Genomic DNA, 52,537 nt, shown 5'->3' on the forward strand with positions numbered 1-52,537 from the left:
CAGCTGTATAAGCTGGCTTTAAAAATACGTAAAAAACCATGGTCACCATCTGAAGATGGCGTCCATGGCTTTTTAGTTAAGGGCTTTTGATACAGTCCCGCTCTCTTTTCGGTCCTGCGGCCTGTATATATAGATGATATTATGGGAAAAACGGTATAATTTCTATCTTTCCTCTCGCCACATCGGTTAAAATTTTATATGATATGGGTAGACATGTTATCGAAAGAGATCATACAGGCAGGTGAAGAGAATGAACAACGACCAGGGATTTAATGAACAGAATCGATATGAGATGAGAAAAAGAAAGCGCATGAATCGGATTTTGAATATCTCCATTTTAGCTGTGGGGGCGCTTATTCTGTTTTTTGCGGTGCAGCTGTTTCTACCGGGAAGCCAGGAAACCGCTGAAAATGACGTGACAGAGCCACAGCAGAATGAAGAGACAGCACCACCAGAAAGCGAGACAACTGAAGAACAGACGGCTCCTGAGCAGAACCAGGAGACCGACACCAACCAACAGGAAACACCGCCGTCGGACAACCGGCAGGATGAAAACCAGACGCAGGAGAATGCGGACTCTAACGACGACAGTTCAACAGAAGACAGCAGCAATAATGATACAGAGAGGGAAGAAAATGACGACGGCGGAAACACCGTCTCCATTCCCGAAGGCGGCGGTCCCGATCAGGAAGAATGGGAACCGATAGGCACCGAACAATCCGGCTCCTTCAGTCATGATTTTGATATGAACAGTCAGAACTGGGCGGAAATGGAAGCTGCGCTTCGTTACGCTGCCGGATTGAGCAGTGGAGAAGCAGAAGTGTGGCGTATTGAAAACGGTGGAGGTTCCAACAGAGCCGTGGGCTATATAAGCACGTATGAAAACAGACAGAACCCTTACAGGGTTACAATTGAATTTGTGGAAAATGAAGGATGGAAACCGGTGAATGTAGAACGCGCGGAATCTAATCCGGAATTATGAGAATAAACAAGCCGGAAAGGAACGAATTGAACATGAAAATAGCAGTCATCGGTGCGATGGATGAAGAAGTGGAATTATTAAAGTCGAAACTGGAAAACCGCCGCGAAGAAGAAAGCGGCGGGACCCGTTTTTTTTCAGGAAACATGTACGGCGCGGACGTTGTTCTTATCCAGTCGGGCATAGGCAAGGTGAACGCTGCCGCTGCCACTGCGCTCGTCCTCGAAAAATATAAACCGGATATGGTTATCAATACCGGATCGGCCGGTGGATTCAATCCCGAGCTTAATGTCGGGGATCTCGTTGTTTCAACCGAAGTGCGCTACAACGATGTGGACGCCACGGTATTTGGATATGAGTACGGACAGGTTCCCCGCATGCCGGCAGGATACAGCGCTGAGGCGAAACTTGTGGAGGAAACATTAAAAGCCGCCTCCCGGGAAAATATCCCGGTCCGGGACGGTTTGATTCTGTCGGGAGATTCGTTTATGAGTTCCGACAGCAAAATTGACTTTCTGAAAGAGACATTCCATGAACCGCAGTGCGCGGAAATGGAAGCAGGAGCCATCGCCCACGTCTGCTTCCGCTTTGATGTTCCATTTGTCGTCATACGGGCACTCAGTGATGTGGCGGGAAATGATGCGAAACAGTCCTATGAGGAATTTCTCGTGCAGGCGTCTGAAAACTCAGCTGCCCTTGTGACAGCACTTATCGAGCAGAAAATGGAATAGGAAAATGCCGGAATTCCCGCCATGAATGTCCTGACCTTCTTTCTCATTATCTATGATACGATGAAGAAAAAGGAGGATCAGTGCGATGACACAATCAAAAACAGTTCAGGCAGGAAGAGCCGAAGACTTCCATGTGTTCAGCAGAGTGCTGTTTACGGCTGCCTGCTTTCTATTTTTCGGCATGCTGCTGCCCGAAAGTGTGCCGGCAGCCAAGCAGCCTGAAATGCTGATCATCATCGTAATATTTACCGCTGCATCCGTTCTGTTTCACCAAGTGGGAAAAAAAGCACGACAGCGTTCGGAAGAGACCGGCTGAAAGATGTGATCAGGGAGCGGCTGTTTCATCTACAAAATGTTTCATGATCCGGGCGGTCAGGCCCCAGATCACGTAAGAGCCGTAGTAATAAAAGTATTCGGGATGTGTACCGGCACTCCAGGTGTAGCCCTTTCCATTTGGAATAGATTCGAACGGAAACCCGGACTCGGGCTCCACTTTTAAGTGAATAAGGTGCCGGTCCGGCTCGTTATCTATGAAAAAAGAAAGCGGTACGGTGAAGAGTTTATCCACTTCTTCTTCGTTCGGATGAAAAGACGAAGCAAGGTCCAGAAAGCCTGCATAGGGAAAAATAATCTGCCGGAACGGAGAGATTATTTTATCGAGGCTGCCGGTTATGGCAGCCTCGTTTTGATGAATACCGGTTTCTTCACATAGTTCACGAACGGCGGCTTCTGCCGGGTTACGATCCGAGCGGTCCACCATACCGCCTGGAAAACAGATTTCGCCAGGCTGCCGCTTCATGTGTTTGGCTCTTACTTCAAAGAGAACATGAAGGTCACCTTCTTTTTCAATTAGCGGCACGAAAACGGCGTAGTGCCTCATCTGGTGTTCATCTATAATCCCCTGCCGGCGCCCGGACAGCTGCCTGGTTATATCGTTTTTATTCAACCTTAGTCCCCTCTCTTTCTTTTTCCCGGTATAGACGATCAAAGGTGCTTGTCAAACCATGCTGCCATATGTCTCAAGCGCTCGACCCGCAGAGCCGGAGCTCCGTTTCGGCTTAGGTCGTGGCCGGACTGCGGAAACCTCAAGAACGAAACTGGTTTCTTCAGATACTGCAGCGCAGTGAACAACTGCTCTGCCTGTTCCATCGGACAGCGGTAATCGTTCTCCCCGTGCATAATCAACAGGGGTGTGTTGATGTTTTGTACATATTTCAGCGGAGAATGATCCCACAGCTTTTGTGGGTCATCGTGTACACGCGCACCCAGTTCCCAGTTTGTGAAGAAAAATCCTATATCACTAACACCATAGAAGCTGGTCCAGTTGGAAATCGAACGCTGCGTGACGGCAGCTTTGAACCGGTTGGTATGGCCGGCAATCCAGTTTGTCATGAACCCGCCGTAGCTTCCGCCTGTGACACCAAGACGTTCTTTATCAACAAAGTCAAACTGCTCAAGCACTTGATCGACCGCCGTCATTAAGTCACTGTAATCTTTGCCGCCGTAATCGCCGCGGCAGGCGTTTACAAACGATTGTCCGTATCCATGGCTCCCGCGGGGGTTGGTGTACAGTACGGCGTACCCTTTGGCGGCAAGCATCTGGAGTTCATGGAAGAACGTATTGGCATACATGGCATGCGGACCGCCGTGTATCTCAAGAAGCAGCGGATAACGCTGCCCTTCTTCAAAGAAAGCCGGACGCATGAGCCAGCCTTGAATATCCCAGCCGTCTTCCGCTTTTGCCGTAACCGGCTCCGGAATAGAAAGATGGACGCCCCGGATAAAGTCTGCATTGACATCGGTCAGGCGGACTTTCCCTTTTTCAGGTTTTTCGATTTTATAAAAATCACCTGGATTGGATGGGTCGCTGATGCCGGCAATAAACAGATCCAGCCGCGGGTGATAGGAAAAATCAAAAACATGATTGTCTTCTTCATGAACTGGCGTGATTTCGCCTTCCAGATCCATCTGGTAGATACCCGTGTTTCCGTTTCCACTCGCGCTGAAATAGAGAAAATCCTGGTTCTCTGCCCATGCCGGCGACGGATCCACCTGACCGGTGCGCAGATCACTCACTGCCGCATCCCCGACCTGCACGTCCCATTGGATCGTCACACAGCGGCGTTCTTTCGTCAGTGTATCGATCACCCAGACCTGGTTGAGGGTGGCGCCGTCATATTCCAGCTCGTGGCCGATGCAGGCGATTTTGTGGCCGTCCGGAGACCAGGATGCATGAGAAAACACACCGGTGGAAGACGTAAGTTTCACAATGTCTTCTGTTTCAGTATCAATAATAAATAAGTCGAGCACAGAAGATACATCTTCATCCGGGTTCCGGTTAGCGCTGAACACGATCTGCCTGCTGTCCGGTGCAAAGCGGCCCGAATGATGATCGAACGGACCGCTTGTCAGGATCCGGGTTTCTTTTGATTTCAAGTCCAGCAGGGCAAGCTGTTTCCTTCTGCCCCGGCAAAACCCGCTGCCTTCAGCCTTATAGCGGAGCCGCTCAATCATAACCGGTTTGGTTTCGTCCCCTTCAAGGCTTTCTTCATCTGAAAAAATATCTTCACCAGCGCGGGCGGAAGTTGTGAAAACGAGGTATTTTCCGTCTGGTGACCAATCAGGTTCGGATACACCGTGCTTCAAGGCGGTGAGCTGACGCGGTTCACCTCCAGCCGTCGACATCATCCATATCTGATTAACACCGGAGCGGTTGGAGACAAAAGCAAGTTCCGTTCCGTCCGGGGACCACCGCGGCGAATGATTGCGGGACTCACCAAATGTCCACTGCGCCGGCATATCATCACCAAGGTAGTGAATGAAAAGGTGTGAATTGTATTCTGTATCATGGCGGACGGATGTCTCCACATACGCATATTTTTCCCCGTCCCTCGATAAGCGGGGGTCATGAACGACACGAATCTTTTTAATGTCTTCAGGCGTAACAGCTTGTTTCTGCTCATTCAACGAAACGTCCTCCTTTTCTTTCCCCGCCGGTAAGTCTTATCTTTCATCGCTCTGCGGGAAAGCAGAAGGTACAAGACGCATCGGGGAGATGTTGTGAAATTAGTATAGTAAAGATAAGGAAAAACCTCAACGAACTAGACCCGGAGAAGCTGGAGAAAAAAGGAGAGATTATCTGACAAAATGAATGAAAAGCTTCCTGTATAAGCCTATACTAATACTCAAGGAAACTCCTATTCCTTTTGCCGACTTTCTGCTTTCCTTGTTGGCCTCTCTCTCCACTTGAAGCTGTCCGGAAAATTGTTTTTTCGGACAGCCCTTTTTTATTTTTCAGCCGAGTATTCATAATCAACCGCCTCATGCTTACGGCTGTATTTTACGTGCAGGTCGTACCCTTCGAAATACCATTTGTCTTTTTCCTCCACATAAAAAACAATACCGTTTTCTGTCATCTGCGCCCACGGTTCAAACGGTTCAGCCTTCGTCACACCAAGAGAAAAACCGGGGTGAATGGGGGAACGCCCGCCGTAACGGGCGAAAAATCGAATCGAGTCCCCTTCCGCGGCCTCCATTTCCTGTTCAAACCATTTTAACGCTGGTGCACTCAATGTGATATTCATGTCTGACAGCCTCCGTCCTGTTTTATTGACTATATTCTTATTTTCCCCTCATATAAGAGATAAAAACAATCCCGCCCGGACAAACAACGAAACCGCCCCTGCTGCATACAATGAAAGCGAGAGGAGGGCGGTACCGTTGTCCGGAATTCTTGCAGCCGCACTTTACATTATGAAGGAACTGGCGATGTTTGTCTCGTATGTGAAAAACAACGCATTTCCGCAGCCGCTGCCGAAAGAAGAGGAAAAAATACATTTGGAACGCATGCAGCAGGGAGATGAGCACTCCCGTAATCTATTGATTGAACATAACCTCCGTCTTGTGGCCCACATCGTCAAAAAATTTGAAAATGCGAAGGAAGACACCGAGGACCTGATTTCCATCGGAACCATCGGGCTGATCAAAGGTATTGAAAGCTACTCCCCGGAAAAAGGAACCAAACTGGCGACGTACGCAGCAAGGTGTGTCGAAAATGAAATACTTATGCATCTGCGGGCGTTGAAGAAAGTGAAAAAGGATATATCCCTGCACGATCCGATTGGAAGCGACAAGGAGGGCAATGAATTGCCCCTAATATGTTATACGTAATTAGGAGCAAAGGTATGGGGGAGGCGAGGGTAAATCACAAGTTCGAAGTCATCTAAACGCTGCTGTTTGTTCTTGGTGTAAACGGCTTTCTCGATTACTGATTTGAGAAGGGCGTTTTTCTTTTTGATGTCGTCTGTCTTCTTATATAAATCGAGGACGTTTTCGACATGGGGGATAATGTTTTCCTGGGCTGCTTCTCTTTCCTGCAGCAGTTCCATCTCTGATTGAGCGTTGGCAATGTTTGTGTTGATGTCATTCATACGGTCGGAGATATTTTGCGATCTTTCCAGGAAGGTTTCCTCGTCATATACTCCGCGCTCAAGAAAGTCATGCAGCTTCAGTTTTTGTTTGTTCAGTTCCTTTAATTCCTTTTCCATGGATTGAATGGAGTTCTGTAAGATCTCAACCTCATTGGCATCTTCGTTTGCCGTGTTATCCTCATTTCCATGATCCCAGTCTGCCTTGTAGCGATCCAGCCAATCCTGAAGACCATTCAATACTTTCTGCTCCACAAATTCAATCTTGGAGCTGCGGCAGCCGCAGTTTTTAGCGTTATTACACATAACAAATACCTTACCATCAGTATAAGGGCGCCGGACCATGGTTTTCTCGCAGTACCCACATTTAACAATACCAGCCAGGGGATTGGTTACGTGGCCACCTAACTGGTAGGGGACATGGTATCTCGTTTTCAAAATATCCTGGGCTTTTTCATACAGGTCCATGGATACAAGAGGTTCATGCTTACCTTCAACGTCTACCCATTCATTTCTGGGGCGGGTGCGTGTGTCCTTTGTTTTCCCTGGTGTCGTGGACTTCTTAATATCCTTGCGTTTCCACTGCAGCCGTCCGGCGTATACAGCATTTTTAATGATGTTGAGGACAGCGCTTGGCTCCCATGGTTTCCCTGTGTAGGAGGGAGCGCTCATTTCATTGAGACGATTCGCAATTTCAGCGCTGCCTAACCGTTGATTTGAATTATCCTCTGTGTACCAGGCAAATATCTTTCTGACAATCGGTGCTTGCTCAGAGTGGGGGACAAGGGTGCGGTGCTTCCCATCCTTATAAATCTCATAACCATAAGGAGGCTTTGTTGCGATATAATTGCCGTCCTCAATGGAGCGGAGGCGGCCACCCTGGAGCCGGCGGTTGATGATTTTAAGCTCTTTACGGGACATAAACGTTTCAAACTCGGTGTATTCCTCATCCCACTCATCGGACAAGTCATACGTTTTCCGTGTGGTGATGATTTTTGTTTTAGCAGTGCGGAAGGTGTCCAGTATCAAGCCTTGCTCCTGCATATTGCCACGGCCTAAGCGGTCAATATCCATGACGAGGACGGCGTCGAACTCATGATTTTCAACCTCTTTAAGCAGCTCGAGCATTTCGGGGCGGTGGACCAAGCTTTCCCCGGACACAATTTCCTGGCGGATCTTGGTGACGTTAAGATTGAGTTTCTTTGCTATTTTGAAGAGAGCGTTCTTATGTTTAGCTAAGGTTTCTCCGTCTCCGCGGGCTTCTGCTTCGAGATCGGCACGGGATTTTCTTAAATACATGCATACATTTTGCATAGTTATAATCACTCCCTCCCTCTTTGTAATTAATTATTCTTCCATATGCTCCTTATTTATATTTATTAGAATTGCCGTAAAAATAATTATGTGGTATAAATATTAACATACATTAAAATCTTTGATCTTTATTCATTTGATCTTTTAATATAAATTATAACGACATAATAAGACGAATTCGAACAAAATAAGAATAGACGTTTGTTTAAAATTAAAATAGAGGAGCCAATCAATGTTATTTTAGAAAGGAGAAAAAGACTTGGACATAAATTGATTATTAATTTCATTTAAACTATAATTAACACCTAAGTTATAATTTAAAGTGTGTGATTTTTGATTGCATTCAAAGTAGGGTTCATTACTTTTATTTATCTTTAATTTAATTTTGCCGTCACAATTTGAACACTTAATGGTTTTAGTGTCTATAAAGGAGTTAGATGAAAATTGATTTATACCAAGTGATGCAACAATTACATTATTAGCACCAGCGTTCAAAATTTCTTTCGATACTTCTTTTGTTGTAGATCCAGTAGAAATCACATCATCGATTAGTACAATATTTTTCCCTGAAAAATCAAAGTTGGTCTTAAAAACATCTTTAACATTAACTTTTCTATCTGCTTGGCCTAAACCTTGTTGGGGACGATAATTCTCAATAGTGAATACTAAACTGTTGAGATTTTCAATGTTAAAATGTTGACTTAATTGTTTACAGACATTAAAAAATCTATTGCTTTCTCCAGGTCTAGATGGGACTGAGATGATACCATCAACATAAAAATGTTTATCATTGATGTATTTCACTAAACGTTTAAAAATGTTTGTTAAATAAGGATCATCTTGATTAAATTTTTTCATTCTTTTTATTCTATTTGATAACAAATGCATGTTATGGTTATTTTTTGTGTACTCATAATATCTACCGGAACTTATTATTTTAATGTTTTTTGTTTCATTTGCATTTATTGAATCGTTAAAAACCAATATACGAGAATTACTTTTATGCTCTTTATCTATAGAGCGCCACTCTCCCATATAACCAATATGCTTAGGAGTATTTATATTTTTAACTTCCTCAATTTTGTTTATTAAGAAATCTGGTAAAAAGCCGCTGTTGTTAATATCAAAGCCATTGCCTATAAATATTGTTCCAACGGGAGAATCTAAGCTTTCAAATGAATGTATATCTTCTGAAACGTACGCCACTTCATGTGTATTTAATTCCATCTTAATCAAAGCTTGTCTTACAACTTTTGATTTTGAAATCTCTAAGCTGTTGGTAAAAAGAAAATCTTCATTATACTTTCTTGAGAAACCTTTCAATTGATTATTTATAATAAAAGTTCGCTTTAACTCACTTGGTAATTTTTTAACCAAATTATTTATATTTTTATCCCCAAATGTATTTATATCTATAATCAATCCCTTAATATTTTGAGCATCAATTAACATTAAACTTCACCTTTCAAATAACGAATCTTGATGATTAATCGTATTAAACTTGTTATAAAAGTCTTCTAGTGTATTTATTAATTCGCTTATTTTAGAAAAAGTATAAACTCCATCTTTTTCTATATATTTTTTGGGCCAATTCAAGTCAGAGTTATCTAATGCACTTTGAGGTATAAAAACTACTCTCCCTTGTTTTATTGCATAATTTGCTTGAATTAAAGATCCACTAGTTTCTCCAGCTTCAATAATAACTGTAGCTAATGACAATCCACTCATAACACCATTTCTCATTGGAAAGTTCCAACGATGTATTGTTGATGAGGGTGAAAATTGTGATATCAAAAGATTGTGTGTGCCGATGTCTCTTTGTAAATATTCATTTTCTTTAGGGTAATATCTGTTTAAAGGAGTTCCTAATACACCTATAGTTTCAAAATTATTTTGTAATGCTCCTTTATGAGCTGCAGTGTCAATTCCCTTTGCTAATCCGGAAGTTACCACCATTTCTCTTTTCCCTAAAAAGGAAGCTAAGGAATTTGCTTTTTTTTCACCATCTAAAGTAGGGTTTCTTGTACCTACTACTGAAATACAGTGCTGGTTGATTAAATTGATGTTGCCACGCATGAAAAGAAAACGTGGAGCTTCTTCAGTCAAATCTAATAATTTCGGATAATAACTGTCACCTCGTTTTATTATGTGGTCATTTGAGTCCAGCTTATGGAAGCTTTTTAATACCTTTTCGTAAACTTTTTTTATATCTTCCGAGTCTTTCAATAACAGAGATGAAACATTTTTTTCCTGTTCATTAAAAGGAATTTTAAAATCAATTTCTTGTTTATATTGCAAATAAAAATTCTCGATTTTTTTTGGTGAAGAATTAAAAAAAGGATAAAGACTAAAGTAATTAACACATTCAATTAATCTTTCCTGAGAAACATTGTTTAAATAAGGATAAGTATTGTTTTTAATTATTTGTTTACCTGATGTATTATGGTCAAGTTCGTTTTTTAATTCATAAATTTCACTTTTTAAATACAGTGTACCGGCCTTGGTTTTTTTAATGGGTTCTATTCTTCCACTTTTTATAAACTGGTGAAGACGTTGCGAAGTGATGCCTAAGATTATTAAGGCTTCACTAGCAATTAATATTTCATCGTATAAAAAATTTTTTAATTCTTTTGTGTTTTTGAAATTAAACATTGAACCTCTCCTTTTTTTTAAACTTATCACGAGGTGTTGATGATTATCAACACCTCGTGATAATTTATCTCCTCCTTTGGTATGTAGTTAAAGTATAATCGAATGTAATTAAAATAATTCAAAGAAAGATAAGATAAAAGACTTATCTTGTTAATTGAATTTTACTAAATACTGCTCAATTTATGGTGATTTCGACAAAACTAGACACCAATTTACATCAATAATCGCTAATTAACGCAACAAAAGCGTTAGATCCATGGACATTACTTCCTCCAGATCCTCAACAAGCATGATAAAATACTCAGCTTCATGCAGCATGCCTGGATCATACCCGCTGCTTTCCAGTCGGGATTGAACCATACCGATATTAATGGCAAAACTGTCGTCATCGAACGGATCTCTGACGAGTTCGCCCATATCGACAGACAGAATAGCCAAGTCAGCAAAATCTTCTTTATAGAAGCACTCCACGCTCTCAGGAACCGTGTAAAAAAGAAGGGAGCTGCGCTGCTCTCCATCTGTCTTAACGAGTACCCACTTCGCTTGATGTTCTCCATCAATCGTTTCGTAATAAACCCACATAATTAACGACCTCCTCGCCGATTTGTTCCTGGAGTTGACTCATAATTCTCTGTGTTTCATAAGACCAATTGGCCGGATCATAACTTTCAGAGTGAGTAGGCAGCTGGGGATCTGTTTTTCTGGTTACAACAGGCTGCACGATGGATTGCCTATATAGCTGATTTAATCGCTTCTCTGCAAAGTCTGCCGGCACTACAAAATCATTTGCCAGTTGCTCAATAATATCCGGAGCATCCCAGTCGTATCCGCGGAGCATATGATGGGGGAGAGCGGCATACATCTCAAATAACCTTGTGTCCCATTCTAAATAATCAGCCAGACCGCCTGAGATGAACATTCGATTGCTGTCATGCCGCATTAAATGTCCTAATTCATGAAAGAACTGAATGCGGTGATCTTCCGGTGTCAGACCTCGTTGCAAATAGATGGCACGGAACCGCCCATGTTCTTTGTAAGTGGAACCCCTGTCATGATATTTCAAGAATATCCGCAACCTGCGGCTGATGATTTGTTCATCGATTTCTCTTGGAGTGTAGATTCGTAGATAGCGATACATCTTGAGTACGTAATCTTCTCTGTGTGTATGATGCATGATATCACCCCTGAAAGAACAAATGTTTGGTATTATGGTAAAAAGAAAAGCCGTTACGGCTAATCAATAAGAAACTATTACATTAACGGAGGGAAGGATGGACAAAAACATTTTCAGATATTTGGTCAAGATTTTTCGGTAAAATAAAATATGAAGGGTCATCCATTTTTTTCAACTCACTCACTTTTGCACGGGCTCTAAAGACTCTCCCAGGTTCAGTATTACCGTACTCATCTTCAAGTGCCATAGTAAATTCAACTGCAATTGTCTTTACCTTTTCAAACTGTTTGTTGTTACTGAGGCGCTCGAATATTTTCAAAGTATCAGATCGAAAGCCATCTGCTATTAATCCTGTGAATACATTTCCATCACTGGGGATTGAAATCTCTAACAATCCTATGTCACTATCATAAATAACATTATTGAATGTCTGGTTTGATGGTGTACTCTCGCTTTCTATCAGGTCAAAAATAGATGCTTTAGCTTTTCCGGCTATCGTGGATTGATCTAAGGAGCTTAAGTATTTCTGTTCATCGTCTTCTCGTGCCTGCTGCTCTTTTCTTTCCTGCTCTTCTTTACGTTCACGCTCAGCACGTCTTTCCTCAATCCGCTGCTTTTCACTTTTGACATCCTCAAGGCTTTCTTGAGCGTCTTCATCTTCTGGTTTTATTTCCAGCGCAGCAGAGTAAGCAGCAATAGCGTTATTATAATTTTGATTATCCTCGGCTTCTTCCCCTTGTTCCATTTTCTCATTGTACTCCGAAGAACAACCGGCAACTATAAGTAAGGAAAAAGAAGTCACAACAATAAAAGGTAATAATTTATAGTTCATCAAATCTCCCCACATATTAGTCGTTAAAATTCAAATCATCATCGCCGTTGTCTTCTTCTTCCATCCTACGGGCTTTTTCCTTCACCCACAACCAATGATTCTTCACTTCCTGAATCTGCTCCCGACTCATCTTTTTCCACTCGTTAATGTCGTAAAAATTGAAGCCGGCGTCTTGGAGGTCGTTATCGATGAAGAATTGTTTCAAGTCTTCCATTGGATCGTATTCTTCATTTGGAGTAGTGGGATTGTTCGTTCTTCCCAACAAGTAATCTAAAGACACTTCGAAATAATCAGCTATTTTCTGCAATGTATCATAATCAGGTGTTCGTTGGCCTTGCTCATACATTCCGTAAGTGGTCCGAGCTACACCGATTATTTCCGCTAACTCTTTTTGATTAATTTTTTTGTTTTTCCTCAATTCAATCAGTCGGTTTTTAAATTCCATAAGGGAACACCCTTCATATTGTGGTCTTTTTACATTATAACGCCACAAAGAGTGGCTTAAAATAAATGCCACAAAAAGTGTAATTATTTATTGACATTCCACGTTATGCGGCTTATTATATAACTAACTAAGCCACGAAACGTGGAATTGGAGGTGAGTAAGTTGAGAAACTGGCTTTTATATAAAAGAAGCGAAATGGGCCTTACACAATCTGAGGTCGCAGAAAAAGCAAACATGAATAGAAGCACTTACTCGATGATTGAGTTGGGCGAGCGTAACGCTTCAGTATCAAATGCCAAAAAAATCTCTAAAGTATTGGGATTTAATTGGACTATTTTTTTTGAAGATGAAAGCCACGAATCGTGTAGTAAAACATCATCAGCTTAAAGGAGAGAGGCCATGCTTAATTTATCAGGAACGGAATGGAGCATCTTGGCTCTTTTCACCATCGTTTTTCTCTTCTCTGTCACGACAGTGCATTTCAATATTTAAAACCACATCAGCTTGAAGGAGGTAAGCATGAGTAACTTAACTATTTTTCAATTCGCAGGGCAGCAGGTTCGAACAGAAACCATTAACGATCAGCCGTATTTTCTATTGAAAGATGTTTGCGACATTTTAGAACTTGGACAAGTCGCCGGTGTTAAAAGGCGTTTGGACAAGGACGTGATTTCAAATCACCCCCTTGAAACATCTGGCGGAACGCAGGACGCTACCTTCATTAATGAAAGTGGATTGTATGACGTAATCATGGATAGCCGCAAGCCGGAAGCTAAGCAATTTAGAAAATGGGTCACAGATGAAGTCATTCCATCCATTAGAAAACACGGCGCATATATGACACCGGAAAAAATCGAAGAAACGCTGATGAATCCAGATACCATCATTCAGCTGGCGACCAACTTGAAAGACGAACAGCAGAAACGGCAGGCAGCCGAACAGCAACTTCAACTGGACAAGCCCTATTCAACCTTCGGCAAAGCCATGTCCAACTCAAACGCCGCGGTGAACATCGGAGCTTTTGCCAAGATGATATATGAGCACCATGGTCTCCGTATCGGTCGTAATAAATTGTTCGCTTGGCTGAGAGAGCAGGGATATCTGATCAAACACGGCCGCGAACGCAACAATCCGAAACAAAAGTACATCGAGAAAGGATGGTTCGATACGAACGTCACCTTAATTAGTCGCACTGAAGGCGGCGTCGAGAGCGTAACCACCCTTATTACAGGAAAAGGCCAGGTTGATTTGGCAAACATTCTCCTCGATGAATACAAGCAGACATCCACTTAAAGAAGGAGGGCAGTCCACATGGATCAGCCGCATAAAATGTCACGAGGTGATGCACCAATGACTGACAAATATCAAGACCAATCCATGGAGTATTACGACGGCAACACGAAGATCAAGATTGTTGATCCAGGCCCGGTTCCTCCTGAAAAAGTGGAACGCATTTTAGAGCAGTTTCATCGCGTTGGTTGGTCTATATGGAAAGACCTATCTCTCGAAGAGCAAAAAGCGATCAATGCAGAATACGACAAGCAGCGGGCTGATTAAGCCTGCGCGAATGGACAAGTTATCTATAATTCTATCGTACATTGAAAAACCAATTACTAGGAGGCAAACACAATGCAGAACAAAACGGAAAAAGCGAGGCTTTATAATCCCTCAGCGATACCAACGATCTTAAAAACGGCCAGGGAGCGAGCCAAGAAACCCGAACGACGGACCAAACGATGGCTGGCAGAACAGTTGGGGATGACAGAGCGGCGGTTGACAGGCATTGAAGATGGAACGTCTCAAGTCCACCTGGAGGAATGCATCGAATGGTGTGAAGCCGTAGAAGACTTCCTTGCTCTCAAACATATTCTGCACATCTACGGTATCAGTGAGCCTCCGACGGATCCGCGGCTTTTGGATAACGTCCCGAGCCAGTTGGACAATTTTAAAGCCGAGGTGGAGGAAAGCTTTATTGCTGCCAAAGATATCGAAAAGCTCTCTCAACACTGGCGGCCATGGAAAGGGTTTGAGGATAGAGACCGTCAGCAGATGCAAGCCTCGGCCAAACAGATCAGAGATGTTAGACATGCGGCAGATTGTTTGATAGTGGCCATGGAAAATCAATGGGGGCTGAACCAGCAATACGTTGAAGCGACATGGATTAACGGAGGCATTGCCAATAATATTCTGATGCACTCGATCGGAGCTTTTGAAAATCTAAGAAAAGAGCGCACGGATCGGGAGAGAATGGCGCAGCTTGGAGAGATGAAATCATGATGATTAAAGACTTTAATACGTTTCGATCTGATTATAAAAATTAGGGAGGAATTGAGAAATGAGAACTCATAACAAAATCAGTCACGAACTTCTGGATTATGTAGCAGACGCGGACGCACACACCAAAATGGCAAGTGTACCGTACTCCACGGATTTGAGAGATATCGTGAAAGTCGGTCACATGATCGAGCGTCACAATGAAAAAGCACCAGCAGAGGACACTGCTAGCGCTTAAAGGGGGGTCATTACCAATTTAATTATACCACTTAGGTTGATAAGCAGGCAAGCCGGTTTCCGGTTTGCCGCTGGGCCTATGACGATGGATATCCCTTCTATCCATTCCCCTCTGCCCAGTCATGGGCTCGGCGGTGCACCGGCACCAGAAAGGAGAGGTCGCAATGCGACTTAGAACAGAATTGAAGTTCTACATTGTGAACCACATTGAAGCACTAGGCATGGAGAAAGCTCTGAACCGGCTCCCTGAAAAGCTGGGTATAAGCCGGGACATCATTCGCTGGACATATGATGCGGAAAGGAGGAAGGGCATTGGATATCGAGAACATCCAGAATCAGCTCGATGATATGAAGCGTAATATTTTGCAGATGCAAAGCTACATGATGGATATGGTAGAGGAAATCGAACGGACACAGCAACAGCTTGAAGAACAAAAAAACGACCAGCTGGCGGGCTGATCGTTGGGGTGAATCGCAGTAATACCTATTACTTTAATTATATGCGATTCACCCTCAAAACTCAAATAGGGAGGAATCAACGTGAAACAGATGCTATTGAAACGACTGACACTCCGGAATTTCAAAGGAATTAAGGACTTCACATTAGAGCCGGAAGGGGAGCACATTAAAGTATTTGGTGACAATGCCACAGGAAAGACCACCATTTTCGATGCTGTGACATGGTTGCTATTTGATAAGGACTCCAACAATAAAAAGGATTTCTCCATTAAAACACTTACAGGGCAGGGCCAAGAAATCAGTGGTCTCGACCACGAAGTTGAAGCACATTTTGAAGTCGATGGCAGCCCCTTATCGCTGAGTAAAACCTACAAAGAAAAGTGGACGAAGAAGCGCGGCGATATAAATAAACAGCTCACCGGCCATACAACGGAATACCACATTGACGGGGTTCCGGCCAAGAAAAAAGAGTACGACGAGAAGGTATCTTCCATTATCGATGAAGATATATTCAAGCTTCTTACGTCTCCAAGCTACTTCAATGAGCAGCTGCACTGGCAGAAGCGCCGTGACATTCTCCTTGAAATTGCAGGCGATGTCTCGGACGAAGAGGTTATGAAAAGTCGGAAGGGGCTGGACAAGCTTGCAGACGCCCTGAACGGACGAAGCATTGAAGATCACCGGAAAGTCATTGCCTCTAAACGGAAGGAGATAAACAAACAAATTGATGAGATTCCACTCCGCATGGATGAAGTAGACCGAGGAAAGCCCGACACTTCAAGGTTGGATGAAGAACAGATTAAAAGCAGCATTGAACAGTTGTCTCAAGACCTCGACGCTAAACAAGAAGAACTGAACCGGATCCAGTCCGGTGGTGAAGTTACCGAGAAACAGAAGAAACTTGCTGAAGTACAGGGAGAACTGCAGGAAATCAAGAACCATCACCAGTCCGATCAGTACGAGAAGATTAATGAAAAGCGCTCTTCACTGAACGGGTTGGAGAAAGAAAAGAGCCAGCTGGAACAGGCCATTACGCAACTGAACAACCGTATATCAACGGATGATGGACAGATACAGCAGTTGAATCAGGATGCATCGGACCTCCGGCAGCAGTGGCAGGATACCAACGCCAAGGAATATGACGGTATCAAGCCCACCAAAGACGACCAGGACTGCACATGTTCCGCCTGCGGCCAGAACCTGCCGGCAGATCAGGTAGAAGCTGCTCATGAGAAAGCTGTACAGGCCTATGAAGCGAATTTAGCCGAATTCAACCGCCGGAAATCACAACAGCTTGAGGATATCAAAACGGCCGGCGTTCAGAAGAAAGAGAAAGTCCAAGAACTGGAGCAAGACAAGGCATCAGCTCAACAAGAGGCAGAGCAAGCACAGAAGCAACTGGAAGCCAAGCAGAATGAAATTACGGCTCTAAGTACCGAGATTGAAAACCTGCAGGCCAACGTCAGTGATATATCCGAGAATGCACAGTATCAAGCTAAGCAGCAGGAAGCCGAGAACATCGAGCAGGAAATCAAACAGTTGAAGGACTCAGTTCAAGAATCCATGCAGAGGGTCCGCACCGAGATGGATGAACTCAAGTCCAAGAAAGCCGCTTTCGAACAGGACCAGGCGAAATTCCAGCAGAAACGGCAGGCAGCCGATCGGATCAAGGAGTTGGAGGACGAGCAGAAGGAGCTCTCCGCACAGTACGAAAAACTTGAGCACGAGCTGTACCTGACAGAAGAGTTCATCCGTGCCAAAGTGGATCTCTTAGAAGAAAAGATAAACAACAAATTCAAGCACGCACGGTTTAAGCTCTTTGATACTCAAATAAATGAAGGCCTGAAAGAGACATGCGAGACCTTATTTCAGGGAGTCCCATACAGTGGCGGCCTGAACAACGCTGCCCGTATTAATGTTGGGCTCGATATCATTAACACTCTCAGCGAACACTATCGCTTCTCAGCACCTATCTTTGTAGACAACAGCGAGGCCGTTACGAGATTGATAGATACCAAAGCGCAGGTTATCAGCTTAGTAGTGAGCGAGCCGGACAAGCAACTTCGCATTGAACAAGCACACCATAAGGAGGCGGTTTAATTGGCAGACCAAAAAAATGAACTAGCAATGATCAAGAAAGACACCGTGGACGTGGTTTCCGAGAGGGTGAAGAAGTTTCAGGAAACCGGGGAGGTACATTTTCCGGCAAACTACTCTCCGGAGAATGCCATGAAAAGCGCATGGTTGGTGCTGCAGAACACACAAGATAAAAATAGGAAGCCCGCTCTGGAAGTTTGCACAAGAGACAGTGTTGCTAATGCTCTGCTGGATATGGTTGTGCAGGGGCTGAATCCCAACAAAAAGCAAGGGTACTTCATCGTTTACGGAGATCAGCTCACGTTTCAGCGTTCCTACTTCGGCACAATGGCCGTCACTCAAAGAGTTACTGGGGCAAAATCGATTGATGCAGGAGTAATCTATCAAGGTGATGAAGTAAATTACGAGATTCAAAATGGACGGATTAAGAACCTCACCCATAAGCAGCAGTTTAACAACATCGACAAAGAAAAAATATCGGGCGCTTACTGCACTATCGAAATGGCAGACGGCAATCTTTATACGGAATTGATGACAATTGATGAAATACGACAGTCATGGAGCCAGTCACCAATGTGGGGGAAGGATCAAACCCAAGAGAAGAAAGGGTCTACGCACGATAACTTCAAGCAAGAAATGGCAAAGAAAACCGTGATTAACCGTGCCTGCAAGAAATTCATGAACTCCAGCGATGATGGCAGTCTTGTCATGAACCATTTTCATCACAGCGATGATGTTGCGGAAGAAGGCCGGATGCGCGAAGAAGTGAACCAAAAGGCTAATCAGGAAATTCTCGATGTCGAACCGGCATCGGCCACACCTGATCCTGAGCCGCAGCGGGAACAAGTAGAGCAGCCCAAAAAAGAGCAACAAGAACAGCCGAGACAGGAAGATCAATTAGACCTGACAGAGTCGTTCGAAGAACAGGATCCACCGTTCTAATGATTGAAATCACTGCACTTGCCTCTTCCAGTAGGGGGAACTGCTACCGCGTCAGCGATGGCAGAACCCCGATACTGCTGGAATGCGGCATATCATATAAAGAGATACAACTCGGACTGGACTTTCAAGTATCACAGATTGAGGGCTGCGTGATAACACACGAGCACCAAGACCATTGCAAAGCAATTAAAGAAATCACAAGGGCTGGCATTGATTGTTATATGAGCGCCGGTACCGCAAAGGCAATCGGACAGAGCAATCACCGAATCAAAACGGTGCAGGCAAAGCAGGGATTTACCCTCGGAACATGGACTATTTTGCCCTTTGACGTGCAACACGATGTGAGTGAACCATATGGGTTCCTGCTGGCAAACGAAGCCGGAGACAAGCTCCTGTTTGCCACAGACACCTATTACATTCGATACCGGTTTAATGGCCTGACGCACATTCTCGTTGAGTGCAACTACAGTCTCGACATCCTGGACGAAAACATCTTAGAAGGAAGAGTGCCGCAGGTCATGCGAAAACGACTCATGCGCTCTCACATGAGCCTTGAGAACTTTAAAGAATTTCTGCGGGCTAATGACCTGAGCAAGCTTGAAGAGATCTGGATGTTGCACCTGTCAGATAGCAACTCCGATGAAGAACGTTTTAAAAGGGAGATCATGGAGCTTACTGGATCTCCAGTGTATGTCCCATGAAACACAGAATGCCGATCCCCGGTTTCTATGTGGGTCTGACAAAAGATAGTGAGGACCGGGGTCGGCTCTTTAAACAGTATGTGCAGGGTTACATTAATAAAACCTACCCAGAAATGAAACTGGTGAAAATCGAAGGCATGACAGCGATTTGCGAAAAGAAAAACAGCCTTGCTGACTGAGGGAGGGGGTAGGCATTGCAAGGATACATCAAAGACTTCCGAAAGGAATTGGAAAGCGACATTTGGCTCATGCCTCCCCTGTACCACAGGGTTTGGCAGTATTTGAAATACAAAGTCAATCATCGCGAGAAACGGATCCCCATCGATGACGATTTTCTCACTATCAAGCCTGGGCAGCATCTTACTTCCGTCCGAAAGATAGCGGAAGAAACAGGATGGTATGAGAGAGCCACTTGGAAAGAAGCGAACCCTAAGACCATTTCAAAAATACTGGAGTGGTTAGAGAAACAAGAAATGATTTCCATAAGCCGTGGTAAAAGTAACAGACAGTACACACTTATAACCCTGATAAATTGGGATTCTTACCAAGTTAAAGAGAGTGAAGGTAACAGCGAAGGAACAGGCAAGGAACAGTCTCTGGATATAAACAAGAATGAACTAGAATGCATTAAGAATGATGGTACTACTGCTGCTGATGCGCGCGTGGGCGAAGGAGCAAGTGACGGGACGCCGGAAACCGACCCACAGGGAAATCCTGAGCAAGACTCGGGAGAAATATCACAGACTTCTTACGTTCAAGCGCTGTTAAATAAATTCATCACCCTTCGAGGCAATGGGTTTATGACATCGAGCAAAGATGACATGGCAGCTGAGGAGATTTTCCGAGAAGGCGTGAAACTGAACGACGCTCTTACCTGGATGGAAGAGAAGTTCAAGCAATATCACGCCACACAAAGTAAGCATTCCAGGTCTAATATCCAAAAGCTGGAGTACTGCGTCGGCTATATTCTCGACAAGCATTACGAAAAGCGAAATGGAGGAGGTACAGATGGGGGATCGATTTACAAGCATCAGCGAAGTCATGGCCGATCTGCAGGACAAAGTAAAGAAGAATTTCTCCGCCAACTCGAAGCAGATAAAGCAGCATGGGGAGGATGAATCTGTTTGCCCGAAATGCAAAGGAAAAGAATGGATTTTATACAAAGACGAAGACGGTTATGAAGTTGGACGACCTTGCGAATGTCGAGAACAGCGAATCATTAGTCAACGGTTTGAAAGTGCCATGATACCGTCAGAATTCGAGAATGCTCGATTCGACAATTACCAGATAGAGTCAGAGGTTCAACATCTTCTTTCAAACACAATGAAAGCTTATTTGAAACTGTTCAAAGATTCCTTTGATAAAAAACAAAATCGAGATACTGGTGAAAAGCCTAATCTTGGATTTATTGCGGAGGTTGGCGAACAGAGGATACGGAGCCTCCCATCAGCGGATCGTTCTCAAATAAAACACGAGAAAAATAGCTTTGGGCTAGGCAAAACACACTTGCAAGTGGCTGCCTCTAAGTGGTTGATGCGTCAAGGCTACAACACACTGCTTGTTTCCGACATATCGTTCATGGATGAACTTATGCAGGCGAGAAGAATGGATGATGGCTATGAGATGCTCAATAAGTTACTGGACAAGGCACTGAACGTCAACGTCTTGATCTGGGATGATATTGGCAAGTCAAAACCCTCCGAAGCAAAAGAAGGAATGTACTACAAAATCATTAACGAGCGATATCGAGCAAACCGCCCCATTGTTTTCAGCAGTAATGAAGACCGCGGAACCCTTGCTGAACGCATTGGTTATGCAGCCGCAAGCCGGTTGCTTGGTAATTGCTTTGAAGACCATCTGATCGAATGTGTTGGTCAAGACTGGCGGCTTAGAAAGGAGAAGGTGTAATGCTTCAATCAGCAATCTATCTCCGCGGACGGAATACGCCCCCGGAACTTTGGGAACAACGGAAGGCTCAGCTGATGGAGATATACCGGGAGAACGAGCGTTTATTAAGCGACATGGAGCGAAATGGACAAACTTCCCCAGGTACCATACTACGTCAGACTGCAGAAGTATAGAACACTGAAACTACTGGACTTTTAGGAAATACATGGAGGGATATCATGGCGGAACTAAGACGGCAAGTAATCATAAAGGAATTGGAGCAACAAGGATTCTTCCTTGCTTTGGACGGACGACTGCTAAATGAGCTGACGGTGAGTGAGCTTGAACGGGAGAAAGTGCGGCTTCCGGAGCTGATGGAGGTGGAGCAAGCATGAAAACCGTTAAATTCCGAGGAAAGTCAATAGAAACCGGGGAGTGGCTGTATGGCTCGTTGATTAACAATGCTTTTTATCAAGGAGAAACACCAGTACTGTTCATTATCGATACAGCCAAGATGGATTATGACTGCTTTGAAGATTTTACAGAACAAATTGATGATTTCAAGGTTAGCTGCGCTGATCAGTACACCGGCCTGACAGACAAGTGCGGAACGGAGATATACGAGGGTGACATCCTCCAATACGATTCGCCATCACCGTGGCACCATCACAAGTATCCGATCATATTCGACGACGGAGCGTTCCAGTTTGATGATGAAATGGACATCCTCGAAGGCTTCATGTTGTCGCAGGAAAACATCAAATACAAGCACGGCTTTGTGATTGTCGGCAATATTTATGAAGATCCGGAGCTACTGGACGTGGAAGCATGACCCAAATCCAGCGAGCGGACCGGGAAATCACGAATAAAAAAGAGCAGCTGAAACAGCTCTTTGAATCGGGCTACACGATAGACAGCATGGAGTCCTTCGAGTATCACGCTCACCACTGGTTTAGATGGGGTGCTGAGTGTAAGGGAGCCGGCCTTTTTGAAGAAGAGAAGCAGCAGGACGATGCCGGCGAAATGGATTTGATTGATCTGCTTAGTAGCGAATAGGACGGATTATGCGAAGTGAGGGATGAATTAAGTATGACTATTTTTGAACGTATAGAACACCTTCGGAAACAAGGGGTGATTATTGAAGTTACCGCCCGTAATCAAGTGGAAAATGGAAACGGAAAACTTGTCGAAGAAGGACACATGCCTTTGATAACTTACACTTGTTCCGCTATGGACAAACATTTTTATGATGAAATATTTGCTATCAGCGCAGATTCTTTTGACGAGGCTCTGGTTTATGTTGTGGGAAAAGTGGAGGAGAACATGAAAGTCGCTTTGCGAAAAGTAGAAGAATCTAACAAGTTCGCATAGCGACGATTACGCGAAAGGAGAATAAAGAGAATGAAATACTTTGAAATTAACCAACCGTATTACGCCTTACTGAAAGCGGAAAATAAAGGGCAGGCGATTATGAAATATATCACTCTAGTGTCTGATGATTCAGAAGACGAACCTTTATCGGAAGCGATGCAAGAGGTTCCGCAAGATTATGCTGTTGCTAAATTTAGCAGAGCAGCAGGAGAGGATAAAGAACTGCCGCCATTAGATGAAGTGCTCGAGGAATTGAGAGACGGAGAAGACAGCGTGCTGTTGATTGATGGATCGTTGCTGTAAGTGACGGTTACCAACTAAAAGAGACCCTTTTAATAGGGTCTCAATACAATAGAAAGAACAAGCGTTCCTTTCCGAATCTTATTTTATCACGCGGAAGGGAGAAAAGAAATGACAATACAACCAAACACGATTTACAACATGGAATGCATCGAGGGCATGAAGCAGATACCAGATAACTCCATCGACATGATCTTATGCGATCTCCCTTATGGAACTACACATTGTAAGTGGGATGAGATTATCCCGTTCGATCAATTATGGGAGCAATACAAACGCGTCATTAAGGACCGTGGAGCCATTGTACTCACAGCTAGCCAGCCGTTCACTTCTAAATTGGTCGCAAGTAATATGAGCTGGTTTCGGTATGAGTGGATATGGAAGAAAGGGAAGCATACGACAGGGTTCCAGAATGCAAAACGAATGCCGTTGAAGAACCATGAGAACATCTGTGTTTTCTACAAAAAGCTGCCGACGTATAATCCGCAGGGCTTGCTGCCGTTGGTGAAAGTTAAAAGAAAGAAGAGGAAAAGCACAGGTGGCATTTTTAAAGAGGATGATCAAAGCTTAATGAAAGATCACACGACGACGCATACCAACTATCCGAAGTCTATCGTGGACTTCTCGAGAGATAAGAACACTTTTCATCCCACTCAGAAGCCTTTGCTGCTCTTTGAATACCTGATCAAAACTTACACCAACAGAGGCGACACGGTGCTGGATAATTGCATGGGGGCATTTACGACAGCAGTTGCGGCGGATAACACAAGGAGGAACTGGATTGGTTTTGAGCTCGACAAAGAATATTGTCATGAGGGCCTTAGACGTATCAACGAAAACCGACATGATTTAGGTATGCCTGAGGTAAGAATTACCGAATGAATGGACAGCGAATCTATCAGCAAAGGTTAAGGAGGGACAGAATGAAACAAACACAGGGTAATCGCGGCATGGGTTTTGAAAATCTAGTGAATACGGCGAACTTGCAATACAAGAACAAAGGGATAGCGCTGATCTCCAAGCGCCCGACTCCAGTTAAGGTGCTGCAGTCGAAAGGGACCAACATTCAAAAGGCGGTATGGGAAGCTAAATCCAGTGTTGATTACTCGGGAGTCTATAACGGCAAGGCCGTCGAATTCGAGGCTAAGAGCATATCCGGGAAACGATTCGACCTTAAGAACATCCACGACCACCAGATCCAGCATCTAAAAAATGCAGAGCAACACGGAGCCACTGTGTTCCTTCTCATTGATTTTCGGGATACTCGGGAGGTATTCTTCACGCCACTCTCACTAATTACTCTGGCGGCGAAAAATGCGGCGCAGGGAGGGCGTAAATCGATTCCTATCGATGACTTTCAGATCTATGCGGATTTAGTGAGGCAAGGACGTGGAGTGCCACTTGATTACCTGGCTGTGGTGGACAAGCATGCGGAGAAAGTTAGTAGTTTATGAAGGGGCGTGAGTGTATGACGATTATTGCTGCAGTAGTAATAGCGCTTGCTAGTTTGTTGGTCGGGGAAGGTGTTGTATTAAGTATTGTGTGGGTCGTCAACAGTCTATCGAGCCTTGACATTGCCTACTGGATACCCGGCGTGTTTGTCTTTGTCCTTTGGCTTCTCGTGGTCACTGCATGGTTTTTGATTATAGGGAAAGCAGGAAAAGAAATGGCTAAAATAGATAAAGAGCATGAAAGGATGCAGGAGGAAAATCAAAGGCGGATTCAAGAGACCAAAGATGAGATTGATAGAAAGAGAGGTCGCTTATGAATCAGATTGAGTGGCAGAAGCAAGTGACTCGGGAAGAACTGGTTCTGCCGCAACAAAAAGGCACGAAGCAGCAGAAATAGAAAAAGCCGCCCCTCTCGGAGCAGCTCACCACTACAGCTAGTATATCAGGGAGGGGCTACTATGAAAAGAATGCAAGAAATCGACATAAATCCTAGCACTGGAGAACTAGATATTGATATAATGGAACAAAATTCCTCGTTTGCCATTGTGGTGTCTAATGGAAAGGCGAAGCTGACGGAGCTTCCAGACCATGGAGAAGCGAAGATTGTCATGCACCAGGGCAAGGTTAAGAGGGTGAAGTATGATGAGGGGGAAGAGTTTTAATGCTAGGTTAGTATCTTGCATTAATCGAATTTAATCCAATTTCGTATTATTTTGCAGGAATACTCTTTAATTCATAGAATCTATTTCTAGTAAATAAAGAGGAGGTATATTATATTGCAACAGACATTTCTTAAACATGAATATTTTAAAAACATTAATTTACAGGATCCTTTTTTTGATTCACTTAAGGATAATTACGAAGGATTTGAACGATGGTTCCTTAAAAAAAGGGATGAAAAAGCCTACTTTCACGAAAACGAGGAAGGTATTCAAGCTTTTTTATATCTTAAAGTTGAAGATGAAGAGTTAATTAATATTTATCCTCCTCAACCACGAAAAAAGAGAATAAAAATAGGTACGTTAAAAATCAATCCACACGGGACTAAATTAGGAGAACGATTTTTAAAAAAAGCTATCGATCATGCTGTAGTTGGTGATATAAAAGAGTTATACGTTACGATATTCCCTAAACATACAGAGCTTATTACGCTTTTAGAAAAGTACGGATTTAGAGTTGAGGCTAAGAAAACTACTTCAGATGGTGTTGAAAATGTTATGGTTAAACGGTTGGATGAAGCTACCGGTGATTTGTTAGCGGATTACCCGTTAGTTAATCTCCATCGTAAAAACATCCATCTTTTAGGGATCTTACCAAAATATCATACGCTTCTGTTCCCGGACTCTATTCTCACTAACGAAAGTTTTGATCTTATTAAAGACACATCTCATACAAACAGTATACACAAAGTATACATTTGTTATATGAAAGATGCCAAATATATCAAGTCGGGTGACATTATAGTAATTTACAGAACCAATGATTATCAGGGACCCGCTGAATATAGGTCTGTTGCTACATCGATATGTGTTGTTGAATCTCAAAAATCTAAACAAGACTTTAAAGACTACGATGAGTATTATGAATTTTGCAAGAAGCATAGTGTTTTTTCAGACGAGGAGTTAAATTCTTTATATAAAAGAGATGATATGATTGCAATAAAAATGACTTATAATTTAGCAATGGAGAGAAAATTAATAAGAAAGACGTTAATAGAAGATTGTGGGGTACCTCGAGAAGGTTATTGGGGAATTAAGAGATTAACAGAGGACAAATTTGAAAATATTGTAAAATTAGGTGGTATACATGAAAGTTTTATTATCGATCAAGCCTGAATTTGTGGAAAAAATCTTTAACGGTGAAAAACAATATGAATATCGAAAAAGTATTTTTAAAAAAGGAGGAGTAGATACTATAGTGGTTTATAGCACAAAACCTGAAGGGAAAATTGTAGGAGAGTTAACAGTAGAAAAAATTCTTCAAGATGATATTGAAATTTTGTGGGAAAACACAAAGTCCTCTTCTGGTACAACATATGATTTTTTCAAAAAGTATTTTCAAGGTAAAGAAACCGGGTATGCAATTAAAATTAAAAAAGCGATAAAATATGATGCTCCTTTATCACCATTTGAAACCATAAATAATTTTCATGCCCCGCAATCCTTTTGCTATATAAATTAGCAGCACCCTAGATAGGACATAATAATCTATAAAGTAAGGTGATCTAATGATATTTGTTGGTGGTATTCACGGGGTCGGGAAGGGATATTTTTGTAATAAGATTGCCGAGCTTTTTAATATATCTCATTATACCGCAAGCGACCTTATTTCACTGAAGTCTCATAATAAGTTATCTAAAAATAAAAAGGTTCATAATGCTGAAAAAAATCAATTTTTATTGCTTCTAGCAATAAAAGAATTATCTCTAAAAAATACACCTTTTTTACTGGATGGTCATTTTAGTCTGTTAAATCATAAAAACGAAATTACTGATGTACCAATAAAGACTTTTCAGGAACTGAAGCCACTAACTATAATAGTATTAGAAAATAAGATAGAAACTATTCAGGGGAATTTAAAAAAACGCGATGGAAAAGTTTACGAAAGAAAACTATTAGGAGATTTTCAAACTCGGGAGAAAACATATTCCCGCGAGATCGCTAATCTGTTAGATATTCCTTATAAAAATTGTGACTTGTCGAAGCCTTTATTTGAAATCGAAAATTTTTTAATAGAGGATTTGAAGAAATTTAATTAATGGTTCTACCAGCCCACTGGAGGACGCTTTGATTTACGGTTACGGCCGTGGATCTTGGCGTCCTCTTTTTTATTAGATTGGAGGATGCTGCATGACCAAGAAGAAGCCGAAAGAGAAGCTGTCAAATAAAGATCTGAAGGAACTGATGGGTATGAATAGACCGACGTATGGACGTGGCAGCGGTGGAGCAATTAAGCAGAAATAAGGGAGTGTTTCCATGAATCATAAAGAAATTGAAAACCTCATCAGTGATTATTCTCTCATGAAGCGTGAAATTATCCGATTAGAGGAGTTGGTGCATGGAATAGGAGGGTCTGCTTCACCATCTAACGACAAACTCATTGCACAGTATGGACTTGAAGCGGTAATGCCTAAAGGATCCAAAGAGAAAAGTCAGATAGAACTTAAAAACCTGGACCGCCGTGAGCAGAAGCTGCTTAAGAGAATACAGGTGTATCAGGAATTGATTGATTTTATCGAAGATGCAGAAGAATTGGTAAACGATACGTTGCAGCAGATGGTATATAACTGCATGATGGAAGGCATGAGTTATCGCGCAATCGGGAAGCATCTCGGCATATCCAGAGAAAAAGTCAGACAGACGCGTGATGATCTAATCAACCATTTATGCCAAAACTGCCAGTTCTGCCAAAGTTGGCGCTATTTGCAATATCATAAGCAGTATGTATAAACTGGGGGCGGTAGGGGAATCAGAATTCTCCCACGAATTACATGAACGACCCTCACGGGTCTTAGCTCATCTGCCGTTGGCAGAAGGAGAAAACGGCTGGCTGACCGCTGGACGGCTTTAAGGCATCTGCGCTGCAGGTGTCTTTTTATGTAGCACGGCCGCCTGAAGCAGCCGTGAAAGTTATTATTCAGGAGTGTAGACTGGTTTCGGACGAGCGTCTCTGTATCTCATGGTTATATCGCGGTGATGAATCACTACATCAGCGCAGTGCTTCTCAGCAATTCCGCGAGCTGCATCGATGGCTTTATTTAAGGTGTTGTGCACCGAAGTAGCGTTCTGGTTCATTTCACCTTTAACCTGCCAGCCGTTCTCATGAGGAAATACATGTTGATCTCTACCGGTAATAATGTCTCACCTCCTAATATATTTAATAACCTGTATCACAATAAAATAACGACTTATTTTGTCGGAATTTGACGAACGAATGATGAAGGATTCCCTCCTTTCGGCTCAGAAATTGTTGAGAGGAAGGAGGTGGAAAAATGGATGAAGACTTGATTATGGCCCAAATTGAAGAAGTTAAAAAAGAGGTTGCTAAGCAGGGAGATGAAATTAGGAGTGAAGCTAGTTCTGCCAATATCGGAACAAGAGAGTTAGATAGTAAGCTAGAAAAGATTATCGAGTTGCTTGAGGAAATAAAAAATAAATAGTTAATATGAGCATCCTCCGGGGTGCTTTTTCTTTTGCTCGAAAACAAACACAAATAATGTGGGGGTGGCGGGTGATGTAAAGTGCCGGAAAAACACATTCAAGCAGAGAAGGATTACGTCAAAGGATTGAAATATAAAGACATTGCTGAAAAACATAGCGTCTCAATCAATACTGTGAAGTCATGGAAACGTCGCTATGAATGGACACGCGAAAAGGGTGCAACCAAAGAAAAAAGGGTGCACACAAAGAAGGGCGCACCGGCCGGCAATAAAAATGCGCTTGGCAATACCGGCGGCTCTGCTCCTGAAGGAAATAAAAATGCCATAACGCACGGGCTGTACGAAACCATAGTTGCTGACCATTTTTCTGAGGAAGATCAGCAGCTTTTTTTATTGTCCGGGCAGATGCAGGGACTGGAACAGGAACTGCAGCTTGCTCGTTATAAAGTTGCAAGGCTGGTCAGAGAGCAGAACAACAAACGAATGATTGGAACAGGCGGTTCAAAAGAAGGGCCTGAGCCTTATTATTTACAAGACGACTTTTACGAAGACGCTATCCAGAAAGGCATTGAGCTCGTATCCAAGTTAGAGGATAAGCTGAACAAGTTGCAGCTGGAGAAAGACAAACTGGAGCTGTCTAAAGATAAGCATGCGCTGGATAAAGCCAAAGCGAATGTCGATGAAGGGGAGTATGAAGATGATGGATTTATCAACGCATTAGGAGATACCGTCGAAGAGGTGTGGGACGATGACGACAACACAGACTAAAAAGAAGCCCGCGCTGTTTACATTTTCTCCGTTCTCGATGAAACAAAAGAAGGTCCTGACGTGGTGGCATCCGAAGTCGCCAGTGTCACATAAAGACGGCATTATCTGCGACGGATCCGTCCGAGCCGGAAAAACAGTCGTCATGTCGCTCTCTTATATCATGTGGGGCATGGAAACATTTAACGATGAGAACCTGGGGATGGCCGGCAAAACCATCGGCTCTTTTCGGCGTAACGTCATTCGGCCTCTGAAGCGCATGCTGAAGTCCAGAGGGTACCGAGTAAAGGACCATCGCGCGGATAACTTCATGACCATCAGCTATAAAGGAAAGACGAATTACTTTTATATCTTTGGTGGTAAAGACGAGGGTTCGCAGGACCTGATTCAAGGTATCACATTGGCCGGGATGTTCTTCGATGAAGTGGCACTCATGCCGGAGTCCTTTGTCAGTCAGGCGGAAGCGCGTTGCTCGGTTGACGGCTCGAAATACTGGTACAACTGCAACCCGGAAAGCCCTTATCACTGGTTCAAAGAGAACTATTTAGACCAGCTGGAGGAAAAGAATTTAGTCCATCTTCACTTCATGATGCAGGATAACCCTTCATTGAGCCGCAAGGTTATCGAGCGTTACGAGAGGATGTTCAGTGGCGTCTTTTACGAGCGTTTTATCCTTGGCTTATGGGTGCTTGCCGAGGGCGTTATCTTCGACATGTTCAACAAAGAGCAGCATGTCATGAAGGTGAACTTTAAGCAATTTGATAGATATTATGTGTCAGCGGACTATGGCACCCAGAACCCCACGGCTTTTGGCTTGTGGGGTTCACGTTTGGGCATTTGGTATAAACTGCGGGAGTATCACTACGACGGCCGCAAAGAAAACAAACAGAAAACACCGCAGGACTACCTTGATGATCTGCTCGCTTTTACATCAGATGTCCAGGTTTCTGGCGTTATTGTAGACCCCAGTGCTACACCATTCATTGCTCTGCTGAAGAAGAATCGTCTCCGAGTGGTGGAGGCGAAGAATGAAGTGCTGGAAGGTATTCAAAACATGGCCAATGCTTTACGAGAAGGAGAGATCTTTTACGATGAGTCCTGCAAAGAGACATTCCGAGAGTTCTCTTCTTACATTTGGGACGAAAAGGCAGGCAACCGCGGGGAAGATAAACCAGTGAAAGCCAATGATCATCATATGGATGCGGATAGGTACTTCATAAATACAATCATTTACGGCCGGGGTAAGAAGTCGCTGACAGAACGGTATAAAAACATGGCGTAAGGTGAGTGAGCACGATGGCAAAAAGAACTACAATAGACCGAGCCCAAGACTATAAAGGTGACTTTATGCAGACGGCCGGAAAGGGTGGAGAGCAGGATCCTCTTGTTAGGCAGCAAGCAGGTGACTGGGCGCTGTTAAGTGATGAAGAAATCACTCGTCTATATGCCGGCAACCAGATTATTCAAAACATCGTGGACATTCCGGCTGAGGATGCAACAAGAGAGTGGATCACGCTGGAGATGGAAGACGAAAAGCTGGCCCGTGCTTTGGAGAAGCGATTGGAAACGCTGAACGCGCCGGAAGCGATTGAAAAGATGGTAGCTTATGATCGGTTGCGTGGTGATGGATTTGTCTCCATTGGCGTTACTCAAGGTGGGCGACAGTGGACCTTAGATGATCCGATCAATATTAAGAGTTTACGGTCCATTGATTACCTGCATCCTTTCTCCCGATTGAAATTAACGAAGTTTCTAATTAACGTCGACCCCTTTGACCCTTCGTTTGGAGACGTGGAAAAGTATCAAATAAACCCAGGACATACAACAATGGACGATTCCCCACTACAGAGAGACGTGCATAAATCAAGACTGCTGCACCTGCAGACGAAGCGCATTGAGGACAGAGACTGGGGACAATCGATACTCGAGCCGATGAAGGACATTATTACGGTGTTTGATACATCGCTGTGGTCGGTTGGTCAGATATTGTATGACTTCACTTTCAAGGTCTTTAAAAGCAATCAAGCGGAAGGTATGACAAAGGAAGACATGCGGGAAGCGCAGATGCTGATGGACTACATGTTTCGCACGGAAGCTCTTGCTATTATTGAGTCGGACGAAGAGCTCAAAAAAGAGGCCACGCAGGTAAACGGAGTAGAGCAGCTGCTGACATTTGTCTGGGACGTGCTGGCTGGCTCGGCAAAGATGCCGAAAAGCCACTTGCTCGGGCAGCAGTCTGGAACCATATCCGGTGCACAGTATGACAGCCTGAACTATTACGCGCGCATTGCGGGCACGCAGGAGAACTTTCTCCGGCCTAAGATTGAATACCTTGTTCGGCTTCTGCTATGGGCCAGCGATGAACCCGGCGGTCAGATTGACCCGGACACGATCGATTGGAAAGTGAAGTTCAATCCGTTGTGGCGCTTGGACGATCAGACTGATGCGGATATCAGAAAGAAGCAAGCTGAAACGGACAGCATCTATCTGAAAAACCAAGTCCTCACTCCGGATGAAGTCAGGCAGAAGCGCTTTGAGATGGGCAGTCTGATGGACGAGCTGGAAATGCCTGATGATCCGAATGGTGAAGGAGAGGGCAGCAATGGCGAGAATTAGAGGCGGCGCTTTTCCTACCGCAATCGCTGTCCAGTACGCACGGCGGGTGAAAGGGCTAGTTGATCAGAACCGTAAAATCATGTGGGACGCATGGACCAAACGTATTAAGCCCTTGATTCATCAGTACAGAAACCGTAATGACGCTTTGGTGTTGGACGAGGACGAGCTTTCAGATATCCAAAAGGAACTGGAAGCCCTCGAGGAAGAGACTGGCGAATCGGTGTTTGTCACTGCAGTTGTCAGCGCCATTGTCCAACAGTTTGTGAATGGATTGAACCAGCGACAGAAAGAAGAATTTGCCGAGCAGTTCAGGGATGTTGTAGGCATAGACCCTACGATGAATGAATCGTGGCTCGCCTCCTTCATGGAAACAGCAGTGGCTGAGAATGTCTCCCGCATCAAGTCCATCGACAGGCAGTATCACGATGACATCAAAACAATTGTCATCCAGGGCGTCCGCAGCGGCGAATCCCTCAACGACATGGCAGAGCGAATCAAACAGACGTCGGGCGCGGGCAAGCGCCGGGCGATTTTTATTGCTCGAGACCAGACCGGTTCTATCCTTGGTGACATGACGAAGCGCCGGCACCAAGAAGCTGGCTTGAAGAAGTTTAGATGGCGTGACAGCGATGACCGGCGTGTTCGAAAGAAGCACCGTGAGCTGGACGGAAAGGTCTTTACATGGAAGGACGGGGCGAATGGCCTTTACCCTGGCAAGGACTACAACTGCCGGTGTGTGGCTGAGCCATTAGAGGAAGAATTATTCGAGTTCCAGTAAGGGGGTGAAGGGCATGGCGGATCCGGATTACCGCATGGAGCGTAAAAAGCAGGATAAAGGAACAGAGAAACAATCCAAAACCATAAGCAATGACAGCTTCCGTACCCCAACGAGCGGCAAGCAGATACCGAAAGGGGGTGAGAACGAATGAAGCTGCATAGGTACGACAGAGCAAAGATTTTGAGTCATGATGAAAGCGATGAAGGCTTTCTTACGGTCCGAGCTGTCGTGACAAAACCCGGTGTGTATCCGTATCAGTCCAGTGATGGAACCATACAGCAGGAGTTGAAGCACCCGGAGGACATTTATTCAGACCTAACAATCCGCAGCTGTAATGCCAAACCAGTAACGGATGATCACCCTTCCGAGGCTGTAGGTGTAGACAACATCCAAGCTCTTGGCCGCGGGCTTTCGCATAACGACGCATCCGTCCAAAATGGCGGCATCATGGTCAGCTTTACTATTACGGATAAGTCTCTAATCGATAAAGTCCTCGAGGGAGATAAACGAGAAATTAGTCTGGGCTTTATGACAGACCTTGTATCAGAGCAGGGGCAGTACGAAGGGCAGAACTATCAGTTCCGCCAGACAAACGTTGAGGTCAACCACATTGCGATTGTGGACCAAGGCAGAGTAGGACCGGAAGCGGCTATTCGTGGAGATTCTTCCGCGTGGCAGGTGGACCGAAAAGATTCAAAACAAGAAGGAGGCAGCACAATGGCTAAAGTGAAGATTGATGAACAAGAGTTTGAGGTGCCAAGTGAGGTAAAGTCGAAAGTAGACGGGCTGCAGGCCAAGGCCGATAGTTATGACCAGCTCAAGAGAGACTATGACACGCTGACAGCCAACTACGACGCGCAAACAACGGAGCTGGATAACAAGAAAACAGAACTGGACGAGGCGCAGAAGGCCGAACCAAAGCAGGACGCTATCGACGCAGCGGTAGAAAACCGCATTGCTCTGATTGATACTGCCCGGGAGCATCTGCCGGAGGACTTCGAATATAAAGGCAAGTCTGATCAGGATATTAAGGTGGCTGTGATCCAAACACAGGACGATAAGTTTGACGCGAAAGAGAAATCCGAAGAATACATCAATGCTCGCTATGATGCCACGATGTCGTTTCTGCAGGACAGCATACAGTCCTCTGTGGGCGATAATCAGATGAAGTTCCCAGGAAGTAGAGGCGACGATATCAACAAAAAACGTGAAGACCGCATGAATATGAAGAAGTAAGCATGATCGCTCAGGCAGCGGTCTTTTTTAATGCACGAATTTAAGGAGGATGAAAGAAATGCCTATCACTGATTATCAGAAATACATGGATGTTGCCGCATCGAAGGGTAAATTTGCTACCTATCAAGACAGCCACGCTGAAACGAAAGCGGCTGCGTCTGCCATCAATTACGGCATGGCGGTTGAAATGACAGGCGGCGGCAGTCAAGCACAGACATTCCAAGGTGGTACGTTCCTGGGCGTGGCTCTCGCCAGAGAATACTACGACTACACGGATCCGAATGCTGTGAAGCAATACGATGCCAACGAGCCAGTTGCTGTAGTACGGAAGGGTGTCATCTGGGTGGAAGTCGAGGAAGACGCAGCACCCGGAGATCCTGTATATGCGGATCAAACAACAGGTAACTTCCGAATCTCCGCAACGGATAGCGGAGGCACCACTGTAGGCACAGAAGTCAAAGGTGCAACATTCAAGAGCACGGCCAATGCCGGCGAACTGATCCAGCTTGAAATGAACCTGCCTGCATAATTACAAAACGAAGGAGTGGATAGAAAATGGTCATGAGAAATGATGCTATGATGAGGCCTGAAGACTTAGAGGCTGTAGACAATGTCCTATATGAACCGAAACGAGAAGAACTGAAAGCACGCACACTCATTAACCTGAAGCGTAATATCCCGCGCGGAGCAGAAACGTACAGATACGATGTGATGACACGTACAGGTGTCGCTAAAATTCTTGCTCCTGGTGCATCGGATGTACCACTGGTAGACCTGGACATGAAGAGCGAGACGGTACTCCTGTACTCCATCGTATCGGCTTTCCGTGTCCACATTCAGGAATTGCGCCAAGCACAGATGGCCGGACGTCCCATTGAGTCCACGAAAGCAAACACCGTCCGCCGGGCGATTGCGGAGAAGGAGAATCAATTGGTGTGGGTCGGTGACGCTGACCATAATATCAACGGTCTTACGAACGCTGAGGGTATTCAAACCTTGGCTGTTGATCAGAACAGCGGCGGCACCTCGACAGAATGGGCAGACAAAACCGGTAAGGAAATCGTGACCGATGTCCGTAAAGCCAAGTCTAAGGTTGATGAACTGCCCGGATATGAGGCGGACACACTTGTCGTGACGCCGGACAACTTCGAAGAACTGCAGAAAGAGTACAACCAGTACACCGGTCAGACGGTGCAGCAGTACATCGAAGCGCAGAACTGGTTCAGCACCATTGAAAAGACATCCGACCTTGTGGGGCAGGGTGAAAGCGGCGGCGACTGCTTTCTCGTCTTTGACAGCGCACCGGAGGTTGTCCAGCTGCTTATCCCGATGGACATCACGCGTCACGATCAAGAGTACGCTTTCCCATACTACAAAGTGCCGGCTGAGGAACGGTGCGGCGGCGTCGTAATTCGCTATCCTATGGCAATCGTGAGAGGAGATGGTGTTTAATGTTAGTACACAATAAAGGGAAATATGTTCGTCACGCGGCAGGGGTGCGTCTCCTGCCCGGGACAAATGAAATCTCTACAGCAGAGTGGAAACGGTTCTCCGGCCACCCCATCGCCAAACGGCTGATCGAGAAAGACGAGGTTGTCACATTCGAGAAAGAGAGCTCGGAGGGTGAAGCGGGCGATGACACAGAAGGCGTGCAAAGCGTGACGGAGATCAACGCCAATCCTGCCATTGATCTCATCCGTGACACCTTTGAACCTGAACTGCTTGAAAAATGGAAGCAGGAGGAAGAAGAAGGAGACAGCCGAAAGACTGTCATCGATGCTATCGACAAACAACTAGCTGAATTGAATGGCGAAGGAGACGGCAACGCGGAAGGTGATCAGTAATGGCTGATACAACTGCTGATAGAGTGAAAGCAATTGCCAGCCATTTGAAAGGTCTCAACGATTCCGACATCCAGATGTATATTGATGATGCAAAGGAAGAATTAGACCGGTACTCCATCAAAGACGAGCACAAGGAACGCCTGCAGCGGTACCTGGCGGCTCATTTGGCTTCGTTGAATCAGAGAAGGGCTGACTCTCATTCCATTTCCGGGAGAATAAGCGTTTCCTATTCGCCCTCCGATAAAGGAAGCGGATTGGACTCGACGGAATACGGGCAGGAATACAAACGTCTGTTGCGACGGGCTACTGGCTTGAGGTTGATTGTCTTATGAGTGTCAGAGTTCGGGATAATAACAACATCCCCAAGCTTATCAAGGCCCTCCGGGAACTCCAATCAATGAAGATAGAAGTGGGAGTGTTTGGTGAAGATGACTCTCACATGCTGATGATCGCGCGTGTGCATGAGTTCGGCATGGACATCAAGCCGAAGCAGTCTCAGTACCTTACGATCCCTGCACACCCAAAGGCGCATGGGAAAAGCGCCGGGGAATTCAAGGATCTCTTTTTCATCGAAACCGATGATGGCAGTAAGCTACTCGCTCGAGAAAAAGGCAAGGATGAAATTGAAGTCTACTTTGTACTGGTGAAGTCAGTGTCAATTCCCGAGCGCTCGTACGTGCGCAGTACGTACGATGAAAAGGAACGGGAACTCTCAACGAATATGGAGAAGGTCATTCAGGGCGTTGTGGATTTTAAAATCACGCCGCAGCAGGCCTATGATCGAATTGGTGCGTGGCTGGTCAGTGCTATTCAGGAGAAGATACGGAGCATCCAATCTCCGCCTAACGCCAATACCACTACGGAAGCAAAAGGAAGTAGCAATCCGCTGGTCGATACTGGGCGCCTTTTGCAATCCATCACATGGAAAGTGGTGAGAGAATGATGTACGAATACAGCGGTCTCGTATCTATGTACGAAGGGCCGTATGAAATCTATGAGATTACTTCGGAAGGGTACAGAGATTACGAAAATGGCGGTGAATGGGTGGAAGGTACCGGCGAGTGGGTAGAAAAAATGGGAGCTCTTTTCCCAATGAATTCGCGGGAGCTGCAGTTCAGTGAGAACGGAACCTATACCACAGAAGACCGCATCCTGTTTGCCTATGAGTCGCACCAACCAAAGCAGCTTGTACGGTGGAACGGGGTCATATACCGTATCAACGCGGAAGATGATTTGAGTGCCTATACGGACATTTTTATGTACATGCTGAAGAAAAAGGAGCCGGTTGCCAATGCAGAATGATATCACACCGGTCCGCAATACGATTGTAAAAGTGCTTCATGATTTCACTGGGCGGCCGGTCATTCCTCTGGAAGAAGCGGTGGGGTATGAAGAGGACAGCAAACCCTCGTATCCCTTCATCAATTACAAGATCACGACACCGTTTACCAGAGAGGGCGGCTATCCCAATGAGGAATTTATCGATGGGACGGATACGTTGACCAAAGTGCAGACGACACAGCCGACGTTGACGGTCTCCTTTACTGTCTATTCCACAGACAGCATGGAAGCTTACAGTGAAGCGCTCAAAGCAAGCGAGTGTTTTGAGTGGGATCATCTTGACCTCCGCCAGCAGAACATTGCTGTTGCGGAGATTTTTAATGTCGAAAACCGAGACACGCTGATTGAGGGCGATTACGAACGCAGGTACGGATTTGATGTACAGTTCCGCGTCACCCGACAGATTGAACGAAATATTGATTACGCCACAGACGTGACTACACAGAAGGAGGAATAGAAGATGCCAAGAGCGCCATTATCTGACGTTGATATTGATATCGGCCGCGAATCTATTAGTGTATCGCGTGCCGGATATAGCAAGCAGCTGATCCTTGGTACGAGCAAAGATTCCGATTACCGGGAGTATTTTGGGATCGGGCAGGTGGAAGAAGATTATGCCCAAGGATCCCCTGAACACGCAAAAGCCAAAGCCATTTTCGACCAAAACGAGCATAACGACTCGGTGGCTATTCACAGCATTGCTTATGACCCGGATGCTTCAACAGATCCGGATACACCGACCAAACTTACGACAGAGCTTGATGAACTCATCAAAGAACATGCCGACTGGTACTTCCTTCATTCCACAGCGCAGCGGAATGAGGATATTGATGCTCTATCTAATTGGACAGATGGGAAGCTGGCGATGTTTATCACAACCAGCGATGATGTGGACTTCGTGAACGGCTTCCATGATACGAGAAGCACGATGAGAACGTCTCTCTACTATCACCCGACAGACCTTCAATTTGCAGAGCGCATGACCGGACGGTGGGGTGTTGAAGACCCCGGCACGATAACATGGAAATTCAAGGGCGTTACGGGTTCCTCTGTTGTGAATCTGAGTCCTGCAGAAATCAAAGAGCTCCACTCTAATTATGTGAACACGTACATTAAAAAGCAGGGTAAGGAGCAGACGTCCGAGGGCTTTGTGGTAAACGGTGACTTTATCGACTCGGTTCACGGACAGGACTTCATCGAAATGCGGATGAGTGAGGAAACGCAAACGATGCTGCAGAACCGCAATAAGGTTCCGTACAGCAGCGGCGGAATCGCTCTTGTCGTGGGCATTGTGAAGAAGGTGCTGCAGGAAGCGTTTGACCAGGGCATCATCTTGGAGAATGAAGGAGGCAATCCGTCCTTCACGATCACAGCCCCCAGTATCACGGACGCTTCACCAGAAGACCGGGCTGCTCGTAAGCTGCCGCCGGTACTATTCAACTATCAGCGCGAAGGTGCTGTGCATACGGCGACCATAACCGGCCGCGTTGCAGTATAAGAAAGGAGGAATAGATTGTGGCTGAGGTACAGACTTTTAATGTCAAAGATGTAAACACTGTCATCGATGGGGATTTTCTATCGGGATATGGCGAGGATACAAAGGTTTCCATTGAAAAAAACAACGATGAGTTCAGCCCGTTCGTGGACGCAGACGGCGGTGTGACCTACGCGGAAGAGACAAATGAGTCTGCCGTCATGACCGTCACGCTGAAACCGAGCAGTCCATCTCTGCCGAAAATGTACAGGCTGAAAAACAACCGGTCCATGTTCTCGGCAGAAGTCATTGATGGTAACACAGGAAAATACAAAGCCGGCGGAAATAACTGCCGCATTCAAAGCATCGGCAGCCGCGAATTCGGCAAGACGCCGAATGGCGTTGAAATATCGATCTATATTCCGAAACTAAATGATGAAATGGAGGGCTAAAATCATGAGGGTTTTAGATAAGAAGAACCTTGAAGAAGTTGCCGACCAAGTTATAAATGTTTTAGCCGACAACGATATCAAGGTTTCAGAAGCGGACATGATTACTGATATTGTGGAAGAAAAGCTCAGATCACAATACGTCAGCCGTTACTTTCTAGGAATTCCAAGCCGCGATAAGTCAGCCTAGGGGAATCTTTCACCACTGTCACCTCATCATCTCCGGCTAGTTGCACGTTGCAACCGGTAAGATAACCTCTGTCTAAGGATTCTCTGAGAACATCATGAAAAGAAATTTCATCTAAAGAACCTTGCCATTCATCGATGTTTTCAGGGTTATCCATAATGGAAGTTAAAACACTGACTAGCGCATTATGAAATTCGCTGGTTGATTTGAACATTGAAACACCTCCTTTCACTATCACATTTCGATAGAAAAGGAGAAATTCCTACAAAATTTGTTAAATGGAGGGCTAATACATGGCCAAAAAAGGAACAATCACCGTAAACGGAAAAGAATATACAGTACAGCATCCCGGAGCAATGTGGTACCTCGAGTTGACGGACAGGCACCGGGGCAGCAATGGCTTTCCGAAACAGGCGCCGTATGCTCGGGAGCTGATTGAAGAGGTAGTGAAACAACCAAAGCTAACTGTCGAGGATTTCCAAGAGGACATCCCGGGATTACAGGAGGCTATCCGGAAGATAGAGCGATTTCTTGGAGAACAGCCGGACCAAGGAGCAGCTGAAAGTGATAGAGGAGAAAGCTTGGAGACTGATTCTGAGTAAGCGCTTCTCTTGGACGGAAGTTCGCCAAATGGATATATTCGATATAGAGCGTGCGGATGAAATGTTGACGGCGTTTAAAAAAGTATATGATGACTACTACTGACTCCCCTGCACATGGTACAATGAGGAAAAATGTGGGGGAGGGGTCAGTATGGAAGGGCAAAAACAGTGTCCGGAGTGTCACAATTACAAAGTCAATGAAAAGAATAGCGGGAAAGTATGGTTTTACTTTTTGATAGTCACTGGATTATTTTCAACAGCGCTGGGTACACTTATCATCGCTCCAATTTTATTCGTAATAAACTTTTTTTTATTAGGCTATTGGTATAGTAGCAAGCAGTATCGATCTGCTCGCGTTCATAGTTTAGTGTACGGCGTCTTTTGGACTCTGTTGGCTGCTTTTATGAGTGGCATCACATCTGTTGATGGAGGTCAACTTGTATATAACTTTATAATTGGATCACTTGCATTATGTATTGTGTTCTTCATTATCTCATTTATGAAAATCAAGACATCTTCAGAAGACGCTCAGACAGAATATTATCGTTGCGACAGTTGTGGTTATGAATGGACAGAAAAGCCACCGAAAGAACAATATGCCTAAGTCCCTTTTTCAAGGGGCTTTTTATTTTGGTAGGAAGGAGGTGTGAATATGTCTATTCGAGATCTTTCGGTAGGAATTACATGGGATATAGATGATCGAGCGTTAAGGCGGGCTGATCAAACCACAGATGATTATATCGAAAGTATCAAACGCGGCGATCGAGCAATCGGTGATCTGGATGACACCATGCAGGATGCAGGACAATCCATGACTCGAGAACTTCGCGGCGTTGGCAATTCTGCGGACAGGCTTTCTTCTAATATCGATGACATATCCGATCCGACGCTCAGCGGAAGGCAGGCTGTCAGTCAGTTAGACAATGTGCAGAGCGAAGCAGAAGACACGTCAAGCAGTATTCGAGGTGTTCCAGACCCGGAACTAAGCGGCGCGCGCGCCTCCGGCAACTTGGATAACGTTCGCGAATCCGCGGAAAAAGCAGGAAATGAGATAAGGAATCTTCCTGACGCTGACGTCGGCACAGGTGAAGCTGAGTCAAAATTAGACCGCCTACAAGAAAAAGCTGATGCAGTGAGTACTGCTTTAGGCGGTTTAGGTGGAGCTGCCGCTGGTTCGATGGCAGGTAGTGAAATCACATCTTTAGCTCAAGTGCCGAGAGAGCTCCAAGCGAGCCTCGGAGTAGATGAGAAATCAGCCGAAAAGCTTTCTGAGGAAGTCCAAGACATTTGGACAAATATTACGTCGCTGACTCAGCAGCAGGCAACAGAGGCTGTCGCAGCATCCAATCGGTATTTTGAGGCAACAGGAGAAAAAGCTGGTGATCTCGGCACGTCTATCGGTCTTTTGGAACAGCAAACGACTGCCGGGATGAATGAAATAGCCCGGTCAGCCCAACTGTTGCAGAGTCGCTTCGATGACATTGAAACATCTGAAGAAGCCTTTAAAATGCTAACCGGAGCATCGCAACGACTGGATGATGCTACATTCGGGAATTTAATCGATCAGATGAACGAATACACCGTCAACATTGCGAAAGCAGGAGTGAGTGGGGAAAACTTCTTTGGGGCTATGGTAGCCGGTGGTGAAAAAAGCGGATACGTGATGGATCGTCTTGGTGAATCGCTGAATTCTGAACTAATCCCCAATATTAAAGACGGCGAAAAAGCCACCATGGATGCTTTAAAAACACTAGGCGATTCGGAACAACAAGCGAACAAATGGAGAAAAGCACTACTTAAAGGTGGCGAAGACGGTCAAAAAGCTTTGTCGTCTATCATCGGTGAATTGAGCGATGTAAAGAAAGAAGGGGAACAAGCAGCGCTGGGCGGCGAACTATTCGGAGAAATATATCGCGAACAGCAGGCCGCGCTAAATCCAATACTGAGTGATATGAGCGAAGGATTTGAAGGCGTGGGAAATGATGTCGAGAGTTTGGAAAAAAGAAATGAAGGTGCTGTGAATTGGATTACGAAAAAATGGAGGGGCGCTTTTTCTGCGATTGATCAGTCAACAGGGGGTATTGGGTCGGCTATAACAGAAACATTCGGAGCAGCTCTTCCTTATGTAACTGGGTTAATCGGAAGCTTTGTTGGCGCCGGAGGTCTCGGCAAAATCGGGCCTGCTGCATCTAAAGCGCGTGAAAAGTTAGGAGGAGCCGCACGAGGTGTCGGTCGATTCGCCGGAAAGATAGGACGGGGCATTGGGACAGTTGCCCGGTTCTCTGCAAAGTTGGGTATTGTTATCGGAAGAGATCTCCTGCAATTCGGGAGAGGAATCGGCAAGGCCGGCCTATCTGTACTGAAGTTCGGCTGGCGTGTCACGAAGCTATTCACACCATTAGGGTGGCTGATCACCCTTGCTATTGATGTAGGCTCAACCATCGTCAAGAACTGGGATCAAATCACTGCAAGTGCCGGGGAGGCTGATACAGCGATCGGAGGATTCTTCCGGGGTATGTGGACGGCCGCAAAGCTCTACATTAATAAAACCATCGAGCGTATTAACTGGCTAATTGGAGCCATTAATAAAATACCGCTTATCGATATACCGGATATACCAAAGATGAATATCACCAACCCTTCCGGCGGTGGCTCCAGCGGCAGCTCTCTCCAATCTTTAGGGCAGTCAAATCAAAGTAGTTTGTTGACTTCGACCCCGGAACTGATAGCGAATACGCCCCAAATGGCGAAAGGCGGTCTCGTTACTGGACCAACTCAAGCGATTGTTGGAGAAGGCGGTGACGAGGAAGTTGTCGCACCGTTGAATGAACGTGTATATCAACGCATAGGCGAAGGGATAAAAAGCGCTTCTTCATCCGGTGGAGAATTTAGTCGAAACTCTTCTGCTCAAACCGTTCAGTACATGCCCCATGTAGAAGTCAAAGCGTATGGACGTGCTACAGATTATGATAAACGCACATTTAAGCAGTGGATGTTTGAAACGCTTGATGAACACTATGAGAACATGCGTATCATCAATCCGATGCCGATAGAGAGGTGATTTTATGCCGGCAACCCTTGGAACCGTCCGACTGGATACCGTGGAACAGGATGAACCTGAACGAGAAGCAGAAATAACGGAATACGCCGTAGAGAAACGCGCTAATATGGCCGACCATGTGCGCATGAAGCCGCAGACGATAAGTATATCCGGGGTCATCGTTGGACCGGATGCTGCGTCTCGCATGGTGCAGCTGGAAAAGTATCAAAGTTCCGGCGAAATGATCCCATACCGGCATCGGATCAAGCGGCAGAAGGTACTGATCCAACAATTTAACAGCACCCACGGCACGAAAGTGGGGAACGGCCTGCAGTTTGATATCACCCTACGGGAAGTGACGCTGGCTGAATCCAGCAGCGTGGATCTGCTTTCCGTGGATGTCAGTTCCCAGGTCAAGGATATCGACAACTTAGGTCGGCAGCAAGTACAGGAGGGATCCTAATGGCGTACCTTCCTTTTTTTCGTGACCAGGTCCCGTTTTCGTATGAAATCGAACTGGCTGGAGCAACATTCGAGCTGGAATATCACTACAACAGCAAGCATGATTACTACACCGTAGATTTAAGAAGGAATGGAGAGATACTGGCTGCAGGTCAGAAAATCGTGTACGGGAAGCCTCTATTTGATGATTACGTGAATGAGGACTTTCCAGAGGTGACAATAGTACCGAGGGATCCGTCCGGAAACAACACAGAAGTGAATCGGGAGACGCTCGGGCAAACGGTGTTTTTGATGATTGAGGACGGTGAAGGTGATGCCTAAATACAGCTTTATGCGGAAAACAGAACTGATTGTAAAGGATCGCAAGTTTCATTCGGATGACTTTGCGGTCTTTTTTGATGTTCCATTTTCCGATGAAGAAGAAGCAGAAGTGGTAGAAATCGAGATATACAACCTGTCGGAAAGCACCTTGAACAACATGAGTAAGGGGGATGCCGTCATTCTCAATGCCGGATACGAGGGAGATGTTGGAGCCATTCTGCTGGGCGTGCTCCAAAAGAAGAACACAGAGTGGGACGGTACCGATAAGCTCACAACTTTGAAATGCACCGATGCCAGCGAGGCATGGACCAAGCAAACAATCTCGAAGTCGTATAAGAAAGGCATACGCGGCTCTTATATCTTGCAAGACCTCGCAAATGAATTAGGGGTGGAAATCGGAGCTATATCGCTGCCAAATGACAAGGTATATGCCAGAGGGCGTAGCGTCAGTGGAAGTATCACGTATGTGATGCAAAAGGTTGCGATAGATTGTGGTGCTACAGTACGTGTCACGAGAGGGAAGGTTTTTATTCGTGATCCGAGATACGGTGATGAAACATCGTTCCTCCTGTCGCCCGAACATGGCCTTGTGGGTACGCCAGAACGCTTCGAAGAAGAAAGCGAAGATGGAGAGACAGTGAAAGGTTGGAATGTCACCTGCCTGCTCAATCATCGACTTGCTGAAGGGCTTCATGTACGCGTAGCGTCCAGCACAGCAAATGGCCGGTACCGGATTCGAAAAGGCACACACAAAGCAACAGACTCTGATTTTGTCACGGAAATGGAGGTGGTGTAATGCGCGGAGATACCTATTTAAAAAAGTTTGTAGATTCCAAACTGCTTGAGACTCATACCGCTATGCCATGCCGGGTGGAAAGCTTCGAGAACGGAAAAGCGGAACTGCAACCGTTATTTAAGCGCAAAGAAAAAGGCAAGGAAGCTGAAAGCCATCCTCCTATTTTAGAAGCGCACGCAGTCTCCCAGCGATTCATCATCAAAGATAAGTACGTGTCGTCGGTAAGCTCAGAGCACGCCTTGTCGTACACCGAGGAAGAAATCGAAAGGGAAGTGACACCGGTCTACAAGAAAGGGGACATCGTGTATGTCGTCTTTGCGGAACGCGCTCTTGATAATGTGATATCGGGGAGTGAAGCTGATCCGGAGTTCAGCCGGCACCATGCCTTAGAAGATGCTGTGATTGTGGGTCTGATCCAATGAAGGCGTTGAAGGTAGACAAACAAACCGGCGACCTAGCGATGGAGAACGGTGATTTTGTTTGGATTGAAGATCATGAGGAACTACTGCAGGAAATACGGTCCGTACTAAAAACAGCGCTGGAGGAATGGTTTCTCGATCCAATGTTCGGAACGGAGTACGAAGCGATTCAAGGAAAGGATATTTCGGACGATGATGTAACGCAGACCATTTATGACGCGCTTGAGCAAGTCGAACGAGTAACAGCAGTAACAGACATACAGATTGAGCGGGACGGCGAGCGGCAGCTTTCCGTCTTTTTTCGTTGCTACGCGGGAGAAGAAGAAGTCACCGGGACGGAGGTGATGAACCTATGAGTATGCTTGATAAGAATGGATTCAAGCGAAAACGATATGCGGACATTGTAGCGTCGCTGGAGAATCGAGCAAAAGAGAAGATGGGGGAAAGCACAAACCTGTCGCCGAAGCAATTCCTCGGTATTTTTCTCCGCGTCATTGCGTGGATCCTGTCTCTATTTGCTCAAGACCTTGAGGATACGTATAATGCTGCATTTGTTGAAACCTCGGAAGGCATTGCGTTGAATCGGAATGCCAAAAGGCAAGGGGCAAGGAGGTCAGGCCCTTTACGATCCACTGGGGAAATTGAAATAACTGGTGAAGAAAGCACGACCGTTGATTCCGGTTTTGTGGTTGAAACGAGCCGCAGTATACGGTTCCGGACAACCGAGAGTGTAACAATTCCCTCGAGTGGCACGGTGACAGCGGCGATTGAAGCTGTAGAGAGAGGGCAGCAAGGCAACGTTAATACCGGGGATATAACGGAAATCGTAAATCCATCACCTGGTATCGACAGTGTAACCAACCCGGAAGCAACGTCTGGCGGGCGTGACCGGGAGAGCGACGAAGAACTTCGGGAACGTTTAGACCGAGCCCGTTCGAAAGAGAATCGACTTGTGTTCAACTTGCTTGATGTACCGGGCGTCCGGGATGTTTATCTGGACTCAAATGAAACGAGCAGTACGTCCGATGGCATTCCTCCTAAAAGCATTGAACCGGTCGTATGGGGTGGCGCTGAACAAGATATTGTGGAGACGATCATGCGCTATAAATCAGGCGGCATTCAGTCTTATGGAGACACTGAAGTAACTGTCCAGGACAGCAAAGGAAAAGATCAGGTGATTGGGTATTCCCGGCCGAGCATTGTCGATGTCTATGTGAATGTCACGCTGAGCGGGATAGCTGATCAGGATGCCATTCGAGCGAATATCATTGAATACATTGGCGGTCAGGATGCAGACGGCACCGAATATGACGGCCTTGGCATCAAGGAAGATGTGATTGCCTTTCAGGCTCTCATGGCAGCCGGTAGAAACAGCAGCGCCGAAGATATCAGCATTGAGCTCTCGATAGATGGATCCACGTATTCGTATGACAACATCACGATTAATCAACGCCAGTACGCGCGCACGGACGCGGACAAGGTGGTGTTTCAATGACCCTAGCTGAGAAGATGTTGTCATGGATCACCGATAGGTACACCAAACGACCTGATTCCAATATTGCCAAGCTGATGGCTGTCGTAGGAGAGGAAATACAGGAGAAATTGTTTGATACTCGGGACGCCATCGTTTATTACCAAGATATCGATAATGCAGAGGGTAAAGTCCTCGATCGGTTCGGACAGGATGTAGGCCAGCAACGGAACGGCATGGATGATCAGTCGTACCGGTACATGATCAAGACGAAGGACAGTGCCAATTTCAGTAACGGCGACATTGAGACGATCAACGAAATCATGGATAACCTGCTCGGTGACGCATACAAAGGGCTGGCTGAATGCTGGCGGTACGAAAAGTACGATAACGAGCCCGCAGCCCTTGTTCTGTTGTACGAGACAGATATCTTCACCCCGCAGCTTAAATTTGATGGCACAGCTAAGTTCGATGGAACGTATCTGTTTTCCGGAAACAAAGGCGGTCAGTTTGCGACGGCCGCGATTGAAAATGTTCGAACATCAATCCGTCGTATCGTGCAGGACGGGATCCGGATATATTTCGGCGTGCCAATTGAAGCAGCATATCAGGACATCATTGCATACAGCACCTTAATCGTTCCGAGGATATCCAAAGCATATGCGCTGCCGATCAACTATGAATCCAGTTTTCATGTACAAAGGGATACGCAAATCACCAAAGCGCTCAAGTTCGACGGGAGCGCTTCTTTTAATGGTGTTCATCAATTTGATGGGGAGAGAGCGCCTACGGAGTACGGCATCCGAATGATGATCAACGGAGAGGAGGTTGAAGCATGAATGTGAATACCAAACCAACCTATCATGTCGAGGTCAAAGAAAGGAAGGTGACACAGGATGGCGGTAAAGAAAGCTGTAGCAACAACCCGAAGAACGAAAAGCGCTGAGGCATCGGCCGGTGTTGATGTGTTGACTGCAATCGTTCAAGTCGGTTGGGGTGACGGCGGCCACGATTCAAGCACTGGTGATGTGAATGATCCGGATCCAAATGGAACGCAGGCACCAGGCGAATTTCTGGTCAAAGATATCGAGAATGCAACGGTAGATGGAACGAACGCTGTGATTGAAGTGGTGCTCTCCGCAGACGAAGGAAACGGCCGGAATATATCATCGGTTGCTCTCTATGACGAGGACGCGGACCCTGTGGTATTCGTGAACTTTTCGCCAAAGGGGAAAGACCAAGACACCATAATTGAGATCGATCTTACCGAAGAACATTAAAGGAGGGATATTGTGGCCTATCATCCGATTCAAGATCCAAAGAAGTATAACCAACAGTTAAGGCAGATCGAAACAACCGATGATGTCCATCCAGATGTGGTAAATCCATTATTCAAACAGCTAATAAACAATGACGCGTACCTGAAAGAAGAAATCGAGGCCCTAGACCATTTCCGGTTGGTATCTGCAACGTACGACAGCGAAGATGATGCTCTGATTGTCACTATTGGCGGGGGCAGAGCAAACTTTTTAGGTGTCATGGATGTAAGAGAGGAAGACGAAATTCGATTATCCTCACCTTCTATCAACACGGATTATTACATCTCTTTATTGACGGGAGGAGGAACGTCACTAACGGCTGGGGAGGAAGTTGATAACCCGGATAGTATACTCATTCATAAAATTTCAACGGGAGACCCGGTAAGTAATATTACAACAGAAGATAGACGAGGTGGATTGTCGGGGGCAGCTGCGCAGATGGTAAAGAAACAGTTTGATGCGCATAGTTCCGAAGATACGACAGACGCGCACCTTGCAACAAACATCGGGTTTTCGGACTCTAATTTCTCTGCCGTAAATGTCGCTGAGGCCTTACAGGAGCTTGGGGAAATAGAAGAAGAAGGTAGTAATCAAAATGGAGAATATATACGATATAAGAACGGTATACAGATATGTCATGCGTTTGGAAGATGCTATTTTTATGAAGATAGAGGTAGCCCTATTGTTTTTGACAGAATAACCGCTTCTGGACATGTAGACGCGACTTGGACATATCCCGCTTCGTTTGCTGATATATTCGCATCTCCTTCGTTTTATGTTCGTGGTCTGATGACGAGCTATACAGGTTTCCGAACTGGATACGATGCAATTCATACAGGTTACATTATGAATTTTTCTCCGAAGGTTAATAATGCCGGAATCAGTATAGGGAATCAGAATGTTACCTTTTATGACGATAGAGAAACTGGGGAATATGTAGGAATTCGGCTTTATGCTTTATTGATAGGAAGGTGGAAATAATGAAAATTTTCTTTAGTCCCCAGCGCTCAGATAAAAAAGTTTCATACAAATTCGATGAACAAAATGAGATAGTAACAGCTACAGTTGATGGGAACGAAGATGCCATCGACCTTTCAGACTTCCCAGAAGGTGCACGATTTGAAGGAGTATCAGAAGACTCTATATGGAATTCCTTGCTCAGTAAAGTAGAGAGGAAAAATGGGGAAATATATTTAACTGTAATGAACTATATCGGAGCGGGTGCTTCGGAATTAGAGCGCTTTCCATCGTGGAAAGACGCGAAGGATGTGAATAATGATGGCTGAGGTGTTTTGGAAAACACAAGAGCAAATACAAGAAGAAATTGAAAATAGACCACCTACAAATATAGAAAAAATCGCTCAAACGCAGACGGATATTGAGATTGAAAACATGGAGCAAGGGCAAAAACAATCGGACTTGGAGATTGAAAGCATGAGACAAGGGCAGACACAGACGGACCTTGAATTAAGAATTACAGCATTGGAGGCGAAATAATATGTTTGAATACTTGAAACAGCGCTATGAATGGAATTGGTGTCGGAAAGACCAGCTTCAGCAATTTGTCGACCTGCAGGCTATCACCAAAGCAGATTATGAGACTATTACCGGCGAAACTTATCCAACTGAATCAAGCGCCTAGCGTGGCTTATGCGCACTAACTACAGCATCAAATATGAGGGAGTCTCCAAAAATGGAGGCTCTTTTTTAATTCTTTTAAAGGAGTGATCCACATGATCAAAAAACTGAAGAACCTAGAAGCAGGAACCGCCACAAGAACTGTACTCATGGCCGCAGCATTCATCAACCAGGGACTTGCATTGTTTGGCCACTCTCCACTGCCGATTGATGAGCAGAATGTAGAAATGTTCGTGTCTTTTGTGTTCTCGGCTGTCACTGCTGTAGCTGCCTGGTGGAAAAACAACAACTTTACCGATTCCGCCAAGCAAGCGCAGAACTACCTGGACAGTATCAAGAAAGATAAGCAATAAGACCTTGAAAAAGGGGGCTCAAGATGAGTGATGAGCAAAAGAACAATGAGTGGTACAGCAACAAAGATCTGTTTGAGCAGCTGAACGATGTCCGGGCGGATTTCCATGGTCTCCGTACCGAGATGAAAGAAACACGAACAATGATTAAGCAGTACAACGGACTCCGGGAAGAAGTTGGGGAAGTTCGTAATAAAATTGAGAAGGTAAAGGGTCAGGTTAATCAAATAGAAGCTCAGGCGCAGGGTCGTTCTAAAACGTGGGACGCGATTCGCGTATGGGGCGGCTGGATAGTAGGCGTTCTTGGAATGGCAGCAGCATATTTAAAACTGATCTTATAGGAGGGATAGCGTGAAATACGACATCACAAAAAAGTACATCCGACACGGGAACGCGCGGCCTGGTCACAAGCTGACCGGGCCTATTTTCGGTGTTGCTCATGACACAGGAAATCCGGGTTCTACAGCCCACGGCAACCGCAATTACTTTGACAGCCAGCAACCTTCCGCGTCTGCACAGGTGTTCATTGATGACAAGTACATCCTTGAGATCATTCCACTCGAAGAGAAAGCGTATCATGTGATTTACGATGTAAAGACGGATAACCGACGCTACGGCCATAATGCCAACGATGCAGCCATAGGCGTGGAATTGTGCTACGGAGGCGGCATAGACTTCAACGAAGCGTACAAGCGCTATGTGTGGTACTTTGCTTATCTATGTGACAGATATGGTTGGGATCCGGAGAAAGATATCACAGGTCATTCCAAATTAGATCCGGATAGGAAGACAGATCCGGAGAATGCACTCAACCAGAACGGAGTGTCGTTCCGTCAATTCATTAATGATGTGAAACGAGAAATGGATGCAAAGGGAATCGCGTCTGCCACGGACGATAATCTGCTGGAGAAAGGTGACGCCGGCAGTGATGTGAAGAAACTGCAGGAGGACCTGATGACGGTTGGAGAAAAACTTCCGCGTTTTGGAGCAGATGGTGACTATGGAACGGAGACTGTCGAAGCTGTGAAAGCCTTTCAGTCTCGATACAACCTGACAGTAGATGGAGTGGCTGGTCCAGAGACGACGGATAAATTAAAACAAATTCTAAAAAAGGGAGATGAGATCATGAAACCCACAGGAGTTTTGAACGGTACGTTTGGCGATTATCTCAAGAACGCGGCCGATAGAGGCATTATCGAACAGTCTACAGTCCAGGAATATGAGGACGGTGAAATGACGCAGTCGAACGCCATTGCTCTCGTGGCGTTGATAGAGAGTGCGACACCTGGAACAGAGGTGGCTGAAGTACACCAACCAGCTTGGGAAAAGGCTCAGGAAGAAGGAGTATTTAATGGTGAAAGACCGAACGAGCCTATCACTCGAGTCGAAACAGCGACTGTGTTGAAGCGGACGGGGGCATTCGAATGAATAAGTACACCTACACCTACCACATCATATCAACTGGAGAAAACAGCAGACTTGGCATTCCGGCTTCCAGTCAGCCAGAAGCAGACGCTGGCATTTGTGAGGCGATTGCCGACATCGAATTCACGGAACCGGAGAATGTTCAGGATATAGTGCTCGATCGTGTCATTGAAGAAGATGAAAATTATTATGAATGCGAAGGCTGCACCTAATAAAAAAGAGCAGGGCATTATCCTTCCTCTTTTCTATGTAAAAGTTGTTTGAATGTAATGTTATAGTGATTTTCTTAAAAGCTTATAGGAGAAAAGTGACATTTTATAGGGTGGCTATTTATAGAAATCATAGAGGTTTTGAATGATTGCTGGTACACTAATGAGTAGCAATAATCCCAAGGGAGGATTGAAATGAAAAAAATATCACGCTATATCTGCTTCTCCATGTTAATGTTACTCCTTCTTAATGGTTGTGGTTTTAATAATGGCGGGAATAACAGTTCAAGCCAGGATATATTTCAACATAAGGGATCTGTAATTGGTGATAACAGTGCAGTAATTAATATAATTGGGCAATTGCAACGCAATCAGGAATTCGAGGAATTATCGCTTGAAACAAAAGAAAAACCATATGGAATGAGTTTAACGTATGGAAATATTGATTCAAATATAACAGAAAAAGAATATAAAGAAATGGCAATTTATAACGCAACCTTCCTATTTGCGCTAATTGATAATGCGGAGTGGATTACTTTTAATTTTGATGATAAATATAAAATCGATAGGTCACAATTACAGGATTGGTATGATGAAGATTTAAATAAATTTACTAATGAAGAAGAATTAGAAACCTTCGTCCAAAAAACAATAGACGAAAATAAAATAAATCAGCTTTTTACAAAGAGTTAACTTCTTCTTTATGAACGAGTGAGTTAATGGAATAAGGATAAACTATTGAACAATAAAAAGAGCAGGGGCTTTCCCTGCTCATACATAAAAAATGACCGCCAAAAAGCGGTCATATATGTGAACCCCAAGATTTCTTCCCTTCCCCTATTTCATTGTACACCATTCCAATATAGAGTGAGTACATTCTTCATAGAAAACCTACTAATTTTTACATTAAGCTAAAATTTTAGCTTGATTTGTGGTAAAATAACGGAAACATTTTTTAGGGGGATTATGATGAAAGTCTGGAAGTACATATTTTCTACAATGCTGGTCGGTTCGGTGTTAACACCATCGATTTTTGCTGCAGAAGGAAACTTTTCTGATGTTGACGCGAACTTTTGGGCGGAGGCTGAAATTGAATATTTAGCAGAAGAAGGGATCATTTCAGGTTACGATGACGGAACATTTAAGCCAAATGAACCGGTAAAACGTAGTCAAGCAGCTTCCATGATTGTCGAAGCATTCGATTTGCAAACTGAAGATCGACCTGCTGCTGATTTCACGGATATTGACCAAAATTACTTTGCTTATGATGTTGCAGCAACTGTACAAGATGAGAATATCATTGGGGGAAACGATGGACGATTCATGCCTAATGATGCACTCACTAGAGGACAAATGGCTGCAG

At 45.0% G+C, this 52,537-nt stretch carries 78 protein-coding genes and 2 pseudogenes (1 of these 80 cut by a window edge); 68 read left to right on the forward strand and 12 right to left on the reverse strand.

Annotation, left to right across the window (positions count from 1 at the left end):
- Nucleotides 1-250: 250 nt before the first annotated feature.
- The 3 genes from BM124_RS02925 (at nt 251) to BM124_RS02935 (ending at nt 2,026) form a co-directional block, all read left to right on the forward strand.
- A complete protein-coding gene (locus tag BM124_RS02925; RefSeq protein WP_093335176.1) occupies nt 251-982 on the forward strand; it encodes a YrrS family protein in 732 nt (243 codons plus the stop codon).
- A gap of 32 nt (nt 983-1,014) precedes the next feature.
- Nucleotides 1,015-1,710 carry a 5'-methylthioadenosine/S-adenosylhomocysteine nucleosidase gene (gene mtnN, locus BM124_RS02930; RefSeq protein ID WP_093335177.1) on the forward strand — a complete coding sequence of 232 codons (696 nt, stop codon included), beginning with the start codon at nt 1,015-1,017 and terminating at the stop codon, nt 1,708-1,710.
- A gap of 85 nt (nt 1,711-1,795) precedes the next feature.
- Nucleotides 1,796-2,026: a YrhC family protein gene (locus tag BM124_RS02935; protein WP_093335178.1), complete on the forward strand. Its 231-nt coding sequence runs from the start codon at nt 1,796-1,798 to the stop codon at nt 2,024-2,026.
- Between the two features lie 9 nt (nt 2,027-2,035).
- On the opposite strand, the gene BM124_RS02940 is transcribed toward BM124_RS02935, so the two are convergent.
- The 3 genes from BM124_RS02940 to BM124_RS02950 all read right to left on the reverse strand — a co-directional run bounded on the left by BM124_RS02940 (nt 2,036) and on the right by BM124_RS02950 (nt 5,294).
- The gene (locus tag BM124_RS02940) at nt 2,036-2,656 is read right to left on the reverse strand and encodes an NUDIX hydrolase (RefSeq protein ID WP_244504208.1); all 621 of its coding nucleotides are present in this window, start codon (nt 2,654-2,656) and stop codon (nt 2,036-2,038) included.
- A 38-nt stretch (nt 2,657-2,694) separates the two neighbouring features.
- Entirely contained in the window at nt 2,695-4,677 is a 1,983-nt protein-coding gene (locus BM124_RS02945) for a S9 family peptidase (RefSeq protein ID WP_093335179.1), read from the reverse strand.
- A gap of 320 nt (nt 4,678-4,997) precedes the next feature.
- Nucleotides 4,998-5,294, reverse strand: a complete 297-nt coding sequence (locus BM124_RS02950; RefSeq protein WP_093335180.1) for a HesB/YadR/YfhF family protein — start codon at nt 5,292-5,294, stop codon at nt 4,998-5,000.
- A gap of 169 nt (nt 5,295-5,463) precedes the next feature.
- Here BM124_RS02950 and BM124_RS02955 point away from each other — a divergent pair.
- Nucleotides 5,464-5,868, forward strand: a pseudogene (locus BM124_RS02955) (sigma-70 family RNA polymerase sigma factor); the annotation flags it as partial.
- Between the two features lie 2 nt (nt 5,869-5,870).
- Here the strand turns inward: BM124_RS02955 and BM124_RS02960 are convergent.
- The 7 genes from BM124_RS02960 to BM124_RS02990 form a co-directional block, all read right to left on the reverse strand.
- Complete coding sequence (locus tag BM124_RS02960; RefSeq protein ID WP_093335181.1) at nt 5,871-7,451, reverse strand: recombinase family protein; 1,581 nt, start codon at nt 7,449-7,451, stop codon at nt 5,871-5,873.
- A 240-nt stretch (nt 7,452-7,691) separates the two neighbouring features.
- Nucleotides 7,692-8,903, reverse strand: a complete 1,212-nt coding sequence (locus tag BM124_RS02965; protein ID WP_093335182.1) for a ComF family protein — start codon at nt 8,901-8,903, stop codon at nt 7,692-7,694.
- A gap of 6 nt (nt 8,904-8,909) precedes the next feature.
- Nucleotides 8,910-10,103: a DNA-processing protein DprA gene (locus BM124_RS02970; RefSeq protein WP_093335183.1), complete on the reverse strand. Its 1,194-nt coding sequence runs from the start codon at nt 10,101-10,103 to the stop codon at nt 8,910-8,912.
- A 231-nt stretch (nt 10,104-10,334) separates the two neighbouring features.
- Complete coding sequence (locus BM124_RS02975; protein ID WP_093335184.1) at nt 10,335-10,685, reverse strand: hypothetical protein; 351 nt, start codon at nt 10,683-10,685, stop codon at nt 10,335-10,337.
- Complete coding sequence (locus tag BM124_RS02980; protein ID WP_093335185.1) at nt 10,660-11,277, reverse strand: ImmA/IrrE family metallo-endopeptidase; 618 nt, start codon at nt 11,275-11,277, stop codon at nt 10,660-10,662. Before BM124_RS02980 ends, BM124_RS02975 begins: the two co-directional genes overlap by 26 nt.
- A gap of 82 nt (nt 11,278-11,359) precedes the next feature.
- Nucleotides 11,360-12,109: a hypothetical protein gene (locus BM124_RS02985; protein ID WP_093335186.1), complete on the reverse strand. Its 750-nt coding sequence runs from the start codon at nt 12,107-12,109 to the stop codon at nt 11,360-11,362.
- A gap of 16 nt (nt 12,110-12,125) precedes the next feature.
- Entirely contained in the window at nt 12,126-12,554 is a 429-nt protein-coding gene (locus tag BM124_RS02990) for a helix-turn-helix domain-containing protein (RefSeq protein WP_093335187.1), read from the reverse strand.
- A gap of 162 nt (nt 12,555-12,716) precedes the next feature.
- Here BM124_RS02990 and BM124_RS02995 point away from each other — a divergent pair, with 162 nt between their 5' ends.
- From BM124_RS02995 to BM124_RS03100, 26 genes are all read left to right on the forward strand, one after another.
- Nucleotides 12,717-12,941 carry a helix-turn-helix transcriptional regulator gene (locus tag BM124_RS02995; RefSeq protein ID WP_093335188.1) on the forward strand — a complete coding sequence of 75 codons (225 nt, stop codon included), beginning with the start codon at nt 12,717-12,719 and terminating at the stop codon, nt 12,939-12,941.
- Between the two features lie 132 nt (nt 12,942-13,073).
- The gene (locus BM124_RS03000) at nt 13,074-13,847 is read left to right on the forward strand and encodes a phage antirepressor KilAC domain-containing protein (protein ID WP_093335189.1); all 774 of its coding nucleotides are present in this window, start codon (nt 13,074-13,076) and stop codon (nt 13,845-13,847) included.
- Between the two features lie 18 nt (nt 13,848-13,865).
- Nucleotides 13,866-14,111 (forward strand): ATP-binding protein, encoded by a 246-nt coding sequence (locus BM124_RS03005; protein ID WP_093335190.1) that lies wholly within the window; start codon nt 13,866-13,868, stop codon nt 14,109-14,111.
- 72 nt (nt 14,112-14,183) lie between these two features.
- Entirely contained in the window at nt 14,184-14,831 is a 648-nt protein-coding gene (locus tag BM124_RS03010; RefSeq protein ID WP_093335191.1) for a hypothetical protein, read from the forward strand.
- Nucleotides 14,832-14,889: 58 nt separating this feature from the next.
- Nucleotides 14,890-15,066: a hypothetical protein gene (locus BM124_RS18730; protein ID WP_170840928.1), complete on the forward strand. Its 177-nt coding sequence runs from the start codon at nt 14,890-14,892 to the stop codon at nt 15,064-15,066.
- Between the two features lie 311 nt (nt 15,067-15,377).
- Nucleotides 15,378-15,524, forward strand: a complete 147-nt coding sequence (locus BM124_RS18735; RefSeq protein WP_170840929.1) for a hypothetical protein — start codon at nt 15,378-15,380, stop codon at nt 15,522-15,524.
- 90 nt (nt 15,525-15,614) lie between these two features.
- Nucleotides 15,615-17,624 carry an AAA family ATPase gene (locus tag BM124_RS03015; RefSeq protein WP_093335525.1) on the forward strand — a complete coding sequence of 670 codons (2,010 nt, stop codon included), beginning with the start codon at nt 15,615-15,617 and terminating at the stop codon, nt 17,622-17,624.
- 27 nt (nt 17,625-17,651) lie between these two features.
- Nucleotides 17,652-18,563, forward strand: coding sequence for a recombinase RecT (locus tag BM124_RS03020; RefSeq protein ID WP_093335526.1), 912 nt, complete (start codon nt 17,652-17,654; stop codon nt 18,561-18,563).
- Nucleotides 18,563-19,264, forward strand: a complete 702-nt coding sequence (locus tag BM124_RS03025) for an MBL fold metallo-hydrolase (protein WP_093335192.1) — start codon at nt 18,563-18,565, stop codon at nt 19,262-19,264. Before BM124_RS03020 ends, BM124_RS03025 begins: the two co-directional genes overlap by 1 nt.
- Nucleotides 19,261-19,443 (forward strand): hypothetical protein, encoded by a 183-nt coding sequence (locus tag BM124_RS19135; protein ID WP_093335193.1) that lies wholly within the window; start codon nt 19,261-19,263, stop codon nt 19,441-19,443. Before BM124_RS03025 ends, BM124_RS19135 begins: the two co-directional genes overlap by 4 nt.
- Nucleotides 19,444-19,458: 15 nt before the next feature.
- Nucleotides 19,459-20,382, forward strand: coding sequence for a hypothetical protein (locus tag BM124_RS03035; RefSeq protein WP_093335194.1), 924 nt, complete (start codon nt 19,459-19,461; stop codon nt 20,380-20,382).
- Nucleotides 20,273-21,172, forward strand: a complete 900-nt coding sequence (locus BM124_RS03040; protein ID WP_244504209.1) for an ATP-binding protein — start codon at nt 20,273-20,275, stop codon at nt 21,170-21,172. Before BM124_RS03035 ends, BM124_RS03040 begins: the two co-directional genes overlap by 110 nt.
- Nucleotides 21,172-21,345, forward strand: a complete 174-nt coding sequence (locus BM124_RS18740; RefSeq protein WP_170840930.1) for a hypothetical protein — start codon at nt 21,172-21,174, stop codon at nt 21,343-21,345. The genes BM124_RS03040 and BM124_RS18740 overlap by 1 nt, the downstream gene beginning before the upstream one ends.
- A gap of 45 nt (nt 21,346-21,390) precedes the next feature.
- Nucleotides 21,391-21,546: a Fur-regulated basic protein FbpA gene (locus BM124_RS18505; RefSeq protein WP_139217059.1), complete on the forward strand. Its 156-nt coding sequence runs from the start codon at nt 21,391-21,393 to the stop codon at nt 21,544-21,546.
- Nucleotides 21,543-21,983, forward strand: a complete 441-nt coding sequence (locus BM124_RS03045; RefSeq protein WP_093335196.1) for a YopX family protein — start codon at nt 21,543-21,545, stop codon at nt 21,981-21,983. The genes BM124_RS18505 and BM124_RS03045 overlap by 4 nt, the downstream gene beginning before the upstream one ends.
- The gene (locus BM124_RS03050) at nt 21,980-22,207 is read left to right on the forward strand and encodes a hypothetical protein (protein ID WP_093335197.1); all 228 of its coding nucleotides are present in this window, start codon (nt 21,980-21,982) and stop codon (nt 22,205-22,207) included. The genes BM124_RS03045 and BM124_RS03050 overlap by 4 nt, the downstream gene beginning before the upstream one ends.
- Before the next feature lie 33 nt (nt 22,208-22,240).
- Nucleotides 22,241-22,522, forward strand: coding sequence for a hypothetical protein (locus BM124_RS03055; RefSeq protein WP_093335198.1), 282 nt, complete (start codon nt 22,241-22,243; stop codon nt 22,520-22,522).
- Between the two features lie 30 nt (nt 22,523-22,552).
- The gene (locus BM124_RS03060; protein ID WP_093335199.1) at nt 22,553-22,825 is read left to right on the forward strand and encodes a hypothetical protein; all 273 of its coding nucleotides are present in this window, start codon (nt 22,553-22,555) and stop codon (nt 22,823-22,825) included.
- 108 nt (nt 22,826-22,933) lie between these two features.
- The gene (locus BM124_RS03065) at nt 22,934-23,704 is read left to right on the forward strand and encodes a DNA-methyltransferase (RefSeq protein ID WP_093335200.1); all 771 of its coding nucleotides are present in this window, start codon (nt 22,934-22,936) and stop codon (nt 23,702-23,704) included.
- Between the two features lie 41 nt (nt 23,705-23,745).
- Nucleotides 23,746-24,276 (forward strand): Holliday junction resolvase RecU, encoded by a 531-nt coding sequence (locus BM124_RS03070; RefSeq protein WP_093335201.1) that lies wholly within the window; start codon nt 23,746-23,748, stop codon nt 24,274-24,276.
- 14 nt (nt 24,277-24,290) lie between these two features.
- Nucleotides 24,291-24,590, forward strand: a complete 300-nt coding sequence (locus BM124_RS03075; protein WP_093335202.1) for a hypothetical protein — start codon at nt 24,291-24,293, stop codon at nt 24,588-24,590.
- 141 nt (nt 24,591-24,731) lie between these two features.
- On the forward strand, nt 24,732-24,935 hold the full coding sequence (locus tag BM124_RS03080) for an XtrA/YqaO family protein (RefSeq protein WP_093335203.1): 204 nt from the start codon (nt 24,732-24,734) through the stop codon (nt 24,933-24,935).
- 114 nt (nt 24,936-25,049) lie between these two features.
- The gene (locus BM124_RS03085) at nt 25,050-26,108 is read left to right on the forward strand and encodes a GNAT family N-acetyltransferase (protein ID WP_093335204.1); all 1,059 of its coding nucleotides are present in this window, start codon (nt 25,050-25,052) and stop codon (nt 26,106-26,108) included.
- The gene (locus BM124_RS03090; protein WP_093335205.1) at nt 26,080-26,454 is read left to right on the forward strand and encodes an ASCH domain-containing protein; all 375 of its coding nucleotides are present in this window, start codon (nt 26,080-26,082) and stop codon (nt 26,452-26,454) included. Before BM124_RS03085 ends, BM124_RS03090 begins: the two co-directional genes overlap by 29 nt.
- Before the next feature lie 46 nt (nt 26,455-26,500).
- Nucleotides 26,501-27,031 (forward strand): ATP-binding protein, encoded by a 531-nt coding sequence (locus tag BM124_RS03095; protein ID WP_093335206.1) that lies wholly within the window; start codon nt 26,501-26,503, stop codon nt 27,029-27,031.
- 217 nt (nt 27,032-27,248) lie between these two features.
- Entirely contained in the window at nt 27,249-27,722 is a 474-nt protein-coding gene (locus tag BM124_RS03100) for a sigma-70 family RNA polymerase sigma factor (protein ID WP_093335207.1), read from the forward strand.
- 183 nt (nt 27,723-27,905) lie between these two features.
- Here BM124_RS03100 and BM124_RS19645 read toward each other — a convergent pair whose 3' ends face one another.
- Nucleotides 27,906-28,130 carry a DUF2188 domain-containing protein gene (locus tag BM124_RS19645; RefSeq protein ID WP_425288519.1) on the reverse strand — a complete coding sequence of 75 codons (225 nt, stop codon included), beginning with the start codon at nt 28,128-28,130 and terminating at the stop codon, nt 27,906-27,908.
- 134 nt (nt 28,131-28,264) lie between these two features.
- Between BM124_RS19645 and BM124_RS18745 the strand changes: the two genes are divergently transcribed.
- The 16 genes from BM124_RS18745 to BM124_RS03175 all read left to right on the forward strand — a co-directional run bounded on the left by BM124_RS18745 (nt 28,265) and on the right by BM124_RS03175 (nt 38,938).
- Nucleotides 28,265-28,432, forward strand: a complete 168-nt coding sequence (locus tag BM124_RS18745; RefSeq protein WP_170840931.1) for a hypothetical protein — start codon at nt 28,265-28,267, stop codon at nt 28,430-28,432.
- An 81-nt stretch (nt 28,433-28,513) separates the two neighbouring features.
- The gene (locus BM124_RS03110; RefSeq protein WP_093335209.1) at nt 28,514-29,200 is read left to right on the forward strand and encodes a terminase gpP N-terminus-related DNA-binding protein; all 687 of its coding nucleotides are present in this window, start codon (nt 28,514-28,516) and stop codon (nt 29,198-29,200) included.
- A gap of 37 nt (nt 29,201-29,237) precedes the next feature.
- A complete protein-coding gene (locus tag BM124_RS03115) occupies nt 29,238-30,479 on the forward strand; it encodes a PBSX family phage terminase large subunit (RefSeq protein ID WP_244504210.1) in 1,242 nt (413 codons plus the stop codon).
- A gap of 14 nt (nt 30,480-30,493) precedes the next feature.
- Entirely contained in the window at nt 30,494-31,813 is a 1,320-nt protein-coding gene (locus tag BM124_RS03120) for a DUF1073 domain-containing protein (protein ID WP_093335211.1), read from the forward strand.
- On the forward strand, nt 31,800-32,591 hold the full coding sequence (locus BM124_RS03125; protein WP_170840932.1) for a phage head morphogenesis protein: 792 nt from the start codon (nt 31,800-31,802) through the stop codon (nt 32,589-32,591). Before BM124_RS03120 ends, BM124_RS03125 begins: the two co-directional genes overlap by 14 nt.
- Before the next feature lie 13 nt (nt 32,592-32,604).
- Entirely contained in the window at nt 32,605-32,742 is a 138-nt protein-coding gene (locus BM124_RS18750) for a hypothetical protein (RefSeq protein WP_170840933.1), read from the forward strand.
- Nucleotides 32,739-33,827, forward strand: a complete 1,089-nt coding sequence (locus BM124_RS03130) for a DUF2213 domain-containing protein (RefSeq protein WP_093335213.1) — start codon at nt 32,739-32,741, stop codon at nt 33,825-33,827. The genes BM124_RS18750 and BM124_RS03130 overlap by 4 nt, the downstream gene beginning before the upstream one ends.
- 58 nt (nt 33,828-33,885) lie before the next feature.
- Nucleotides 33,886-34,356, forward strand: coding sequence for a structural cement protein Gp24 (locus tag BM124_RS03135; RefSeq protein WP_093335214.1), 471 nt, complete (start codon nt 33,886-33,888; stop codon nt 34,354-34,356).
- A 26-nt stretch (nt 34,357-34,382) separates the two neighbouring features.
- Nucleotides 34,383-35,279 carry a DUF2184 domain-containing protein gene (locus tag BM124_RS03140; RefSeq protein WP_244504211.1) on the forward strand — a complete coding sequence of 299 codons (897 nt, stop codon included), beginning with the start codon at nt 34,383-34,385 and terminating at the stop codon, nt 35,277-35,279.
- Nucleotides 35,279-35,671 carry a hypothetical protein gene (locus tag BM124_RS03145; protein WP_093335215.1) on the forward strand — a complete coding sequence of 131 codons (393 nt, stop codon included), beginning with the start codon at nt 35,279-35,281 and terminating at the stop codon, nt 35,669-35,671. The genes BM124_RS03140 and BM124_RS03145 overlap by 1 nt, the downstream gene beginning before the upstream one ends.
- Entirely contained in the window at nt 35,671-36,003 is a 333-nt protein-coding gene (locus BM124_RS03150; protein WP_093335216.1) for a DUF4054 domain-containing protein, read from the forward strand. Before BM124_RS03145 ends, BM124_RS03150 begins: the two co-directional genes overlap by 1 nt.
- Entirely contained in the window at nt 36,000-36,614 is a 615-nt protein-coding gene (locus BM124_RS03155; RefSeq protein WP_093335217.1) for a hypothetical protein, read from the forward strand. The genes BM124_RS03150 and BM124_RS03155 overlap by 4 nt, the downstream gene beginning before the upstream one ends.
- Nucleotides 36,611-36,973: a hypothetical protein gene (locus BM124_RS03160; RefSeq protein WP_093335218.1), complete on the forward strand. Its 363-nt coding sequence runs from the start codon at nt 36,611-36,613 to the stop codon at nt 36,971-36,973. The genes BM124_RS03155 and BM124_RS03160 overlap by 4 nt, the downstream gene beginning before the upstream one ends.
- A complete protein-coding gene (locus tag BM124_RS03165; RefSeq protein WP_090928446.1) occupies nt 36,963-37,469 on the forward strand; it encodes a phage neck terminator protein in 507 nt (168 codons plus the stop codon). The genes BM124_RS03160 and BM124_RS03165 overlap by 11 nt, the downstream gene beginning before the upstream one ends.
- Before the next feature lie 3 nt (nt 37,470-37,472).
- Complete coding sequence (locus BM124_RS03170; protein WP_093335219.1) at nt 37,473-38,510, forward strand: DUF3383 family protein; 1,038 nt, start codon at nt 37,473-37,475, stop codon at nt 38,508-38,510.
- Between the two features lie 17 nt (nt 38,511-38,527).
- The gene (locus tag BM124_RS03175; protein ID WP_093335220.1) at nt 38,528-38,938 is read left to right on the forward strand and encodes a phage structural protein; all 411 of its coding nucleotides are present in this window, start codon (nt 38,528-38,530) and stop codon (nt 38,936-38,938) included.
- Nucleotides 38,939-39,078: 140 nt separating this feature from the next.
- Here BM124_RS03175 and BM124_RS03180 read toward each other — a convergent pair whose 3' ends face one another.
- Nucleotides 39,079-39,336 (reverse strand): YjcQ family protein, encoded by a 258-nt coding sequence (locus BM124_RS03180; protein ID WP_093335221.1) that lies wholly within the window; start codon nt 39,334-39,336, stop codon nt 39,079-39,081.
- A 79-nt stretch (nt 39,337-39,415) separates the two neighbouring features.
- Here BM124_RS03180 and BM124_RS03185 point away from each other — a divergent pair, with 79 nt between their 5' ends.
- The 22 genes and pseudogenes from BM124_RS03185 to BM124_RS03285 all read left to right on the forward strand — a co-directional run.
- The gene (locus BM124_RS03185) at nt 39,416-39,724 is read left to right on the forward strand and encodes a hypothetical protein (protein WP_093335222.1); all 309 of its coding nucleotides are present in this window, start codon (nt 39,416-39,418) and stop codon (nt 39,722-39,724) included.
- Nucleotides 39,725-39,875: 151 nt separating this feature from the next.
- Nucleotides 39,876-40,328: a hypothetical protein gene (locus BM124_RS03190; RefSeq protein ID WP_093335223.1), complete on the forward strand. Its 453-nt coding sequence runs from the start codon at nt 39,876-39,878 to the stop codon at nt 40,326-40,328.
- A gap of 48 nt (nt 40,329-40,376) precedes the next feature.
- Nucleotides 40,377-42,785, forward strand: a complete 2,409-nt coding sequence (locus BM124_RS03195; protein WP_093335224.1) for a phage tail tape measure protein — start codon at nt 40,377-40,379, stop codon at nt 42,783-42,785.
- 4 nt (nt 42,786-42,789) lie between these two features.
- Nucleotides 42,790-43,227, forward strand: coding sequence for a phage baseplate protein (locus BM124_RS03200; RefSeq protein ID WP_093335225.1), 438 nt, complete (start codon nt 42,790-42,792; stop codon nt 43,225-43,227).
- Nucleotides 43,227-43,547 carry a phage baseplate plug family protein gene (locus tag BM124_RS03205; protein WP_093335226.1) on the forward strand — a complete coding sequence of 107 codons (321 nt, stop codon included), beginning with the start codon at nt 43,227-43,229 and terminating at the stop codon, nt 43,545-43,547. Before BM124_RS03200 ends, BM124_RS03205 begins: the two co-directional genes overlap by 1 nt.
- A complete protein-coding gene (locus BM124_RS03210) occupies nt 43,540-44,343 on the forward strand; it encodes a phage protein (protein ID WP_093335227.1) in 804 nt (267 codons plus the stop codon). Before BM124_RS03205 ends, BM124_RS03210 begins: the two co-directional genes overlap by 8 nt.
- Entirely contained in the window at nt 44,343-44,765 is a 423-nt protein-coding gene (locus BM124_RS03215) for a Gp138 family membrane-puncturing spike protein (RefSeq protein ID WP_093335228.1), read from the forward strand. The genes BM124_RS03210 and BM124_RS03215 overlap by 1 nt, the downstream gene beginning before the upstream one ends.
- Nucleotides 44,762-45,118: a contractile injection system sheath initiator gene (locus tag BM124_RS03220; RefSeq protein ID WP_093335229.1), complete on the forward strand. Its 357-nt coding sequence runs from the start codon at nt 44,762-44,764 to the stop codon at nt 45,116-45,118. Before BM124_RS03215 ends, BM124_RS03220 begins: the two co-directional genes overlap by 4 nt.
- Nucleotides 45,115-46,257, forward strand: coding sequence for a baseplate J/gp47 family protein (locus tag BM124_RS03225; RefSeq protein WP_093335230.1), 1,143 nt, complete (start codon nt 45,115-45,117; stop codon nt 46,255-46,257). The genes BM124_RS03220 and BM124_RS03225 overlap by 4 nt, the downstream gene beginning before the upstream one ends.
- Complete coding sequence (locus BM124_RS03230) at nt 46,254-47,072, forward strand: hypothetical protein (protein ID WP_093335231.1); 819 nt, start codon at nt 46,254-46,256, stop codon at nt 47,070-47,072. The genes BM124_RS03225 and BM124_RS03230 overlap by 4 nt, the downstream gene beginning before the upstream one ends.
- Before the next feature lie 57 nt (nt 47,073-47,129).
- On the forward strand, nt 47,130-47,513 hold the full coding sequence (locus tag BM124_RS03235; protein WP_093335232.1) for a hypothetical protein: 384 nt from the start codon (nt 47,130-47,132) through the stop codon (nt 47,511-47,513).
- A 12-nt stretch (nt 47,514-47,525) separates the two neighbouring features.
- Nucleotides 47,526-48,533: a hypothetical protein gene (locus BM124_RS03240; RefSeq protein ID WP_093335233.1), complete on the forward strand. Its 1,008-nt coding sequence runs from the start codon at nt 47,526-47,528 to the stop codon at nt 48,531-48,533.
- Complete coding sequence (locus BM124_RS03245; RefSeq protein ID WP_093335234.1) at nt 48,533-48,838, forward strand: hypothetical protein; 306 nt, start codon at nt 48,533-48,535, stop codon at nt 48,836-48,838. The genes BM124_RS03240 and BM124_RS03245 overlap by 1 nt, the downstream gene beginning before the upstream one ends.
- Nucleotides 48,828-49,049 carry a hypothetical protein gene (locus BM124_RS03250; protein ID WP_093335235.1) on the forward strand — a complete coding sequence of 74 codons (222 nt, stop codon included), beginning with the start codon at nt 48,828-48,830 and terminating at the stop codon, nt 49,047-49,049. Before BM124_RS03245 ends, BM124_RS03250 begins: the two co-directional genes overlap by 11 nt.
- A gap of 1 nt (nt 49,050) precedes the next feature.
- Nucleotides 49,051-49,194: an XkdX family protein gene (locus BM124_RS03255; RefSeq protein WP_093335236.1), complete on the forward strand. Its 144-nt coding sequence runs from the start codon at nt 49,051-49,053 to the stop codon at nt 49,192-49,194.
- A gap of 91 nt (nt 49,195-49,285) precedes the next feature.
- Nucleotides 49,286-49,543, forward strand: coding sequence for a phage holin (locus BM124_RS03260; RefSeq protein ID WP_093335237.1), 258 nt, complete (start codon nt 49,286-49,288; stop codon nt 49,541-49,543).
- A gap of 23 nt (nt 49,544-49,566) precedes the next feature.
- The gene (locus BM124_RS03265) at nt 49,567-49,881 is read left to right on the forward strand and encodes a hypothetical protein (RefSeq protein ID WP_093335238.1); all 315 of its coding nucleotides are present in this window, start codon (nt 49,567-49,569) and stop codon (nt 49,879-49,881) included.
- A 10-nt stretch (nt 49,882-49,891) separates the two neighbouring features.
- Nucleotides 49,892-50,398 (forward strand): annotated as a pseudogene (locus tag BM124_RS19215) (peptidoglycan recognition protein family protein); the annotation flags it as partial.
- A 3-nt stretch (nt 50,399-50,401) separates the two neighbouring features.
- The gene (locus tag BM124_RS19220; RefSeq protein ID WP_280139707.1) at nt 50,402-50,968 is read left to right on the forward strand and encodes a peptidoglycan-binding domain-containing protein; all 567 of its coding nucleotides are present in this window, start codon (nt 50,402-50,404) and stop codon (nt 50,966-50,968) included.
- On the forward strand, nt 50,965-51,177 hold the full coding sequence (locus tag BM124_RS03275; RefSeq protein WP_093335240.1) for a hypothetical protein: 213 nt from the start codon (nt 50,965-50,967) through the stop codon (nt 51,175-51,177). Before BM124_RS19220 ends, BM124_RS03275 begins: the two co-directional genes overlap by 4 nt.
- A gap of 192 nt (nt 51,178-51,369) precedes the next feature.
- Nucleotides 51,370-51,867 (forward strand): DUF4825 domain-containing protein, encoded by a 498-nt coding sequence (locus BM124_RS03280; protein ID WP_093335241.1) that lies wholly within the window; start codon nt 51,370-51,372, stop codon nt 51,865-51,867.
- A 276-nt stretch (nt 51,868-52,143) separates the two neighbouring features.
- Nucleotides 52,144-52,537, forward strand: partial view of an S-layer homology domain-containing protein gene (locus BM124_RS03285; RefSeq protein ID WP_170840934.1) — the 5' portion only. The gene runs 1,286 nt beyond the window's last position; only the first 394 of its 1,680 coding nucleotides appear in the window; it begins with the start codon at nt 52,144-52,146; the stop codon falls past the right edge of the window.

Source organism: Salibacterium halotolerans, assembly GCF_900115625.1.
In the GTDB taxonomy this organism is placed as follows: domain Bacteria; phylum Bacillota; class Bacilli; order Bacillales; family Marinococcaceae; genus Salibacterium; species Salibacterium halotolerans.

Excerpts from the sequence above, each read along its gene's own strand:
- BM124_RS02925 (WP_093335176.1), top strand. The coding sequence starts at position 251 with ATGAACAACGACCAGGGATTTAATGAACAGAATCGATATGAGATGAGA.
- mtnN (WP_093335177.1), top strand. The coding sequence starts at position 1,015 with ATGAAAATAGCAGTCATCGGTGCGATGGATGAAGAAGTGGAATTATTA.
- BM124_RS02935 (WP_093335178.1), top strand. The coding sequence starts at position 1,796 with ATGACACAATCAAAAACAGTTCAGGCAGGAAGAGCCGAAGACTTCCAT.
- BM124_RS02950 (WP_093335180.1), bottom strand. The coding sequence starts at position 5,294 with ATGAATATCACATTGAGTGCACCAGCGTTAAAATGGTTTGAACAGGAA.
- BM124_RS02960 (WP_093335181.1), bottom strand. The coding sequence starts at position 7,451 with ATGCAAAATGTATGCATGTATTTAAGAAAATCCCGTGCCGATCTCGAA.
- BM124_RS02965 (WP_093335182.1), bottom strand. The coding sequence starts at position 8,903 with ATGTTAATTGATGCTCAAAATATTAAGGGATTGATTATAGATATAAAT.
- BM124_RS02970 (WP_093335183.1), bottom strand. The coding sequence starts at position 10,103 with ATGTTTAATTTCAAAAACACAAAAGAATTAAAAAATTTTTTATACGAT.
- BM124_RS02975 (WP_093335184.1), bottom strand. The coding sequence starts at position 10,685 with ATGTGGGTTTATTACGAAACGATTGATGGAGAACATCAAGCGAAGTGG.
- BM124_RS02980 (WP_093335185.1), bottom strand. The coding sequence starts at position 11,277 with ATGCATCATACACACAGAGAAGATTACGTACTCAAGATGTATCGCTAT.
- BM124_RS02985 (WP_093335186.1), bottom strand. The coding sequence starts at position 12,109 with ATGAACTATAAATTATTACCTTTTATTGTTGTGACTTCTTTTTCCTTA.
- BM124_RS02990 (WP_093335187.1), bottom strand. The coding sequence starts at position 12,554 with ATGGAATTTAAAAACCGACTGATTGAATTGAGGAAAAACAAAAAAATT.
- BM124_RS03000 (WP_093335189.1), top strand. The coding sequence starts at position 13,074 with ATGAGTAACTTAACTATTTTTCAATTCGCAGGGCAGCAGGTTCGAACA.
- BM124_RS03005 (WP_093335190.1), top strand. The coding sequence starts at position 13,866 with ATGGATCAGCCGCATAAAATGTCACGAGGTGATGCACCAATGACTGAC.
- BM124_RS03010 (WP_093335191.1), top strand. The coding sequence starts at position 14,184 with ATGCAGAACAAAACGGAAAAAGCGAGGCTTTATAATCCCTCAGCGATA.
- BM124_RS18730 (WP_170840928.1), top strand. The coding sequence starts at position 14,890 with ATGAGAACTCATAACAAAATCAGTCACGAACTTCTGGATTATGTAGCA.
- BM124_RS03015 (WP_093335525.1), top strand. The coding sequence starts at position 15,615 with ATGCTATTGAAACGACTGACACTCCGGAATTTCAAAGGAATTAAGGAC.
- BM124_RS03020 (WP_093335526.1), top strand. The coding sequence starts at position 17,652 with ATGATCAAGAAAGACACCGTGGACGTGGTTTCCGAGAGGGTGAAGAAG.
- BM124_RS03025 (WP_093335192.1), top strand. The coding sequence starts at position 18,563 with ATGATTGAAATCACTGCACTTGCCTCTTCCAGTAGGGGGAACTGCTAC.
- BM124_RS19135 (WP_093335193.1), top strand. The coding sequence starts at position 19,261 with ATGAAACACAGAATGCCGATCCCCGGTTTCTATGTGGGTCTGACAAAA.
- BM124_RS03040 (WP_244504209.1), top strand. The coding sequence starts at position 20,273 with ATGGGGGATCGATTTACAAGCATCAGCGAAGTCATGGCCGATCTGCAG.
- BM124_RS18740 (WP_170840930.1), top strand. The coding sequence starts at position 21,172 with ATGCTTCAATCAGCAATCTATCTCCGCGGACGGAATACGCCCCCGGAA.
- BM124_RS18505 (WP_139217059.1), top strand. The coding sequence starts at position 21,391 with ATGGCGGAACTAAGACGGCAAGTAATCATAAAGGAATTGGAGCAACAA.
- BM124_RS03045 (WP_093335196.1), top strand. The coding sequence starts at position 21,543 with ATGAAAACCGTTAAATTCCGAGGAAAGTCAATAGAAACCGGGGAGTGG.
- BM124_RS03050 (WP_093335197.1), top strand. The coding sequence starts at position 21,980 with ATGACCCAAATCCAGCGAGCGGACCGGGAAATCACGAATAAAAAAGAG.
- BM124_RS03055 (WP_093335198.1), top strand. The coding sequence starts at position 22,241 with ATGACTATTTTTGAACGTATAGAACACCTTCGGAAACAAGGGGTGATT.
- BM124_RS03060 (WP_093335199.1), top strand. The coding sequence starts at position 22,553 with ATGAAATACTTTGAAATTAACCAACCGTATTACGCCTTACTGAAAGCG.
- BM124_RS03065 (WP_093335200.1), top strand. The coding sequence starts at position 22,934 with ATGACAATACAACCAAACACGATTTACAACATGGAATGCATCGAGGGC.
- BM124_RS03070 (WP_093335201.1), top strand. The coding sequence starts at position 23,746 with ATGAAACAAACACAGGGTAATCGCGGCATGGGTTTTGAAAATCTAGTG.
- BM124_RS03075 (WP_093335202.1), top strand. The coding sequence starts at position 24,291 with ATGACGATTATTGCTGCAGTAGTAATAGCGCTTGCTAGTTTGTTGGTC.
- BM124_RS03080 (WP_093335203.1), top strand. The coding sequence starts at position 24,732 with ATGAAAAGAATGCAAGAAATCGACATAAATCCTAGCACTGGAGAACTA.
- BM124_RS03090 (WP_093335205.1), top strand. The coding sequence starts at position 26,080 with ATGAAAGTTTTATTATCGATCAAGCCTGAATTTGTGGAAAAAATCTTT.
- BM124_RS03095 (WP_093335206.1), top strand. The coding sequence starts at position 26,501 with ATGATATTTGTTGGTGGTATTCACGGGGTCGGGAAGGGATATTTTTGT.
- BM124_RS03100 (WP_093335207.1), top strand. The coding sequence starts at position 27,249 with ATGAATCATAAAGAAATTGAAAACCTCATCAGTGATTATTCTCTCATG.
- BM124_RS18745 (WP_170840931.1), top strand. The coding sequence starts at position 28,265 with ATGGATGAAGACTTGATTATGGCCCAAATTGAAGAAGTTAAAAAAGAG.
- BM124_RS03115 (WP_244504210.1), top strand. The coding sequence starts at position 29,238 with ATGAAACAAAAGAAGGTCCTGACGTGGTGGCATCCGAAGTCGCCAGTG.
- BM124_RS03120 (WP_093335211.1), top strand. The coding sequence starts at position 30,494 with ATGGCAAAAAGAACTACAATAGACCGAGCCCAAGACTATAAAGGTGAC.
- BM124_RS03125 (WP_170840932.1), top strand. The coding sequence starts at position 31,800 with ATGGCGAGAATTAGAGGCGGCGCTTTTCCTACCGCAATCGCTGTCCAG.
- BM124_RS18750 (WP_170840933.1), top strand. The coding sequence starts at position 32,605 with ATGGCGGATCCGGATTACCGCATGGAGCGTAAAAAGCAGGATAAAGGA.
- BM124_RS03130 (WP_093335213.1), top strand. The coding sequence starts at position 32,739 with ATGAAGCTGCATAGGTACGACAGAGCAAAGATTTTGAGTCATGATGAA.
- BM124_RS03135 (WP_093335214.1), top strand. The coding sequence starts at position 33,886 with ATGCCTATCACTGATTATCAGAAATACATGGATGTTGCCGCATCGAAG.
- BM124_RS03140 (WP_244504211.1), top strand. The coding sequence starts at position 34,383 with ATGGTCATGAGAAATGATGCTATGATGAGGCCTGAAGACTTAGAGGCT.
- BM124_RS03145 (WP_093335215.1), top strand. The coding sequence starts at position 35,279 with ATGTTAGTACACAATAAAGGGAAATATGTTCGTCACGCGGCAGGGGTG.
- BM124_RS03150 (WP_093335216.1), top strand. The coding sequence starts at position 35,671 with ATGGCTGATACAACTGCTGATAGAGTGAAAGCAATTGCCAGCCATTTG.
- BM124_RS03155 (WP_093335217.1), top strand. The coding sequence starts at position 36,000 with ATGAGTGTCAGAGTTCGGGATAATAACAACATCCCCAAGCTTATCAAG.
- BM124_RS03160 (WP_093335218.1), top strand. The coding sequence starts at position 36,611 with ATGATGTACGAATACAGCGGTCTCGTATCTATGTACGAAGGGCCGTAT.
- BM124_RS03165 (WP_090928446.1), top strand. The coding sequence starts at position 36,963 with ATGCAGAATGATATCACACCGGTCCGCAATACGATTGTAAAAGTGCTT.
- BM124_RS03170 (WP_093335219.1), top strand. The coding sequence starts at position 37,473 with ATGCCAAGAGCGCCATTATCTGACGTTGATATTGATATCGGCCGCGAA.
- BM124_RS03180 (WP_093335221.1), bottom strand. The coding sequence starts at position 39,336 with ATGTTCAAATCAACCAGCGAATTTCATAATGCGCTAGTCAGTGTTTTA.
- BM124_RS03185 (WP_093335222.1), top strand. The coding sequence starts at position 39,416 with ATGGCCAAAAAAGGAACAATCACCGTAAACGGAAAAGAATATACAGTA.
- BM124_RS03190 (WP_093335223.1), top strand. The coding sequence starts at position 39,876 with ATGGAAGGGCAAAAACAGTGTCCGGAGTGTCACAATTACAAAGTCAAT.
- BM124_RS03195 (WP_093335224.1), top strand. The coding sequence starts at position 40,377 with ATGTCTATTCGAGATCTTTCGGTAGGAATTACATGGGATATAGATGAT.
- BM124_RS03200 (WP_093335225.1), top strand. The coding sequence starts at position 42,790 with ATGCCGGCAACCCTTGGAACCGTCCGACTGGATACCGTGGAACAGGAT.
- BM124_RS03205 (WP_093335226.1), top strand. The coding sequence starts at position 43,227 with ATGGCGTACCTTCCTTTTTTTCGTGACCAGGTCCCGTTTTCGTATGAA.
- BM124_RS03210 (WP_093335227.1), top strand. The coding sequence starts at position 43,540 with ATGCCTAAATACAGCTTTATGCGGAAAACAGAACTGATTGTAAAGGAT.
- BM124_RS03215 (WP_093335228.1), top strand. The coding sequence starts at position 44,343 with ATGCGCGGAGATACCTATTTAAAAAAGTTTGTAGATTCCAAACTGCTT.
- BM124_RS03220 (WP_093335229.1), top strand. The coding sequence starts at position 44,762 with ATGAAGGCGTTGAAGGTAGACAAACAAACCGGCGACCTAGCGATGGAG.
- BM124_RS03225 (WP_093335230.1), top strand. The coding sequence starts at position 45,115 with ATGAGTATGCTTGATAAGAATGGATTCAAGCGAAAACGATATGCGGAC.
- BM124_RS03230 (WP_093335231.1), top strand. The coding sequence starts at position 46,254 with ATGACCCTAGCTGAGAAGATGTTGTCATGGATCACCGATAGGTACACC.
- BM124_RS03235 (WP_093335232.1), top strand. The coding sequence starts at position 47,130 with ATGGCGGTAAAGAAAGCTGTAGCAACAACCCGAAGAACGAAAAGCGCT.
- BM124_RS03245 (WP_093335234.1), top strand. The coding sequence starts at position 48,533 with ATGAAAATTTTCTTTAGTCCCCAGCGCTCAGATAAAAAAGTTTCATAC.
- BM124_RS03250 (WP_093335235.1), top strand. The coding sequence starts at position 48,828 with ATGATGGCTGAGGTGTTTTGGAAAACACAAGAGCAAATACAAGAAGAA.
- BM124_RS03255 (WP_093335236.1), top strand. The coding sequence starts at position 49,051 with ATGTTTGAATACTTGAAACAGCGCTATGAATGGAATTGGTGTCGGAAA.
- BM124_RS03260 (WP_093335237.1), top strand. The coding sequence starts at position 49,286 with ATGATCAAAAAACTGAAGAACCTAGAAGCAGGAACCGCCACAAGAACT.
- BM124_RS03265 (WP_093335238.1), top strand. The coding sequence starts at position 49,567 with ATGAGTGATGAGCAAAAGAACAATGAGTGGTACAGCAACAAAGATCTG.
- BM124_RS19220 (WP_280139707.1), top strand. The coding sequence starts at position 50,402 with ATGGATGCAAAGGGAATCGCGTCTGCCACGGACGATAATCTGCTGGAG.
- BM124_RS03275 (WP_093335240.1), top strand. The coding sequence starts at position 50,965 with ATGAATAAGTACACCTACACCTACCACATCATATCAACTGGAGAAAAC.
- BM124_RS03280 (WP_093335241.1), top strand. The coding sequence starts at position 51,370 with ATGAAAAAAATATCACGCTATATCTGCTTCTCCATGTTAATGTTACTC.